The organism is Streptomyces sp. NPDC093510, from assembly GCF_040683555.1.
Classification (GTDB): Bacteria; Actinomycetota; Actinomycetes; order Streptomycetales; family Streptomycetaceae; genus Streptomyces.
Map to the genome: position 1 here is coordinate 1 of NZ_JBFBEE010000041.1, position 57671 is coordinate 57671.

Annotated in this window: 45 protein-coding genes (1 of these 45 running past the window's edge); 17 read left to right on the forward strand and 28 right to left on the reverse strand. The window is 71.3% G+C overall.

Annotation, left to right across the window (positions count from 1 at the left end):
* Positions 1-327 precede the first annotated feature (327 nt).
* Positions 328-1335: a stage II sporulation protein M gene (locus AB0N81_RS39305; protein ID WP_365367255.1), complete on the reverse strand. Its 1008-nt coding sequence runs from the start codon at positions 1333-1335 to the stop codon at positions 328-330.
* 98 nt (positions 1336-1433) lie between these two features.
* On the opposite strand from AB0N81_RS39305, the gene AB0N81_RS39310 reads away from it, so the two are divergent.
* Complete coding sequence (locus AB0N81_RS39310) at positions 1434-2405, forward strand: RDD family protein (RefSeq protein ID WP_365367257.1); 972 nt, start codon at positions 1434-1436, stop codon at positions 2403-2405.
* A gap of 28 nt (positions 2406-2433) precedes the next feature.
* Here AB0N81_RS39310 and AB0N81_RS39315 read toward each other — a convergent pair whose 3' ends face one another.
* The gene (locus tag AB0N81_RS39315; protein ID WP_365367258.1) at positions 2434-3048 is read right to left on the reverse strand and encodes a hypothetical protein; all 615 of its coding nucleotides are present in this window, start codon (positions 3046-3048) and stop codon (positions 2434-2436) included.
* A 378-nt stretch (positions 3049-3426) separates the two neighbouring features.
* Positions 3427-4881: an adenosylhomocysteinase gene (ahcY, locus tag AB0N81_RS39320; protein ID WP_365367259.1), complete on the reverse strand. Its 1455-nt coding sequence runs from the start codon at positions 4879-4881 to the stop codon at positions 3427-3429.
* Between the two features lie 360 nt (positions 4882-5241).
* Between ahcY and AB0N81_RS39325 the strand changes: the two genes are divergently transcribed.
* Positions 5242-7416 (forward strand): fructose-specific PTS transporter subunit EIIC, encoded by a 2175-nt coding sequence (locus AB0N81_RS39325; protein ID WP_365367261.1) that lies wholly within the window; start codon positions 5242-5244, stop codon positions 7414-7416.
* Positions 7417-7532: 116 nt separating this feature from the next.
* Here the strand turns inward: AB0N81_RS39325 and AB0N81_RS39330 are convergent, their stop codons facing one another.
* The 7 genes from AB0N81_RS39330 to AB0N81_RS39360 form a co-directional block, all read right to left on the reverse strand.
* Complete coding sequence (locus tag AB0N81_RS39330; RefSeq protein WP_365367263.1) at positions 7533-8492, reverse strand: cation transporter; 960 nt, start codon at positions 8490-8492, stop codon at positions 7533-7535.
* Between the two features lie 122 nt (positions 8493-8614).
* Positions 8615-9766: a mannose-6-phosphate isomerase, class I gene (gene manA, locus AB0N81_RS39335; protein ID WP_365367265.1), complete on the reverse strand. Its 1152-nt coding sequence runs from the start codon at positions 9764-9766 to the stop codon at positions 8615-8617.
* Between the two features lie 92 nt (positions 9767-9858).
* On the reverse strand, positions 9859-11064 hold the full coding sequence (locus AB0N81_RS39340) for an SIS domain-containing protein (RefSeq protein ID WP_365367267.1): 1206 nt from the start codon (positions 11062-11064) through the stop codon (positions 9859-9861).
* Positions 11065-11131: 67 nt separating this feature from the next.
* Positions 11132-11308, reverse strand: coding sequence for a Trm112 family protein (locus tag AB0N81_RS39345; protein WP_365367269.1), 177 nt, complete (start codon positions 11306-11308; stop codon positions 11132-11134).
* A gap of 166 nt (positions 11309-11474) precedes the next feature.
* The gene (locus AB0N81_RS39350) at positions 11475-12839 is read right to left on the reverse strand and encodes a phosphomannomutase/phosphoglucomutase (RefSeq protein ID WP_365367271.1); all 1365 of its coding nucleotides are present in this window, start codon (positions 12837-12839) and stop codon (positions 11475-11477) included.
* Positions 12840-12951: 112 nt separating this feature from the next.
* A complete protein-coding gene (locus tag AB0N81_RS39355; RefSeq protein ID WP_365367273.1) occupies positions 12952-14568 on the reverse strand; it encodes an L-lactate permease in 1617 nt (538 codons plus the stop codon).
* 168 nt (positions 14569-14736) lie between these two features.
* Positions 14737-15159: a DUF3499 domain-containing protein gene (locus AB0N81_RS39360; protein ID WP_365367275.1), complete on the reverse strand. Its 423-nt coding sequence runs from the start codon at positions 15157-15159 to the stop codon at positions 14737-14739.
* Positions 15160-15421: 262 nt separating this feature from the next.
* On the opposite strand from AB0N81_RS39360, the gene AB0N81_RS39365 reads away from it, so the two are divergent.
* Entirely contained in the window at positions 15422-15874 is a 453-nt protein-coding gene (locus AB0N81_RS39365; protein ID WP_365367277.1) for a metallopeptidase family protein, read from the forward strand.
* A gap of 69 nt (positions 15875-15943) precedes the next feature.
* Here AB0N81_RS39365 and AB0N81_RS39370 read toward each other — a convergent pair whose 3' ends face one another.
* From AB0N81_RS39370 to AB0N81_RS39380, 3 genes are all read right to left on the reverse strand, one after another.
* Positions 15944-17434, reverse strand: a complete 1491-nt coding sequence (locus tag AB0N81_RS39370; protein WP_365367279.1) for a DUF5719 family protein — start codon at positions 17432-17434, stop codon at positions 15944-15946.
* Positions 17431-21162 carry a glycosyltransferase gene (locus tag AB0N81_RS39375; protein ID WP_365367281.1) on the reverse strand — a complete coding sequence of 1244 codons (3732 nt, stop codon included), beginning with the start codon at positions 21160-21162 and terminating at the stop codon, positions 17431-17433. The genes AB0N81_RS39370 and AB0N81_RS39375 overlap by 4 nt, the downstream gene beginning before the upstream one ends.
* 212 nt (positions 21163-21374) lie before the next feature.
* On the reverse strand, positions 21375-21638 hold the full coding sequence (locus tag AB0N81_RS39380; protein ID WP_016642094.1) for a WhiB family transcriptional regulator: 264 nt from the start codon (positions 21636-21638) through the stop codon (positions 21375-21377).
* Between the two features lie 618 nt (positions 21639-22256).
* Between AB0N81_RS39380 and AB0N81_RS39385 the strand changes: the two genes are divergently transcribed.
* From AB0N81_RS39385 to AB0N81_RS39395, 3 genes are read left to right on the forward strand one after another with little or no spacing between them, the layout of a single operon-like run.
* On the forward strand, positions 22257-22811 hold the full coding sequence (locus tag AB0N81_RS39385) for a cysteine dioxygenase family protein (protein WP_365367283.1): 555 nt from the start codon (positions 22257-22259) through the stop codon (positions 22809-22811).
* 34 nt (positions 22812-22845) lie between these two features.
* Entirely contained in the window at positions 22846-23802 is a 957-nt protein-coding gene (cofD, locus tag AB0N81_RS39390; protein ID WP_365367285.1) for a 2-phospho-L-lactate transferase, read from the forward strand.
* Positions 23799-25145: a coenzyme F420-0:L-glutamate ligase gene (locus tag AB0N81_RS39395; RefSeq protein WP_365367287.1), complete on the forward strand. Its 1347-nt coding sequence runs from the start codon at positions 23799-23801 to the stop codon at positions 25143-25145. Before cofD ends, AB0N81_RS39395 begins: the two co-directional genes overlap by 4 nt.
* 541 nt (positions 25146-25686) lie before the next feature.
* On the opposite strand, the gene AB0N81_RS39400 is transcribed toward AB0N81_RS39395, so the two are convergent.
* The 3 genes from AB0N81_RS39400 to AB0N81_RS39410 form a co-directional block, all read right to left on the reverse strand.
* Positions 25687-26721, reverse strand: coding sequence for a DNA-3-methyladenine glycosylase 2 family protein (locus tag AB0N81_RS39400; protein WP_365367289.1), 1035 nt, complete (start codon positions 26719-26721; stop codon positions 25687-25689).
* Between the two features lie 462 nt (positions 26722-27183).
* Positions 27184-28266 carry an NDP-sugar synthase gene (locus AB0N81_RS39405; protein ID WP_365367291.1) on the reverse strand — a complete coding sequence of 361 codons (1083 nt, stop codon included), beginning with the start codon at positions 28264-28266 and terminating at the stop codon, positions 27184-27186.
* A 105-nt stretch (positions 28267-28371) separates the two neighbouring features.
* A complete protein-coding gene (locus AB0N81_RS39410; RefSeq protein WP_365367293.1) occupies positions 28372-29691 on the reverse strand; it encodes a peptidoglycan recognition protein in 1320 nt (439 codons plus the stop codon).
* A 138-nt stretch (positions 29692-29829) separates the two neighbouring features.
* On the opposite strand from AB0N81_RS39410, the gene AB0N81_RS39415 reads away from it, so the two are divergent.
* From AB0N81_RS39415 to AB0N81_RS39430, 4 genes are all read left to right on the forward strand, one after another.
* A complete protein-coding gene (locus tag AB0N81_RS39415; RefSeq protein WP_365367295.1) occupies positions 29830-30582 on the forward strand; it encodes a TIGR03089 family protein in 753 nt (250 codons plus the stop codon).
* A gap of 240 nt (positions 30583-30822) precedes the next feature.
* Entirely contained in the window at positions 30823-32031 is a 1209-nt protein-coding gene (locus tag AB0N81_RS39420) for an LCP family protein (RefSeq protein ID WP_365367345.1), read from the forward strand.
* A 225-nt stretch (positions 32032-32256) separates the two neighbouring features.
* Positions 32257-33993, forward strand: a complete 1737-nt coding sequence (locus tag AB0N81_RS39425) for an LCP family protein (protein ID WP_365367297.1) — start codon at positions 32257-32259, stop codon at positions 33991-33993.
* A gap of 86 nt (positions 33994-34079) precedes the next feature.
* Positions 34080-35747: an LCP family protein gene (locus AB0N81_RS39430; RefSeq protein WP_365367299.1), complete on the forward strand. Its 1668-nt coding sequence runs from the start codon at positions 34080-34082 to the stop codon at positions 35745-35747.
* Positions 35748-35814: 67 nt separating this feature from the next.
* On the opposite strand, the gene AB0N81_RS39435 is transcribed toward AB0N81_RS39430, so the two are convergent.
* Positions 35815-36852, reverse strand: a complete 1038-nt coding sequence (locus AB0N81_RS39435; protein ID WP_365367301.1) for a glycosyltransferase family 2 protein — start codon at positions 36850-36852, stop codon at positions 35815-35817.
* A 255-nt stretch (positions 36853-37107) separates the two neighbouring features.
* Between AB0N81_RS39435 and AB0N81_RS39440 the strand changes: the two genes are divergently transcribed.
* Positions 37108-38478: an LCP family protein gene (locus AB0N81_RS39440; protein WP_365367303.1), complete on the forward strand. Its 1371-nt coding sequence runs from the start codon at positions 37108-37110 to the stop codon at positions 38476-38478.
* A 132-nt stretch (positions 38479-38610) separates the two neighbouring features.
* Here the strand turns inward: AB0N81_RS39440 and AB0N81_RS39445 are convergent, their stop codons facing one another.
* Positions 38611-39192 (reverse strand): acyl-CoA thioesterase, encoded by a 582-nt coding sequence (locus tag AB0N81_RS39445; RefSeq protein ID WP_365367305.1) that lies wholly within the window; start codon positions 39190-39192, stop codon positions 38611-38613.
* A gap of 129 nt (positions 39193-39321) precedes the next feature.
* On the opposite strand from AB0N81_RS39445, the gene AB0N81_RS39450 reads away from it, so the two are divergent.
* Positions 39322-40677 (forward strand): LCP family protein, encoded by a 1356-nt coding sequence (locus tag AB0N81_RS39450; RefSeq protein ID WP_365367307.1) that lies wholly within the window; start codon positions 39322-39324, stop codon positions 40675-40677.
* Between the two features lie 167 nt (positions 40678-40844).
* Positions 40845-41987 (forward strand): dipeptidase, encoded by a 1143-nt coding sequence (locus AB0N81_RS39455; RefSeq protein WP_365367309.1) that lies wholly within the window; start codon positions 40845-40847, stop codon positions 41985-41987.
* Between the two features lie 124 nt (positions 41988-42111).
* Here the strand turns inward: AB0N81_RS39455 and AB0N81_RS39460 are convergent, their stop codons facing one another.
* Positions 42112-42507, reverse strand: a complete 396-nt coding sequence (locus AB0N81_RS39460) for a VOC family protein (protein WP_365367311.1) — start codon at positions 42505-42507, stop codon at positions 42112-42114.
* Positions 42508-42590: 83 nt separating this feature from the next.
* Positions 42591-43934, reverse strand: coding sequence for a UDP-glucose/GDP-mannose dehydrogenase family protein (locus tag AB0N81_RS39465; RefSeq protein ID WP_365367313.1), 1344 nt, complete (start codon positions 43932-43934; stop codon positions 42591-42593).
* Positions 43935-44110: 176 nt separating this feature from the next.
* Here AB0N81_RS39465 and AB0N81_RS39470 point away from each other — a divergent pair, with 176 nt between their 5' ends.
* Positions 44111-45268, forward strand: a complete 1158-nt coding sequence (locus AB0N81_RS39470; protein ID WP_365367314.1) for an acyl-CoA dehydrogenase — start codon at positions 44111-44113, stop codon at positions 45266-45268.
* Between the two features lie 70 nt (positions 45269-45338).
* Here AB0N81_RS39470 and AB0N81_RS39475 read toward each other — a convergent pair whose 3' ends face one another.
* From AB0N81_RS39475 to AB0N81_RS39485, 3 genes are read right to left on the reverse strand one after another with little or no spacing between them, the layout of a single operon-like run.
* Entirely contained in the window at positions 45339-46532 is a 1194-nt protein-coding gene (locus AB0N81_RS39475; protein WP_365367316.1) for a dipeptidase, read from the reverse strand.
* 17 nt (positions 46533-46549) lie between these two features.
* Positions 46550-47083, reverse strand: coding sequence for a 5-(carboxyamino)imidazole ribonucleotide mutase (gene purE / locus AB0N81_RS39480; RefSeq protein ID WP_365367318.1), 534 nt, complete (start codon positions 47081-47083; stop codon positions 46550-46552).
* The gene (locus AB0N81_RS39485) at positions 47080-48198 is read right to left on the reverse strand and encodes a 5-(carboxyamino)imidazole ribonucleotide synthase (RefSeq protein ID WP_365367347.1); all 1119 of its coding nucleotides are present in this window, start codon (positions 48196-48198) and stop codon (positions 47080-47082) included. Before AB0N81_RS39485 ends, purE begins: the two co-directional genes overlap by 4 nt.
* A gap of 246 nt (positions 48199-48444) precedes the next feature.
* On the opposite strand from AB0N81_RS39485, the gene AB0N81_RS39490 reads away from it, so the two are divergent.
* Positions 48445-48975 (forward strand): GtrA family protein, encoded by a 531-nt coding sequence (locus AB0N81_RS39490; protein WP_365367319.1) that lies wholly within the window; start codon positions 48445-48447, stop codon positions 48973-48975.
* 151 nt (positions 48976-49126) lie between these two features.
* Here AB0N81_RS39490 and AB0N81_RS39495 read toward each other — a convergent pair whose 3' ends face one another.
* Together AB0N81_RS39495 and AB0N81_RS39500 are read right to left on the reverse strand one after the other, a co-directional pair.
* Complete coding sequence (locus AB0N81_RS39495) at positions 49127-50404, reverse strand: ATP-binding protein (protein ID WP_365367321.1); 1278 nt, start codon at positions 50402-50404, stop codon at positions 49127-49129.
* 75 nt (positions 50405-50479) lie between these two features.
* Positions 50480-51157, reverse strand: coding sequence for a response regulator transcription factor (locus AB0N81_RS39500; protein ID WP_365367323.1), 678 nt, complete (start codon positions 51155-51157; stop codon positions 50480-50482).
* A gap of 474 nt (positions 51158-51631) precedes the next feature.
* Between AB0N81_RS39500 and AB0N81_RS39505 the strand changes: the two genes are divergently transcribed.
* Complete coding sequence (locus AB0N81_RS39505) at positions 51632-53128, forward strand: oligopeptide:H+ symporter (RefSeq protein ID WP_365367325.1); 1497 nt, start codon at positions 51632-51634, stop codon at positions 53126-53128.
* Positions 53129-53320: 192 nt separating this feature from the next.
* The gene (locus tag AB0N81_RS39510; RefSeq protein WP_365367327.1) at positions 53321-54163 is read left to right on the forward strand and encodes an alpha/beta hydrolase; all 843 of its coding nucleotides are present in this window, start codon (positions 53321-53323) and stop codon (positions 54161-54163) included.
* Between the two features lie 348 nt (positions 54164-54511).
* On the opposite strand, the gene AB0N81_RS39515 is transcribed toward AB0N81_RS39510, so the two are convergent.
* The 3 genes from AB0N81_RS39515 to AB0N81_RS39525 form a co-directional block, all read right to left on the reverse strand.
* On the reverse strand, positions 54512-55867 hold the full coding sequence (locus AB0N81_RS39515; RefSeq protein WP_365367349.1) for a hypothetical protein: 1356 nt from the start codon (positions 55865-55867) through the stop codon (positions 54512-54514).
* Entirely contained in the window at positions 55867-57162 is a 1296-nt protein-coding gene (locus AB0N81_RS39520) for a hypothetical protein (RefSeq protein ID WP_365367351.1), read from the reverse strand. The genes AB0N81_RS39515 and AB0N81_RS39520 overlap by 1 nt, the downstream gene beginning before the upstream one ends.
* A gap of 107 nt (positions 57163-57269) precedes the next feature.
* Positions 57270-57671, reverse strand: partial view of a hypothetical protein gene (locus AB0N81_RS39525; RefSeq protein ID WP_365367329.1) — the 3' end only. Its footprint extends 621 nt past the window's final position; 402 of the gene's 1023 nt are visible here — the last part of the coding sequence; its start codon lies beyond the right edge, outside the window — the gene reads right to left on this strand; its stop codon occupies positions 57270-57272.

Genomic DNA, 57671 nt, shown 5'->3' on the forward strand with positions numbered 1-57671 from the left:
GTATTTCGTGTTTCCAACCTTACCAGATCCGTTTTCCGTTCCGTTCCCGGTTCGGATTTCATTTCCGGTGGCCGTTGGAGGGCCTTTGCCTTTCGACTGATCCGACTTTATCAGAAGTTTTCGGCCGGTCTTACCGGCTTCGGATTCCGATTCATCGGGGGTGGCTTCTCGTTTAATGAAATTCGAGAAGCAGCTAGATCTTAACTGCCGCCGTCGGACTTTGTCCAACTGTAGGCAACTGTTCGAATCTACCTCCCCAGTCCTTCCGTGTCAACGGTTTTTCCGGGGCGATGAGGAGACTAGCAGGTCAGATGGGCCGTATGCACATCACGCTGCGAGGGGGACGGAGGCGCTGCGTTCGTCCTGATCCAGGTCTCCGGTCTCGCCGGCGCGGGCCGCTCTGCCGCCGAGCACGTAGACGTAGGCGAGGAATGCCAGTTCAGCGCCGATTCCGATGGCGATCCGGGCCCATGTCGGGAGGCCTGACGGGGTCACGAAGCCTTCGATGGCGCCCGAGATGAAGAGGACCAGGGCGAGGCCGATGGCCATGCCGAGGGCTGCGCGGCCCTCCTCCGCCAGGGCGGTGCGGCGGGTGCGCGGACCCGGGTCGATGACGGTCCACCCGAGGCGTAGACCCGTACCGGCGGCTACGAAGACTGCGGTCAGCTCCAGGAGGCCGTGCGGCAGGATCAGGCCGAGGAAGGTGTCGAGGCGGCCGGCCGAGGACATCAGGCCGATGCCCACGCCGACGTTGAGCATGTTCTGGAAGAGGATCCAGACGACAGGGAAGCAGAGGAAGGCTCCCAGGACCAGGCACATCGCGGCTGCCTGGGCGTTGTTCGTCCAGACCTGGGCGGCGAAGGAGGCCGCGGGGTGGCTGGAGTAGTACGTCTCGTACTGGCCGCCGGGGCGGGTCATCTCCCGGAGCTCACTGGGGGCGCCGATCGACGACTGGACTTCGGGGTGTGCGGCGATCCACCAGCCGATGACTGCCGCGAGGACCGTCGAGAGCAGGGCGGTGGGGATCCACCAGCGGCGTGATCGGTAGACCGCTGCGGGGAAACCGTGTGTCAGGAAGCGTGTGACATCACGCCAGGAAGCGCGTCTTGTGCCGGTCACGGCGCTGCGCGCGCGTGCCACCAGGTGTGTGAGGCGTCCGGTCAGCTGCGGGTCGGGTGCGCTGGACTGGATCAGGGAGAGGTGGGTGGCGGTGCGTTGGTAGAGAGCGACCAGTTCGTCGGCCTCGGCTCCGGTGAGGCGGCGCCCGCGGCGCAGCAGGGCGTCCAGTCGGTCCCACTCGGCTCGGTGGGCGGACACGAAGACGTCGAGGTCCATCGGTTGACTGCTCCTCGTAGCTCCTCGTACTGCGGCGCGTGATTCATCAGCTTGGCAGACTGGCCAGTCCGACGGCAGGGCAGGGAAGGGTGGCTGGCGTGAGTGAGCTTGTGACGGGCGAGGCGGTGGCACTGGAGCTGCGTCCCGCGAAGCTGCCGAGCCGGGCGCTGGCCGTGCTGATCGACCTGGTCGTGGCATGGGCGGTGTACCTGGCTGTGACTCTCGGGATTCTCGCGTCGACCGCTTCTCTGGACGAGGCGGCGGCTGCCGCGGTCGCGGTCGCCGGTTTCGTGCTTCTTCTGGTCGGTGGGCCCATCGCCGTGGAGACGCTCAGCCACGGGCGGTCGCTCGGGAAGCTGGCGTGCGGGCTGCGGGTGGTGCGGGACGACGGGGGGCCGATCCGGTTCCGGCATGCGCTGGTGCGGGGGGCCATCGGGGTCGTAGAGATCCTGCTGACGTTCGGGGTCGTCGCGTGTATCGCGTCGTTGGTGTCGGCGCGGGGGCGACGGCTCGGGGACGTGTTCGCGGGGACGCTGGTCGTACGTGAGCGGGTGCCCGCCGGGCAGGCGGCGTTCGTGCCTCCGCCGCCGCCCTGGCTCGTGGGGCGGTTCTCCGGGCTGGATCTGTCCGGTGTGCCCGAGGGGCTGTGGTTGGCGATACGCCAGTACCTGACGCGGATGCAGCAACTGGATCCACAGGTGGGCTGGGCGATGGCGGAACGGCTTGCCGGTGATCTGGCGGAGCGGACCGGGGCGCCGGCGCCGCACGGGGTTCCGCCGGCCGCGTATCTGGCGGCTGTGGTGCACGAGCGGCAGGCGCGGGACGCGCGGCGGGCTGCCGGTGTCGCCGCCTCGGCTTCCGTGAGTCCCATGGGTGCGTTCAGGGCTGAGAGGCCGGTGGGTGCTTCTCAGGGCGGCTCTGGGCATGCCCCCGAGGGTGGTCACGTCCCCGTGGACGGTGCTCGGCCTGGTGCTTCTGGCTCTCCTTCCATACACCACGGGCCGGGAGGGCCGGGAGGGCCGGGGGCGGAGGCGGACCGGCCGGCGACCGGGTTTCAGCCGCCTGCCTGATCAGGCGTCAGGGCTCAGGTCTCAGGCGTCAGGCGAAGACCGACGGTGGGGTTTCGAGGTGTTCCAGCTCGATGCCGGGGGCCGCGAGGACGACGTCGCCGGTGATGTGGACGGCGTGCTGTTCGCCGGTGTCCAGGGCTGTGACCTGGTATTCGTCGACGATCAGGGGGCCGTTGTCAGTGGCGTGTGCTTCGCTTTTCAGCAGGGCCCAGGACTGGTCGAGAGTGCGGGGGGCGAGGACCGGGTCCGTGAAGGCGACCAGGCGGATCCGGGTCGCGGGGGAAGCGGAGGTCAGGCGCAGGAGCCGGGCCGTCGCGATGAGGAAGGCGGGGGATGTCCCGGTGAAGGCGTGGGCGGGGGCGTTGTCTTCGGTGGCGTGTGCGCCCGTGGGGTCGGTGCGGACCCAGGTGACACCGTTGAGAGCCCCGGCGCGGACCTGCCAGTCGCCGGCGTGGAGTTCGAGGCGGATGGGGCGGCCGCGGTCGTCGAGTGCGAGGTCGACGGAGCCTGTGGGGGTGCCTGAGGGAGTGGTGCGTTGGGAGACGTAGCGCCAGCCGGAGGGGCCGGGTGCGCAGTGGAAGTGTTCTTCGCCGAGGGGGGTGTGGTCGTGCGTGTCGTGGAGCGAATATCGGCCGCGGGGCATGGGCTTGGTCCTGGTCCTCGGTCGGTTCCTGCGCTGAGCTGTTGGTGGCGGGGGCGGGGGCTGTAGCGGTAGCGGTAGCGGTGCCCATGCTGGTGCCGGGGGCGGTGGGGGTTGCCGTACCGGTGGGGGGCGGGGGTGCCGGTATCAGTGTCCATGGCGGGGGCGGTGCCCGTCGCGGGGACGGATGCCCGTGGCGGGGGCTGGGGGTCCGGGGGCAGGCGGGTCGATGGGGCTGTGGTCGACGGGGCTGTGCCGGGTGGTCGGGCGGTCTCCTGTCGCGTCACCGCTCAAAGGGGCAGGCCCCCGCCGCGGGGGCGAGGGCCTGCTGAGGTCGAGGGGACCGGGGTCGGTCGGGCCTCAGTAGCGGTAGGGGTCCGGTCAGTAGCGGTAGTGGTCCGGCTTGAAGGGGCCCTCCACCTCGACACCGATGTACGAGGCCTGCTCGGGGCGGAGCTTCGTGAGCTTCACGCCGAGCGCGTCGAGGTGCAGGCGGGCGACCTTCTCGTCCAGGTGCTTGGGGAGCACGTAGACGTCGGTCGGGTACTCCTCCTGCTTGGTGAACAGCTCGATCTGGGCCAGCGTCTGGTCCGCGAAGGAGTTGGACATGACGAAGGAGGGGTGGCCGGTGGCGTTGCCCAGGTTCAGCAGGCGGCCCTCGGAGAGCACGATCAGGACCTTGCCCTCGGGGAACGTCCAGGTGTGGACCTGCGGCTTGACCTCGTCCTTGACGATGCCCGGGATCGCGGCCAGGCCGGCCATGTCGATCTCGTTGTCGAAGTGGCCGATGTTGCCGACGATGGCCTGGTGCTTCATCTTGGCCATGTCCGCGGCCATGATGATGTCCTTGTTGCCCGTCGTGGTGACGAAGATGTCGGCCGTCTCGACGACCTCGTCCAGGGTGGTCACCTGGTAGCCGTCCATCGCCGCCTGGAGCGCGCAGATCGGGTCGATCTCGGTGATGATCACACGGGCGCCCTGGCCGCGCAGGGACTCCGCGCAGCCCTTGCCCACGTCGCCGTAGCCGCACACGACGGCGGTCTTGCCGCCGATGAGGACGTCGGTGGCGCGGTTGATGCCGTCGATCAGGGAGTGGCGGCAGCCGTACTTGTTGTCGAACTTCGACTTCGTGACGGCGTCGTTCACGTTGATCGCCGGGAAGAGGAGCTGGCCGTCACGCTGCATCTCGTAGAGACGGTGGACGCCGGTGGTGGTCTCCTCGGTCACGCCGCGGATCTCCGAGGCGAGCTGGGTCCACTTCTGCGAGCCCTCGGTGATGGTGCGGTTGAGGAGCTGCAGGATGACGCGGTGCTCGTCGTTCTCGGCGGTGTCGACGGAGGGGACCTTGCCGGCCTTCTCGTACTCGACGCCCTTGTGGACGAGGAGGGTGGCGTCGCCACCGTCGTCCAGGATCATGTTCGGGCCGCCGGTGGGGGTGTTCGGCCAGGTCAGCGCCTGCTCCGTGCACCACCAGTACTCCTCCAGGGTCTCGCCCTTCCAGGCGAAGACCGGGATGCCCTGCGGGTCCTCGGGCGTGCCGTTCGGACCGACCGCGATGGCCGCGGCGGCGTGGTCCTGGGTGGAGAAGATGTTGCAGGAGACCCAGCGGACCTCGGCGCCGAGGGCGACCAGGGTCTCGATGAGGACGGCGGTCTGCACGGTCATGTGCAGGGAGCCCATGATGCGGGCGCCGGCCAGCGGCTGGCTGGCGGCGAACTCCTTGCGGATCGACATCAGGCCGGGCATCTCGTGCTCGGCGAGAGTGATCTCCTTGCGGCCGAAGGCCGCGAGGGAGAGGTCGGCGACCTTGAAGTCCTTGCCGTTGATAAGAGTCATGAGTGAGCTGCTCCTCGTGGGTCGATCGAGGGATGGACATGGCTGACCTGCGGCGTCGGGCACACGGGTGCTCAGACGCGCGCAGCGCAGTCCGTCGGAGGCCCTCTCTCCCTCGGACAGTCCGTGCGTGGACCGCCCGACCGCCATCAGCAGCGACGTCTGGCTCGGTCACCAAGCTACACCGATTGGCCCAGCAAGCCCCAGCCCGCCTTGAGGTACTTCATCTCCGGCGGATAGGCCGCCAGACCCGGACGATATGGGATCTTTGCGCTTTTGATCCTGCGGTTATGTGTTGCAGGATGCCTTGAGATCGGGAACATATGCGCGATCTTGTGTGGCCAAAGGCGTTAGGAGATCCACGTGACCAGTCCGGCCGATCCCCCCACAGGCGGGGGCAGCGGCGAGCAGCGGAGGCCGAAGCTGCTCGCCGTCACCGCCTGCCCGACCGGTATCGCTCACACGTACATGGCGGCGGAGAAGCTCTCGCAGGCGGCGGAGCGCCTCGGCGTCGACATGAAGGTGGAGACGCAAGGCTCAATCGGGGCCGAGAACGTCTTGACTGACAACGATGTCAGAGACGCCGACGGCATCATCATCGCAGCTGACAAGGATGTGGACCGCAGCAGGTTCGCCGGGAAACGTGTGCTGTCCGTGGGGGTGTCCGAGGGCATCAGCCACCCGGAGCAGCTGATCGAGCAGGTGAGGAACGCGCCCGTCCACGGCGAGGGTGAGGGCGGAGGCGGGGGTTCCGCCGAGGCTTCCACCGGAGGCGGAGGCGGAGGAGGTGGCCGGGAGCGGAGCGTCGCGTACAAGGCGCTGATGAACGGCGTCTCGTACATGATCCCGTTCGTCGTGGTCGGCGGGCTGCTGATCGCGATCTCGCTGGCGCTGGGCGGTGACGCCACGTCCAAGGGCTATGTGATCCCGGAAGGAACCTTCTGGGCGCACGTCAACGCCATCGGGGTCATCGGCTTCACGTTGATGGTGCCGATCCTGTCGGGCTACATCGCGTACGCGATCGGGGACCGGCCCGCGCTGGTGCCGGGCATGATCGGCGGGTGGATCGCCAATACCGGGGAGCTGTACGACTCCAAGGCCGGTGCGGGGTTCATCGGGGCCATCGTGACCGGCTTCCTGGCCGGGTATCTGGTGGTGTGGATCAAGAAGGTCAAGGTCCCGAAGTTCGTCCAGCCGATCATGCCGATCATCGTGATCCCGATCGTGGCGACCACGACTCTCGGGCTGTTCTTCATCTACGTCATCGGCAAGCCGATCTCCTGGGTGTTCGAGCATCTGACCAGCTGGCTCAGCGGCATGACGGGCACCAGCGCGATCCTGCTCGGGGCGATCCTCGGCCTCATGATCGCGTTCGACATGGGCGGTCCCGTCAACAAGACAGCGTTCCTCTTCGGCACCGGGCTCATCGCGACCGGCAACCAGACCGTCATGGGCATGTGCGCGGCGGCCATTCCCGTGATGCCGCTCGGTCAGGGCCTCGCCACGCTGATCCGGCGCAAGCTGTACTCGCAGCAGGAGCGCGAGACCGGCATGGCGTCGCTCTTCATGGGCTTCTTCGGGATCTCCGAGGGCGCCATTCCGTTCGCCGCGGCACGGCCCGCGCAGGTCATCCCCGCCAACATGCTCGGTGGCGCCGTCGCGGGTGCCGTCGCCGGCATGGCGAGCGTGAAGGACGCGGTGCCGCACGGTGGCCCGATCGTGGCGCTGCTGGGCGCGGTCGGCGGCGTACCCATGTTCTTCGTGGCCATCGCCATCGGTGCGGTCGTCACGGCGCTCACGACCGTGACGCTGGTCGACCTCAGTGAGCGCAAGCGGCGCGGGGCTCCCCTGGTCGACGCCCCGGGCGCGTCCGGCGGGCCCGAGCCGGTGCTCGCCGGGGTCGGAGCCACCGCAAGCGGTGCGGCGGTCGTCGCCGGGACGCCGCAGAAGGCACCGTCGGCCTCCGCCGCTCCTGCCGCTCCCGCCTCCCCCACCTCTCCTGCCTCCTCCACCGCTCCTGCCTCCCCCTCCTCTCCCGAATCGGAGCAGACCGAGCAGGCCGAGCAGGCCGAGTCACCGGACGAGGTTCTCTCCGGGTACCTCACCCGGCAGACCGTGAAAGTCCGGCTCGACGCGGGCGACAAGGACGCCGCCATCCGCGAGATGGCCGCGCTGCTCGCCTCCACCGGCAAGGTCAACGACGTGGAGGAGCTGGTGCGGACCGCGCTGCGGCGCGAGGAGCAGGGCACCACGGGGCTCGGCGAGGAGATCGCCATTCCGCATGCCAAGACCGATGCCGTGGACTCGCCGGTCGTCGGGTTCGCGCGGTCGTCGGAGGGCATCGAGTGGGGTTCGCTCGACGGTACGAAGGCCAAGTTGATCTTCATGATCTCCGTGCCGGAGGCGGCCGCCGGGGACGAGCATCTGCGCATTCTCGCCCTGCTCTCCCGGAAGCTGATGGCCCCGGACTTCCGGGAGCGGCTGGAGGCGGCGCCTGACGACGCCGCGGTCCTCGACGTGCTGCGCGAGGTGCGGTAGCGGTCGGATCTTCCCGGAAAGCACCAGGCAGGCTCCCTGGAGCCTTCCCGGATACGTCGATGGGGCCCCGCACCGAGCATGGTGCGGGGCCCCATCGACGTACGAACGAAACAGGCTCAGTGGCCGCCGGGTGACTTCGCCGGGTTCTCGCCCGCGACGGCCGCCGACTCGTCGTAGATGTCCGGTTCGAGGTAGATCACGCGGGCGATCGGGACCGCGACGCGGATGCGCTCCTCCGCGGCGTTGATCGCGGCGGCGACCTCGGCGGCCGTGTTGTCGTGCCGGACGGCGACCTTGGCGGCGACGAGCAGTTCCTCCGGGCCAAGGTGGAGCGTGCGCATGTGGATGACCTTGGTGACCGTGTCGCCGTCGACCAGGGCCTTCTCGATCTTGCCGACCTCTTCCATGCCCGCGGCCTCGCCGAGCAGCAGGGACTTGGTCTCCGCGGCGAGGACGATCGCGATCACGATGAGCAGGACGCCGATGCAGAGCGTGCCGATGCCGTCCCAGACGCCGTCACCGGTGGCCAGCGCGAGGCTGACGCCGACGAGGGCGAGGATCAGGCCGACGAGCGCGCCGAGGTCCTCCAGGAGGACGACGGGCAGCTCGGGGGCCTTGGCGCGGCGCACGAACTGCGTCCAGGTGAGCTTGCCGCGCGTCAGGTTGGATTCCTTGATGGCCGTCCGGAAGGAGAAGCTCTCCGCGATGATCGCGAAGACCAGGACCCCGACGGGCCAGTACCAGTGCTCGATCTCGTGCGGGTCCTTGATCTTCTCGTAGCCCTCGTAGATCGCGAACATGCCGCCGACCGAGAAGAGGACGATGGAGACGAGGAAGGCGTAGATGTAGCGCTCGCGGCCGTAGCCGAACGGGTGCTGCGGGGTCGCCTCGCGCTGCGCCTTCTTGCCGCCGAGGAGCAGCAGGCCCTGGTTGCCGGAGTCGGCGAGGGAGTGGACGCTCTCGGCGAGCATCGAGGACGAGCCACTGAAGATGAACGCGACGAACTTCGCCACCGCGATCGCGAGGTTCGCCGCCAGTGCCGCGACAATCGCCTTTGTTCCGCCTGACGCGCTCATGAGTGCGGGGTTCCCTTTCGCCTTCGTACGTATCGACTTCGTACGTATCGACCACGTTGCGGCGGTGCTTTGCCCGCCCTTTGCGGTGGGTCATTGTTGCAGCACGGGACGGCTGTGGTGCGTCAGGCCACCACGGTGGCTCGGAAAACCGTGCCGGTGCCGGACACTTCGGCCTTTTCGCCGACGGGGACGAATGCGGACTGGCCGGGCGTCAGGGTCAGTTCGCCCGCGCGGACCGTGCCCGCCGTGCAGAGCAGGATCTGCGGGGTGGCGGTGGTGAGGTCGTGCGGGGCGGCGCTCTCGGGCAGGACGAAGCGGGAGAGGCGGAACTCGTCGATCGGGGTTTCGTAGACCTCTTCCCCGGTGGGGGACGCTTCCGGGCGCAGGACGCCGGGGTCCGTGGCCTCGAAGCGGACGATGCGCAGGAGTTCGGGGACGTCGACGTGCTTGGGGGTGAGTCCGCAGCGCAGGACGTTGTCGCTGTTGGCCATGATCTCGACGCCGAGGCCGTCGAGGTAGGCGTGCGGGACGCCGGCGCCGAGGAACAGGGCTTCGCCGGGCTGCAGTTGTACGTGGTTGAGGAGCATGGCGGCGATGACGCCGGGGTCGCCGGGGTAGTGGTGGGCGATGCCCGCGTACGGCTCGTAGGCGCCGCCGAGGCGTCGCGCGGCGGCCGTGACCTCGGAGACCGTCTCGGCCATCTGCTCGGGGTCGGCGCTCAGCACGGCCGTCAGGACCTCGCGCAGGGCGGCCTCTTCGGGCTGGGCGCGCAGCAGGTCGACGTACGGCTTGAGGGAGTCGACCTCCAGGGCTTCGAGGAGGTCGGCGGTCTCGGCGGGGGCGCGGAAGCCGCACAGGCCGTCGAACGGCGTCAGGGCGCAGATCAGTTCGGGCTTGTGGTTGGCGTCCTTGTAGTTGCGGTGCGGGGCGTCGACCGGGACGCCGCGGCGCTCCTCGTCCGCGTACCCCTCCTTCGCCTGGGCGAGGTCGGGGTGCACCTGGAGGGAGAGCGGGGCGCCCGCGGCGAGGATCTTGAGGAGGAAGGGCAGGCGCGGGCCGAACTTGGCGGCGGCCGCCTCGCCGAGCTCGCGCTCCGGGGCCGCGTCGATGACCTCGTTCAGCGCGCCGCGCTCGGTGCGCGAGGGCGCGCCCGGGTGGGCGCCCATCCACATCTCGGCCTGCGGTTCGCCGCTCGGCTCGGCGCCGATGAGCTCCGCGATGGCGGTGGTGGAACCCCAGGCGTAGGGGCGGATGGTGTTGGTGAGGCGATCCACGGAGGGGCTCTCCCTTACTGGGTGCTACTGCGTACTAACCGGGTACTTCTGCGTACGCGCATGCTGGGCTTCGGCGGTGACCGGCGCTGTGGTCATGATCCGGCCCCCGAGGCGAGCGCCAGGTAAACGGCGGCGAAATCCGTGACGGCGATCAGCTCGGCGAGCGCTTCCAGTTCGTCGCCGTCCTCCGGTTCGAGCTCGCTGAGCGCGATGTCGTGGCCGTGCGCCAGTTCGCGGGCGGCGGGGGCCGCGGTGAGGCCGCCGGCGTCCACGGGCCGGTCGCGGAGCAGCACCACGCGGGCGCGGAGGGCCGCGGGGTCGTCGACGCGGTCGCGGAAGAAGTCGTCGGTGTCGCCACCGCTGCCGCCCGTGGGGCTGCCGGCGAGGACGGCGCCGTGCGCGGGCAGCGCCTCGGGCAGTTCGGCGGCGAGCGCGGCGTGCCCGGCCTGCTCGGCGAGGGTGGCGGCGAAGCGGCGGCCCGCGGCTCCCGCGGACTGTCCCTCGGTCCAGATCAGCGGGAGCGAGTCGGCCAGCTCGGCGGCGAGGGTCTTGGCGGGGTTGCTGTACGTGGCGATGGCGGGGCCGCAGCGTTCCGCGACGCGGTCGAGGCGGTCGGCGACCTTCTGCAGGGTGTCGGCGGGGGCGGTGACCAGTCCTGTGCGGTCGAGGAGCACGAGCAGCGGGACGAGGAGGGCCCAGAGGGTGCAGGGGGCGCCGGGTGCGGCTTCGTCCTCGACGCGGCGGGCCTCGTACGAGGCGGAGCCGCGGGTGGCGTCGTCGTGCGCGCCTTCGTACGCGCCGTACGGGGAGGTGGCCATGGGGACGGTGAGGCCGTGGCTGCCCTCGACGCTCTCGGCCAGCGGGGTGCGCGCGGGGGCGACGGCGACGACCGTGCAGCCGCGGCGGTACGCCTGGTCGGCGAGGAGGGAGAGGCCCGGTTCGGTGCCGTCGGGGGTGGCGATGAGGAGCAGGTCGACGGGGCCGACCCAGCCGGGCAGGGTCCAGCGCAGGGCGCCCGCGGCGGGGGCGACACCGCTCGGGGTGAGCCGGATGACGGGGCAGCCGGTCCCCACGAGGCCGTCGAGGAGGTCGGCGACGCAGGCGGCGGCGGTGCCCGGTCCCGCGATCAGGACGGCGCGCGGGCGGCCGTCGGGCTTGAGTTCCGTCAGACCCGCCTCCGCGGCGTGCCGGGCCGCGGTGCGGACGCGGGCGCCCGCTTCCGCCGCGCCGCGCAGCAGTCCGCGACGGTCGGCGCGTGCGAGCGCCTCGGGGTCGTCGAGCAGCGACTCGTCGAGCATGGGGTCAGGTCTCCGATCGCGGGGCGCGGCTTCCTGCGGGTGCCGGGGCCGTGTCCGGCGGGTGGCGCTACGCGGGGCGGCGTGCCTCGTCGACCAGGAGGACGGGGATGCCGTCGCGCAGCGGGTAGGCGAGGCCGCATTCCTTGGTGTCCGCCGTGCAGATCAGCTCGGTGTCCGTCTCCTTGAGGGGGGCGTGACAGGCCGGGCAGGCGAGGATCTCCAGGAGGCCGGCTTCGAGCGGCATTGGGTGGGTCCCTTCGAGCGGATGCGGTGGGTGGTGCGCTGCTGTGGCGCGCGGGATGCGGCCTGGTCAGCCTACCTCCGTGCGGGGCGGTGCGCGGGGGGTCGGGAAGGTCGCGGCCGGGCGGCCGCGGCCTTCCCGTTGTGGCCGGTGTCCGCGTGTGCGGACGTCAGCCGCGGATGATCGCGAGGGCCTCGTCGCGCACCTTGGCCATGGTCGCCTCGTCGCGCGCCTCGACGTTCAGGCGCAGGAGGGGTTCCGTGTTCGACGCGCGTACGTTGAACCACCAGTCGGCGGCGGTCACGGTGAGGCCGTCCATCTCGTCGAGGGTCACGCCGTCCGTGCCGTCGTACGCCGTCTTGATCGCGGCGAGGCGGGCGGTCTGGTCGTCGACCGTGGAGTTGATCTCTCCGGAGCCCGCGTACCGGTCGTACTGGGCGACGAGTGCGGAGAGCGGGCCGTCCTGGCCGCCCAGGGCCGCGAGGACGTGGAGGGCGGCGAGCATGCCCGTGTCCGCGTTCCAGAAGTCCTTGAAGTAGTAGTGCGCGGAGTGCTCGCCGCCGAAGATGGCGCCGGTCCGCGCCATCTCGGCCTTGATGAAGGAGTGGCCCACGCGCGTGCGGACCGGTGTGCCGCCGTTCTCCTTCACGACCTCCGGGACCGACCAGGAGGTGATGAGGTTGTGGATGACCGTGCCCTTGCCGCCGTGCTTGGCGAGCTCGCGGGAGGCGACCAGGGCGGTGACGGCCGACGGGGAGACCGGGTCGCCGTTCTCGTCGACGACGAAGCAGCGGTCCGCGTCGCCGTCGAAGGCGATGCCGAGGTCGGCGCCCTCTTCGCGCACCCGCTGCTGCAGGTCCACGATGTTGGCCGGGTCCAGGGGGTTGGCCTCGTGGTTGGGGAAGGTGCCGTCGAGTTCGAAGTACATCGGCACCAGTTCGAGGGGCAGGCCCTCGAAGACGGTGGGGACCGTGTGTCCGCCCATGCCGTTGCCCGCGTCGACGACGACCTTGAGGGGGCGGATGGCGGTCAGGTCGACGAGGCCGCGCAGGTGGGCGGCGTAGTCGGTGAGGGTGTCGCGCTCGGTGAGGGTGCCGGGGGTCGCGGCGCTCTCGGGGGCACCGGACTCGCGCCAGCGCTCCACGAGGGCGCGGATGTCGGCGAGGCCGGTGTCCTGGCCGACCGGGGCGGCGCCCGCGCGGCACATCTTGATGCCGTTGTACTGGGCGGGGTTGTGCGACGCGGTGAACATCGCGCCCGGCAGGTCCAGCGCGCCCGACGCGTAGTACAGCTGGTCCGTCGAGCACAGGCCGATCTGTGTCACGTCCACGCCGAGGGCGGCGGCGCCGCGTGCGAAGGCGCGCGAGAGGCCGGGTGACGAGGGGCGCATGTCGTGTCCGACCACGATCGCGTCCGCCTCCGTGACCTTTGCGAACGCCGCCCCGAACAGCTCGGCGAGCGACTCGTCCCACTGGTCGGGGACCACCCCGCGGACGTCGTACGCCTTCACGATCTGGGACAGATCAGCAGTCACGGCCAACCCTCTCTGCAGGTTCTGCGAGTTCAGCGAGTACGGAGAGCCCTCCGCGGTCACCCCAAAAGTACCCGCTGTGACCGACAGCAGGCCGCGTCTCCGGAGAGCGCGCTCAAGGCAGCATCCAGCCGAGCACCGCCGTGCTCTGCCCGACGACGATCAGGCACATCACGAGGAGCAGGCCGAGACTCCAGGGCAGCACCTTGCGCAGCAGGTCGCCCTCCTTGCCCGCGAGTCCGACGGCGGCGCACGCGATCGTCAGGTTCTGCGGGGAGATCATCTTGCCGAGGACGCCGCCGGAGCTGTTGGCGGCCGCGAGGAGTTCCGGCGACAGGCCGGACTGCTGAGCGGCCGTCACCTGGAGGGCGCCGAAGAGCGCGTTGGCCGAGGTGTCGGAGCCGGTCACCGCGACGCCGAACCAGCCGAGCACCGGCGACAGGAAGGCGAGTCCCGCGCCGGCGGCCGCTACGTAGTGGCCGATCGTGGCGGCCTGGCCGGAGAGGTTCATGACGTACGCGAGGGCGAGGACGGACGTCACGGTGAGGATGGCGTACCGGAGTTCGTGGACGGTGGCGGCCCATTCCCGTACCGCCACGCGCGCGTGCACCCCGATGACGGCCGCGGTGCCCACTCCGGCGAGCAGCACGAGCGTCCCGCCGGTCGCCACGAGCGGCAGGGAGAAGACGTTGCCGCCGACCGGTTCCCCCGAAGGGTCGCCGACGTTCAGGAAGGGCCAGTCGAAGGTGCGCGTCGCCTTCGCGAGGAGGTCCTTGACGGCCGGGATCTGGGCGAGGGAGAAGACGGTGACGATCAGGGCGTACGGGGCGTAGGCGCGCAGCACTTCGGAGCGCGGGTCGTCGTGGTCGAGGTCCTCGCTGCGTACGCCGGTGAGGACCGTGGCGCGGACGGGCTCGGTGGCGGGCCTGCGCGCCTGTGGCACCGCCATCAGGGCGCCCGCGCCCGCCAGTGCGGCGCCGATGTCGGCGAGTTGCGCGGAGACGTAGTTGGATGCCGCGAACTGTGCGACGGCGAAGGCGAACCCGCAGGCCAGTGCGGGCACCCAGGTCTCGCGCAGCCCGCGCCGCCCGTCCACGAGCACCACGAGGAGCAGCGGTACGACGAGGGCGAGCAGGGGTGTCTGGCGGCCGACGACCGTGGCGACGGTGTCCAGTGGGAGGCCCGTCACCTGAGCCAGTGTCAGTACGGGCGTGCCCATCGCTCCGAAGGCGACGGGTGCGGTGTTGGCGACGAGGGCGACGACCGCGGCGCGCACCGGGTCGAAGCCGAGGGCGACGAGCATGACCGCGCTGATCGCGACGGGCGCTCCGAAGCCGGCGAGTGCCTCCAGGAGCGCTCCGAAGCAGAAGGCCACTACGAGGGCCTGGATGCGCGGGTCGTCGGAGAGCCTGCCGAAGGAGCGGCGCAGGATGTCGAAGTGCCGGGTGCGGACCGTCATGCGGTACACCCACAGGGCGTTGACGACGATCCACAGGATGGGGAAGAGCCCGAAGAGGGCTCCCTGTGCGGCGCTGGAGGCGGTCTGGCCGAGCGGCATGCCGTACGCGAGCCAGGCGACCAGGACGGCGACGGCGAGGCCGATGAGCCCCGCCCGGTGCGCTTTCATGCGGACGGCGCCGAGGAGGACGAGGACGGTCAGGAGGGGCAGGGTCGCGACGAGTGCGGACAGGCCGAGCGAGTCGGCCACGGGCTCCAGTTGCTGCACGAACACAGGACGCCTCCCGGCTGTGGGGTGGCGAAATCGTCATGTCCCCGACGAACGGACGTCAACGTTCCGGACGGCGAAGATCCCGTGAAGGGTGCGGCGGGGGCGAGGGGCGCGCTGTGGGCGTCGCGTGGTTCAGGCGCGCGGTTCAGGCGCGTGGTTCAGGCGCGCGGTTCAGGAGTCCGGGGAGCGCAGCACCCGGAGGTGGCCGCGGCGTGCGACCTCCATCGGGTCCGCCCTGCGTGCCCCGCCGCCTGCCTCGGCCGCGCGCTCCTGCGGGCGGGCCGCCTCGCGCACGGCGTTGGCGAGCGCTTCGAGATCGTCGCCGGAGGGGCGGGCGGGACCCGAGGCGTCGGCGAGCCGGACTACGTCCCAGCCGCGGGGTGCGGTGAGGCGCTCGGAGTGCTCGGCGCACAGGTCGTAGCAGTGGGGTTCGGCGTAGGTGGCGAGGGGGCCGAGGACCGCGGTCGAGTCGGCGTAGACGTACGTCAGCGTCGCGACGGCGGGACGGCCGCAAGCGGTGCGCGAACAGCGACGTACAGGGCTCACGATGTTGGACGGTACCGCACTCTTGAGCGGGCCGCGACGACTCTCCATGAGGTCACTCCACCGTGTCGTGCCCTGGCCCACGCACCGACGCACCGCGCGGACACCTCGCTGACCTGCGCAGACGCCAGTGACCGCAAGGGCGGACGGTATCGATTCCGGTCACCACATGGCGTGGATCACGTCATTCGGTGCGAGATCGACGGTCCAGGAGAGATACGGAATTGAGTCCGAGTCCGGCAGGAACGGTCAGGAAAGGACATGTCGCGTGCCGCAAGGAAAGGGAGATCTCGGGGACTACGCTTCGTCAGTGATGGACGACCCCGTACAGCCTCGCCCCGCGGAACCGAGGCCCCGCCGCCGCGATCGCCACGGCAGGGGCATGCGCGGCCCTGTGGCGCCCCCTCAGGTGCCGCTCTCGGCCAGCCGCGGCGAGGCCTTCACCGACCTCGTGCAGGACTCGGTGGAGCGCCTCGAACGGCGCTGGCCGCAGCTCACGGAGATCGAGTTCATGGTGCTCGAGGTGCCGCCGCTGGGCCGGGCGGACGGGGAGTGGCAGGACGAGGTGGTGCCACTGGGCGGCACGATCACGGCGTCCGAGGGGCGGCCTGCCCGCGTCGTCATCTACCGCCGCCCCGTGGAGATCCGCACCAAGGGGCGCGACGAGCGCGCGCATCTCGTGCACGAGGTCGTCGTCGAGCAGGTCGCGGAACTGCTCGGCCTGTCCCCGGAGTCGGTCGACCCGCGCTACGGGGACGAGGACTGAGCCCACCGCCCCGCGCGCGGGATGTCCCTCGGCGCGGCACCACCCTCCCCTCACTTCTGAAGGACGGCTTCACTTCTGAAGGACGGCCAGGTCTCGCTCGGCCTTCGGCACGGCGACCGTGCCCCGGTCGTCCGGCAGCGTCTGGACGGTGAACATCGGGATGCCGTTCTCCGGCGCCGACAGCGTCCGCGCCGCGTGGACCGGGCCGCCGGACACCGGCTCCACCGTGAGGGCGTAGGAACCCTTGAGGCCGTCGGGCACCGGAGGGTTCGCGATCTCCAGGGTCGTACCACCCTTGACCGTGTACGTCTTGGTGGCCGGTGAGCCGCCTTCGGTGCCTGCGGACGCCGTGACCTTCACCTGGGCCGACTTCCCGGGGGCGACCAGCGAGAGCGTGGAACCCTTGGCGCGGTTGTCGGCGACCGTCGCGCGCGCGCCGACCTCGCTCGTCGCCGGGATGAACGCCGTCTCCTGCTTGGTGCCCTTGCCGCGGGTGACGCGCAGCGCCGCCACCACGGGAACCGACGCCTCGGTCGGCGACAGGAGCAGCGAGCCGGCCTCGCCCTTGGTGACGTCTCCGAGGTCGACGGCGGCCGTCATGCCGGACTTGACGTGCACGCTCTCGTTCCCGGCCGGGGTGATCGTGCCGGTCGGCGAGACCAGCTGGACCTTCAGGTCGGCGTCCTGGGCGCCCGGTGCGTAGGCGACCAGGCGCACCGAGGTGGCGTCCTTCGGGATGCCGGGCAGGACGAGGCTGTCCGCCGGGTCGGCGGAGGCGGGCAGCCAGTCGCCGCCCAGCTTCTCGTCGGAGGACTGCACGGCGGCGGCGACCCGGCCGCTGCGCGCGATCACGTGCATGGTCAGGTTCGTGTACGCCTTGTCGGCGAGGGTGGACAGCAGCACCGGGACACTGGAGTGCGGCTGGACCTGGATCGAGTCGCCCACCGCGGACGTGACCTCACCGTCCGGGCCGAACAGTTCCACGTCGACGACGGCTGCGGAGTCGTCCGGGTTCGTCAGGTGGATGTAGTCGTTGCGGTCCTTGGCGGTGCTCGCGCCCGGGAACCAGAAGTCCGTGTCGGGCGCCGTGCAGTTGGTGCCGTGCATGCCGCGGCCGCTGCCCGCCGCGTACGTAGTGGTCTGCTGCACGGTCCAGCCGGGGGCGAGCCCGCCGTCGGCCGTGCCGATGAGCGCGGGCGCCTCGGCGCCGGACTCCTCGCCTGCGACCGGTTCGCCCGGCGTCTTCTGGGTGAGGAAGGGCTTGGCCTTCTTGTCGTTCTCCTTGGCCGCGTCCGTCAATGCCTTGCTGACGGGCAGCAGTTCCGCCTTGCCCTTGTCCTCGGCGCCGCTCGCCTTCGGCGTGAACGCGGTGTACGAGGTCTCGGCGAGGTCGGAGGAGCTGGGCACCGGGCAGAGGAGGCTGGTGCGCTCGACGGGCAGCCGGGTCGCCGTCCGCGCCTTGGGGTCGTCCGTGCCGTCCGTGCCGCCGAACGCGGCGAACCCGGTGACGGCGCCGAGCGCGACGACCACGGCGATCAGGGACTGGGTGGTGCGGTTCACTGCTGGCTCCCGTCGGGGCGCTCACTGTCGGTGCCGTGGGGCGGTCGTGGGGGCTGCGGCGGCAGCGGGGGCTGCTGTTGGTCGTACGCCTGTTCTTGCGAGGCGTCGTACGAACCGTCATACGGGGCGTCATATGCGGCGTCGTACGACTGCCCGTACTGCTGCCCGCTTCCGTAGACACCGCCGGCGCCTCCGTAGGACGCGTACGGGTCGTACTGGCCGCCCTGGTAGGCGTCCGCCTGGTACGACGGCTGCTCGTACGCCCCGGACGGGTACTGCCCGCCCTGGTACTGCTGTCCCCCGTCGTACGTGCCGTGCTCGGCGCCCGCGTGGGCGGGTGCCTCCCACTCGTCGTAGGACTGCGACTGCTGCTGCGGGACCGTGGCGAGGGCCTCCTCCGAAGGAGGAGGCGGTACGTCCTGGCCCGCCTCCTGTGCGGCCTGCTCGCTCTGGGCGCGCAGCCTGCGCGCCCTGCGTCCCTCGCCCTCGACCGCCTGAGCCGGGACGACGAGCTCTTCGGGGAGGTCGTCGTCGACGTGGCGGCGCCGCCCCGGCAGGGCGAGGACCACGAGGACGAGGGCGAGCGTGCCCTGGGCCCACAGCCAGGCCGTGTGGGTCATCGGGGCGTCGAAGGTGACGTCCAGGTGGCCGCCCGCGGTGGGCAGTTCGAAGCCCTGGGCCCAGCCGTCGACGGTGGTGCGGGGCAGCGGGTGGCCGTCGAGGGTCGCCGTCCAGCCCGGGTCGGCCGAGTCGGCGAGGCGCAGGACACGGCCCGCGTCACCGGATTCGATCTTCGTGTGGAGCTCGACGGGTCCTGCCGCGACGGGCTCGGGGTCACCGGTCTTCGGGACTACGGCGGCGCGGGCCACCTGCCGGTCGACGCGCCACAGGGCGCTGCCGTCCTCCTGGCTGAGCCGGGTCAGGCCCGGGGTGGCGTCCAGGGTGCGGGTCATCTGGCGGGGCGCCCCCTCGCGTACGAGGACGTAGCGCACGGCGAAGCCGCCGAGCTGGTCGGCCTGGTCGGCGCCGGAGCCCGCGACGAGCCGGGCGACGATCTTGTCGAGCCGCTCGTCGTCGGGGGCCGCCGCGGCGAGTTCCGCGTCGCCGAGCCGGCCGCCCGAGCCCCGTACGAGCGTGTAGGAGACCTCGGCGGTGGAGTCGCTGCCGAGGACGAGGGTGCGGGCCTGGTCCTGCGTGCCGCTCTCCTCCGCGACGAACGCGGGCACCTGCACCGGGTCGCGCCGCTCCAGCGGGCCGTCGGCGCCGCCGATCATCCATCCGGCGGCGACGAGCAGGGGTCCCGCGGCGGCGGCGAACGCGATGAGCGCGGCGACCGGCTGGCGCCAGCCGAAGCTCTGCTCGGCGACACGCGCGCGTGCCCCGTCGGCGCCGAGTGCGGCGGCGGCCAGGAGCGCGATGCCGTAGCCGAGGGTGGCCGGTCCTGCCCACGCCGAGCCGTTCGACAGGACCGCGAAGACCAGGGAGACCAGGGCGACGGCCCAGGCGGTGCGGACCGCGAGCTGCCGCTCACCGCGCAGCAGGGCGCCGAGCGCGGCGAGGACGATGCCGATGAGGAGCAGACCGTCCACGGTGCCGGGACCGCCGGGGCTGGCGCCGAGCAGGTCAACGGCGGTGGCTGATCCGGCGCCGAACTCCAGGCCCGCTTCCTTGAAGAAGCCGAAGGGCAGCAGCGACAGGGACCAGGGCGCGAGGACGAGCAGCGGCGTGCCGAGCGCGGCGAGGAAGCGCGGCCCGTACGCCATCAGGTCGCGGCGGCGCACCACGAGGAGGGCGAGGCCGAGCACCAGGGCGATCGGCCAGACGATCGGCGTGAACGCCGTGGCGAGGGTGAGCAGCAGGGTGTACGCCCAGGTGGCGCGCCATGTGCCGCGGACGCCGTCCGGGTTGGCGAGGCCGCTCGCGGCGATGCCCGCGCGCGCGATGAGCGGCAGCAGGACGGCGAGGACGGCGGTGCCGATGCGGCCGCCGGCGAGGGCGCCGGTGGCGGCGGGCAGGAAGGCGTACGCGATCGACGCCCAGGCGCGCAGCAGGCGCGAGGTGACGAGCGGGCGGGAGGCGAAGTACGCGGCGAAGCCGGCCAGCGGGACGGAGCCGACGAGCAGCACGGTGACCGCGAGCCCGGTGGAGCCGAAGAGCAGGGATGACAGGCTCGCGACGAGCGCGAGGTAGGGCGGTGCGCCTTGTGTGCCGCCGGTGCCGACGGGGTGCCAGCCGTCCACGTAGCGCGCCCACAGGCCCGAGGAGTCGCCGGGTGCGGGGAGCAGGGCGCCGCCCGCGAGCGCTCCGGTGCCGAGCAGTGCGCGGCAGGCGATGAGCGAGGCGAAGAGGAGCACTACGAAGAGCATCGGTCCCGGTTTGCGGGCGACGCGCTTGAGGCGGGCGAACTGCTCGACCTCCAGGAAGTCGGCGTCGTCGCCGCCGGGTCCCGACTCGACGGCGCCGTGCCGTCCCGCGCCCGCGGGGGCCTCGGCGTCGGCGCGGCCGACGAGGCCGCCCGCCGCCTGTTCGACGGTGGCCCGCACGGTGGCGCCGGGCGGCGGGAAGAGGGGCCGCATCTCGCCCGCGTCGGGCAGCGGCTTGCCGCGCTGCTTGCGTGCGCCGAGGATCCGGCCGGGCCGCAGCAGTGTCGCGAGGAGACCGGCGACTTCGTCGAGGGCCTGGACGGGTGCCTTGCCGACGAGGTAGGCGACGGTGCGCACGAGCGTGCCGAAGACGATCCGGAAGAGGACCCAGGGCAGCACGGCCGAGCGGGCGTTGACGAGCAGGGTGTAGGTGGCGCCGGCCTTGTCCACGCGGTGCGGCGACGTCGCGGTGCGGCCGACGCAGTCGACGGTGCGGCGCTCGCGGGAGGAGGCCTCGGCGTGCCGCACGACGGCGTCGGGGGCGACGAGGACGCGGTGGCCCGCGGCGTGCGCGCGCCAGCACAGGTCGACGTCGTCGCGCATCAGCGGCAGGCGGCGGTCGAAGCCGCCGAGCTGTTCGTAGACGTCGCGGCGGATCAGCATGCCCGCGGTGGACACGGAGAGCACCGGCCGTACGTGGTCGTGCTGGCCCTGGTCCTGCTCGCGCCGGTCGAGGCCGGTCCAGCGGCGGCCGCTGTTGGCGATGGAGACGCCGACTTCGAGGAGCTGCCTTCGGTCGTACCAGCCGCGGAGCTTGGGACCGACGACGGCGACTTCCTTGCCGAGCTCCTGTTCGTTCTCCACGACGCGGAGCAGTTCGGCGAGGGCGTCGGGCTCGGGCGCGCAGTCGTCGTGCAGCAGCCAGAGCCACTGGACGGGTTCGCCGTGCGGCAGGTCCGGCATGTCGTACGCGTCGTCGCGCCAGCTGCGGCTCACCGGGTCCCAGCCGCTGGGGCGTTTCAGGTAGGGCAGCTCTTCGGGGGTGAGCACGGCGGCGGCGCGGACGGCTTCGTCGACGGCTGTGCCGAAGCCGGAGCGGCGGGCGAGGTGCAGCACGCGGTCGGCGCCGAGGGCCTCGGTGACCAGCTGGGCGGAGGCGTCGGCGCTGCCGGTGTCCGCGGCCACGGCGCTCTGCACGGGCCGCTCCTGACCGAGGAGCCCCGTCAGGGCGTCGGGCAGCCAGCGGGCGCCGTCGTGGGACACGAGGACGGCGGTCACGACGTGCCGCGGGAACTCGGGAGGGCGGGTCGGGTCGAACCCGGTGGCAGCGTCGTGATGGGCTGCCGAATGGCTGTGCACGGACATCGAGGTACGGGCCCCGGTTCGCTGGACTTCGGTGGACGCCTGCGCCCTGCGGGGGCGACGGGGCGTCTCGGACGGGGCCCCACACTAACGGCTGGCACCAGAACGGCCCGCCGCCTGTGGATAACCCACGGGTGACGGGCCGTTCGCTGCGCATTGTTTGGGGGAGATGTGTGGCGAATTGGCCGACGGCACGCTCGTACGAACGCGTTCGTTCAGACCGCGGCCTTCTTCAGTCTGCGGCGTTCACGCTCGGACAAGCCGCCCCAGATGCCGAAACGTTCATCGTTCGCAAGTGCGTACTCAAGGCATTCGGAGCGGACTTCGCAGGCGAGGCAGACCTTCTTGGCCTCGCGCGTGGAGCCGCCCTTCTCGGGGAAGAAGGACTCGGGGTCGGTCTGGGCGCACAGTGCGCGCTCCTGCCAGCCGAGTTCCTCGTCCGCGTCCTCGACCAGCAGTTCCTGAACCAGCTCGGTCATGTGCGCCCCTCGTCTGTCTGTGCGTCCCCGTGGTGCGGCCGTTACCGGTTTCGGCTGAACGACACGAGTGAAATTACAAGTGCGCCGATCCGGGCCAGTCAAGCCGAGATCTGCTATTGGGCCCCTTATTCACTCTGCGGAACCAAGGGTGTGCAGAAAGTGTTCAAATCGGCCTAAACCATGACACCCTCGATGACCCGTCCGGCGCTCCGCCAAGAGTTCCCCCGAAGTGTGATCTCAGTCGGGTCTCTTCAGGTGAGGACGTCGATGTTTGAGTGCCGGTTGCTGCGCCATGTGTCCGGAGGGTCGTCTGCACAAACCTTTCGCCTGGCAGAACAACCGGATGAGGTGAAACATAGCCCACATAGTGGACATCGAGTTGACAGTGGAGGTGTGAGCCGGTGTCCTGGTGGGCATGCTCGCGAACCCGGCTCTTTCGATGACCCGCACCAGCGGTTCCATCGGTGCTGCCCACGCGCGCTGTCGCTGTTCCTGCTCCAGCTGTTGAGTCCATCCGGCTGTAGAGCCGCGCCTCCTTCGGCGCACCTCCTTTGCATGTAGAGCCACCCCCCTCCTTCGCGACACCCCAGCACTCTTACGTTGAGGAACCACCGCACCATGAACAGCGACAGCGACCTCCAGATCGCCGGCGACATCCTCGAAGTCCCGCACCTCCTGCAGCCCGCCCACAAACACCCCGCCACCGTGGCCGAGTTCGTCGGCCTCGCCCGCACCATCGCCGCCGACCGCTCCCAGTGGGCGCACCTCGTCCAGTACGACGCCACCAGCCGCTGGTACCACCGCCTGCGCACTGTTCCCCAAGCTCTCGGCTCCGCTCGAGCAGGGGAGGCCCCAATCGGGTACGAGGTGTGGCTGCTCTCCTGGGTGCCGGGACAAGGCAGCGGCCTGCACGACCACGGGCGCTCCTCCGGCGTACTCACCCTCCTGGAGGGCGAGCTGACAGAGCACACGGAGCGGGGCACGCGGGCGCTCGGCGCGGGCGCACAGCGCGTCTTCGCGCCGGGCTACGTCCACGAGGTCGTCAACGACTCCCTGGAACCCGCCGTCAGCCTGCACATCTACTACCCCGGCCTGACCGAGATGCCGATGCACGCCGCCCGGTGCGCCGCCGCCGTCACGCCGGACGCAGCAGGGGATGTCGTAACCGCCTGACGCGGTGTCGTACCCGCCTGACATGCTGGGGCCCATGCGCATTGTGGTTCTGGCCGGCGGCATCGGCGGCGCCCGATTCCTCCGCGGGCTCAAGAAGGCCGCGCCCGACGCGGACATCACGGTCATCGGCAACACCGGTGACGACATCCACCTGTTCGGGCTGAAGGTCTGTCCCGACCTCGACACCGTGATGTACACGCTGGGCGGCGGCATCAACGAGGAACAGGGCTGGGGACGTACGGACGAGACGTTCAAGGTCAAGGAAGAGCTCGCGGCCTACGGGGTGGGGCCCGAGTGGTTCGGGCTCGGCGACCGGGACTTCGCCACGCACATCGTGCGGACGCAGATGCTGGGCGCCGGATACCCGCTCAGCGCCGTCACGCAGGCGCTCTGCGAGCGGTGGCAGCCCGGAGTGCGGCTCATCCCCATGTCCGACGACCGCATCGAGACGCACGTCGCCGTCACGATCGACGGCGAGCAGAAGGCCGTCCACTTCCAGGAGTACTGGGTACGCCTGCGCGCCTCCGTCGACGCGCACGCCGTCGTGCCCGTCGGCGCCGAGCAGGCCAAGCCCGCGCCCGGCGTCCTGGAGGCCATCGCCGAGGCCGACATCGTGCTCTTCCCGCCGTCCAACCCGGTCGTGAGCGTCGGGACCATCCTCGCCGTGCCGGGCATCCGCGAGGCGATCGCCGACGCGGGCGTGCCGGTCGTCGGCCTCTCCCCCATCGTCGGCGACTCCCCCGTGCGGGGCATGGCCGACAAGGTGCTCGCCGCGGTCGGCGTGGAGACCAACGCCGCCGCCGTCGCCGAGCACTACGGAAGCGGGCTCCTCGACGGATGGCTCGTCGACAGTGTCGACGCGGACGTGGTGGAGCGGGTGGAGAGCGCCGGCATCCGGTGCCGCGCCGTTCCGCTGATGATGAGCGACATCGACGCCGCCGCACAGATGGCCCGCGAGGCCCTCGCCCTGGCTTCGGAGGTACGCGCGTGACGTCACCGTCGTACAGAGTGTGGGCCGTCCCCGGGCTGCCCGAGGTGCACGAGGGCGACGACCTCGCCAAGCTCATCGCGGCCGCCGAGCCGACGCTCGCCGACGGGGACGTCGTCCTGGTCACCTCCAAGATCGTCAGCAAGGCCGAGGGGCGGATCGTCGAGGCGACCGACCGCGAGGCGGCCATCGACGACGAGACCGTACGGGTCGTGGCGCGGCGCGGGGCCCTGCGCATCGTCGAGAACCGGCAGGGGCTTGTGATGGCCGCGGCCGGAGTCGACGCGTCCAACACCCCGGCCGGGACCGTGTTGCTGCTGCCGACCGACCCCGACGCCTCGGCCCGTGCCGTACGGGAAGGGCTGCGGGGCGCGCTGGGTGTGGACGTCGGCGTCATCGTCACCGACACGTTCGGGCGGCCCTGGCGGGCCGGGCTCACCGACGTCGCCATCGGGGCCGCCGGAGTGCGGGTCCTCGACGACCTGCGGGGCGGCGAGGACGCGTACGGCAATCCGCTGAGCGCGACCGTCGTCGCCACCGCCGACGAGCTCGCCGCGGCGGGGGACCTCGTCAAGGGCAAGGCGGCCGGGCTGCCCGTCGCGGTCGTGCGCGGGTTGCCGCACGTCGTGCGTGATGCCCCTGGTGAGGGCGCGGAGCACGAGGGTGCGGAGCACGAGGGTGCGGAGGACGAGGGTGCGCGGGCGCTGGTGCGGGACGCGCGCGACGACATGTTCCGGCTCGGCACGTCCGAAGCGGTACGGGAAGCGGTGACGCAGCGGCGGACCGTCCGGGAGTTCACGGACGAGGAGGTCGACCCGGGCGCCGTGCGGCGGGCCGTGGCCGCGGCGGTCACCGCGCCCGCGCCGCACCACACGACGCCCTGGCGCTTCGTGCTCCTGGAGTCCGCCGCGTCGCGGACCGAACTGCTCGACGCCATGCGGGACGCGTGGGTCGCCGACCTGCGGCGGGACGGTAGGTCGGAGGAGTCCATCGCCAAGCGGGTCCGGCGCGGCGATGTGCTGCGCAGGGCGCCCTATCTGGTGGTGCCGTGCCTGGTGATGGACGGCTCGCACACGTACGGGGACGCGCGGCGGGATGCCGCCGAGCGCGAGATGTTCGTCGTCGCGGCGGGGGCCGGGGTACAGAACTTCCTGGTCGCGCTGGCCGGGGAGCAGCTCGGGTCCGCGTGGGTCTCCTCGACGATGTTCTGCCGGGACGTCGTGCGGGAGGTGCTGGGGCTGCCGGGGTCGTGGGATCCGATGGGGGCGGTGGCTGTGGGGCGGGCTGCGGGGGAGCCGGGGGCTCGGGGGGAGCGGGTTGTGGGGGACTTTGTGGTGGTTCGGTAGCGGGTAGATGGGGGGCGGGTTTTGCGCAGTTCCCCGCGCCCCTGGAGTGGCCTCCGCTGTGAGATGTCGGGTGCGGGCCGTGGGTTTTTTTGCGCAGTTCCCCGCGCCCCTGGAGGGTGTTCCTCCCCTGTGTGATGTCCGGTGCGGGCCGTGGGTTTTTTTGCGCAGTTCCCCGCGCCCCTGAAATACGCCGCCGTCGCCGCGCTCCTGGAATGCGCTGCCGTCCGTGCGTCCCTGGAATACGCCGCCGTCACCGGGCTCCTGAAAGTACGCCGCCGTCACCGCGCCCCTGGAATGCGCCACCGTCCCCGCCCCCCTGACCCAGCCGAGCGGTCCCGCACCCCCTGAGCCAACCCGAGCGGGTCCCGCACCCCCTGAGCCAACCCGAGCGGGTCCCGCACCCCTGAGCCAACCCGAGCGGGTCCCGCACCCCTGAGCCAACCCGAGCGGTCCCGCACCCCTGAGCCAACCCGAGCGGTCCCGCACCCCTGGGCCAACCCGAGCGGTCTCGCCCCCCTCCCCCCCCCTGGGGCGTGTGCCTCTACCAGAGGGCGATGTTTGTTTTGCGCATGCGGGGGTCTCTGCGGGGTGGGGTTCGGCCGCTCAGGCAGATGAGGCGGGTGGCTCGGTGGCGTTGGCCCTCGTAGGGGGTGAGGAGCGCGAGCATTTCGGGGTCGTCCGCGTCGCGGTTGTCCGCCAGGGCGTAGCCGACGATGCCCGGGAGGTGGACGTCGCCGACCGTGACCGCGTCGGCGGCGCCGTTGCTGCGCTGGACGGTCTCCGCCGAGGTCCAGGGGCCGATGCCCGGGATCAGTTCCAGGCGGGCCTGGGCCTCCGCAGGGGCCATTGACGCCGCCTCTTCCAGGCGCGCCGCCCTCGCGACCGCCCGCAGGATCGTGGAGGCCCGCTTGTTGTCCACGCCCGCCTTGTGCCACTCCCAGGACGGGATCAGGGACCAGGTGCGCGGCTCCGGCATGACGTGCATGCGGGCCTGCGCGGGGGTCGGCCCCGGCGCCGGTTCGCCGTACTTGCGGACCAGGAGACGCCAGGCGCGGTAGGCCTCGTCCGTCGTGATCTTCTGTTCCAGGATCGAGGGGATCAGGGACTCCATGACCAGGCCCGTGCGGGTCAGCCGCAGGCCGGGCCGCCGGTGGGCCGTCACGGCCACCAGACGGTGCCGTGGGACGAACGCGTCGGGGTCGTCCAACTCGCCCAGCATCGCGGGTAGTTGGTCGAGGAGCCAGGTCGCGCCCGGGCCCCAGGCCGTCGCCTCCACCGTCCCGGCGCGCAGGGCGACCCGGAGGGTGCCCGCGCCCTGCGGCGTGCGGCTCGCGCGCCACACCGAGCCGTCGGGGGTCGTGGAGAACGTGGGGTCCGCCGGGCCGCGGCGCAGCGGGCCCAGGGTCAGGCCCAGGTCCAGCGGGAAGGGCGGCCGCCAGCTGCGGGTGTGCGCGGCGGTCGCGGGGCGCGGGACGGCGGCGCCGGTCGCGGCCGCGGACGGGGCGCCGCCGGGTACCGCCGTTTCGCCGCCGCGCACAGTGGTGCGGGTGGGGCGCGGGGCGAAACGGGATGACATCTGTATGAGGGTAGAGGGTGGGCAGGGGAAGGGGGCCCGCACCGGTAGGGGATGGGGGCCCTCATCCGTCCCGCGGGCGGGGTGATACCTGTCCGCGGCGTCACCGAGGGTGTTACCGGCCCGGGCAGGCAGTACTACCGGTCCGGGCACGGCGTTACCGGCCCCAGCACAGCGTCACCGGTCCCAGCGCGGCGTTACCGGCCCGCGCACGGCAGTACCGGTCCCAGCACAGCGTCACCGGTCCCGGCACGGCAGTACCGGCCCCGGCACGGCGTTACCGGCCCCGGCACGGTCGTGCCGGTCGTGGTGCCGGGCCCGGCGCGGCGGCATCGGTCCAGGCGGATCGAGTCGGTCCAGGCGGATCGAGTCGGTCCAGGCGGATCGAGTCGGCCCGGGCGGATCGAGTCGGCCCGGTTCGGGGCGGCCCTCGGACCAGCCCTCGGCCCGGCCCCCGGCCCAGCCCTACTGGTCCGACGAGAAGCGGACCGCGCCCGCCGGCAGTGTGGCCCCGCACCAGACGCGTACGCCTTCGCGGAGTTCGTTGTCGGCGCCGACGGTCGCTCCGTCGCCGATGACCGCTCCCGAGAGCGACGCGCGGGCGCCGATCCGTGCGCCCTCGCCGATCAGGGAGTCCGTGATGACCGCGCCGGGTTCGACGACCGCTCCGGCGAGGACCGTGCTGCCGGAGATCCGCGCGCCCTCGCCGACGTGTGCGTTCTCTCCGACGACCGTGCCGCCGGTGAGCTTCGCGTCGGGGGCGACGGATGCGGTGGGCATGACCAGGCGGTCGCCGCAGCGGCCCGGTACCGCCGGGGAGGGGGCGCGGCCGAGGACCAGGTCGGCGGAGCCGCGGACGAAGGCCTGGGGCGTGCCCAGGTCCAGCCAGTACGTGGAGTCGACCATGCCCTGGAGGTGGGCCCCCGAGGCGAGCAGGCCGGGGAACGTCTCGCGTTCGACCGAGACCGGGCGGCCCTCGGGGATCGTGTCGATGACGGAGCGGCGGAACACGTACGCGCCCGCGTTGATCTGGTCGGTGACGATCTCCTCGGGGGTCTGCGGCTTCTCCAGGAAGGCGGTGACTCTGCCGGAGGGGTCGGTGGGGACCAGGCCGTAGGCGCGCGGGTCGTCGACCTTCGTGAGGTGCAGGGAGACGTCGGCGCCCGACTCCTCGTGCGTGCCGACGAGGGCGCGGATGTCGAGGCCGGTGAGGATGTCGCCGTTGAAGATCAGGACCGGGTCGTCGGGGGCCGAGTGGAGGCGGGATGCCACGTTGCGGATGGCGCCGCCCGTGCCGAGCGGCTCGGTCTCCGTGACGTACTCGATGTGGAGACCCAGGGCGGAGCCGTCTCCGAAGTACGGCTCGAAGACCTCGGCGAGGTAGGAGGTGGCGAGGACGATGTGTTCCACGCCCGCGGCGCGGGCCCGCGCCAGCTGGTGGGTGAGGAACGGGACGCCTGCCGCCGGGACCATCGGCTTGGGGGTGTGGACCGTGAGGGGCCGCAGCCGGGTTCCCTTGCCGCCGACCAGGAGGATCGCTTCTGTCACCTGTCGTCTCTGCTTCCTGCTGGGGCCGGCCGAACTTGGGTTTCGGCCGGCCAGTGTATGCAGACGGATGTGCAGATCGTGCAGTTCGGGCGGTGCGTCGGGCCCTCAGCGGCCCTGATAGCGGGCCGCGGCGGACCGGGCCTTGCCGAGCTTCTTGTACAGGCGGCTGCCGGGGCACTCGGTGGCGAACCCGTCCCGATGCCCGGAGATCACACGGAGCCGGACGTTCCTGCCTTTCTTGTACAGGTTGCCACCACCCGACTTCAGGACGGTAGTACCGCGCGGGTTGGCGCCGTACAGGCCGAGCTTCCACGCGCTCAGCTTGGCGATGGCCTTCACGGCCGCCTTCGGCGGTGTGGTGCGGCTGTACGTGCCGAGGACGGCGATACCCATGGTGTTGCTGTTGAACCCGAGAGTGTGGGCCCCGAGAACCGGTTTGGCCACACCTCCGGCACGTCCTTCGTAGATGTTTCCGCATTTGTCGACCGCGAAGTTGTAGCCGAGGTCACGCCAGCCGCTGCTCTTGACGTGGTAGCGGTAGATGCTGCGAAGCAGGGCGCCGGCCTGTGAGCAGCGGTAGTAGTTGCCGGACGCGCTGTGGTGCACGAAGGCGGCCTTCACAGTTTTGGAGTACGCGAACTTCCTTTCGCGGAGCCTTTCGTTGGCGCCCCATCCCTTGCGCGTGACGATCCGCGGCCGTGGGCCGACGCGGGGCCGCACCTGGCCGACCGTCGCACCGGCCGGCGCGGTGGCGCGCGGCGCCTCGGCGAGTTCGTCGGGCCCGGCGGAGTCGGTGGAGTCGGTGGCATCGGTGGAGTCGGCATCGGTGGAGTCGGTGGCATCGGTGGGGGACTCGGGTGGGGGCTCCTCGCCCGGGTCGACCAGTTCGAGGCGCAGCCCTTCGGGGAGCACGGTGTCGTTGGGGCCCGCGGACGCGGTCCCGTCCGCCCGTACCCGGATCTCGATGCCGTCCGAGTCGCCGACCCACAGCGGCGCGGTGGAGCCGCGGACGGCGGAGGAGCCGCGTTCGGCGGTGCCGGGGTCGGCGGCGTGTTCGTGGTTGTGCGTCTCGACGTGCCGCCAGCCGGTCCAGGTGGCGGTGCCGATCGCGCGGGTGCGGACCTGTACGGAGCCGTGCAGGTCCGCCTCGGGGTCGTTCCAGACGACACCGACCAGGGAGAAGGGGCGGACGTCGCGCCGGGCCAGGCCCTGTTCGCTCGCCCCGGACGGGTCGAGGGAGCGGTCGGAGCCGAGGGGGCCGAGCGGGAGGGACTGGGTGCTGCCGGGGGTAGCCTCCGCGGCCGGCCCGGCGGCCGGCGGTGTGCCGGGCGTCACGGCTCTGGCGCCGGACGCCGGGAGGGTGAGGGGCAGGGCCAGGGCTGCCGCACATGCGACGCCGATCGAGGAAGCAAGAAGTCCACGCATACGTCTGATCGTTGACATAACGGCACATATCTGTCCATTGGGAAACTGACGGTCCGTCGGCCGGGCGCGGGCCATCCGGCCGTCCGCACTCCCCCGCCACGCCGAGGGGCGCGCGGGCGCCCGCGTACCCTTGCGCCCGTGAACGCCAACGACCGCACCCCCGCCGACCTGCTGCGATCCGCGCTCGCCTCGGACCCGGGCCGCCCCCTTGTCACCTTCTACGACGACGCCACCGGCGAGCGCGTGGAATTGTCCGTGGCCACCTTCGCCAATTGGGTGGCCAAGACCGCCAATCTGCTCCAGGGCGACCTCGCCGCCGAGCCCGGCGACCGGGCCGTGCTGCTGCTGCCCGCGCACTGGCAGACGGCCGTGTGGCTGCTCGCCTGTTCGTCGGTGGGCGTCGTCGCGGACGTGGGCGGCGACCCCTCGTCGGCCGACCTCGTCGTCAGCGGTCCCGACTCGCTCGACGCCGCGCGCGCCTGTTCCGGGGAGCGCGTGGCGCTCGCGCTGCGGCCGCTCGGCGGGCGCTTCCCGCAGCCGCCGGCCGGCTTCGCCGACTACGCGGTCGAAGTGCCCGGGCAGGGGGATCAGTTCGCTCCCTACGCGCCGGTGGACCCGGACGGGCCCGCCCTCGTGGTCGCCGGCGAGGAGCTGACGGGCTCGGAGCTCGTGGAGCGGGCCCGCGCCGACGCGGGGCGGCTCGGCGTCGGTCCGGGCTCACGGGTGCTGTCCGGGCTGTCGTACGACACCTGGGACGGCCTGAGCGCCGGGCTGTACGCGGCGCTGGCGGCGGGCGGGTCCGTCGTGCTCTGCCGTCACCTCGACCGGCTCGCCGACGGCGGCCTGGAGAAGCGGGTCGAGGACGAGCGTGTGACGGTCACCGCGGGCTGAAACTCCCTCGTTCGGCGCACGCGGGCCCCGGGCCCGGAGGCCCCCCGCGCCGCGTCGGTCCATGGTCGTAGGAACGGCCCATGCACCGACGCGACGCAGCCATGAGGGGTGGACGCACACGTGACCGACACCGCAGGCACGCCTTCCGGACCGGACGGGACCCCGGCCCCGCCCCCGGAAGGCCACCGGCCTGAGCAGAAGGCCACGCACGGACCGGGTACGGGCGCGAGCCCCAGCGGCGTGGGAGTCGTCCGCCGCAGACACCGCTGGCTGCGCTACACCGCGCTCGGCGTCACCGTCCTGGTGCTCGGCGCGGCCGGCGTGGGCTGGGCGGCGTACGAGAAGCTCAACGGCAACATCAACAGGGACACGGACGCGGCCGACGAGCTGGCGCGCTACGAGAAGGAGCGCCCGACGGCGCTGGTGCACGGCGCGCAGAACATCCTGCTCCTCGGCTCCGACACCCGGGCGGGCCCCGCGAACCGCAAGTACGGCAGGGACGCCGGCACCGAGCGCTCGGACACCACGATCCTGCTGCACCTGGCGGCCGACCGGCAGAGCGCGACCGCCGTCTCGATCCCCCGCGACCTGATGGTGGAGATGCCCGGCTGCCGCAGGCCGGACGGCTCCCGGACCCAGGCCGGGTTCGCCCAGTTCAACGTGGCGTTCCAGATCGGCGGGACGGCCTGCACGATCCGTACCGTCGAGAAGCTCACCAAGATCCGCGTCGACCACCACATGGTCGTGGACTTCGCGGGGTTCAAGGGCATGGTCGACGCGGTCGACGGCGTACAGGTCTGCCTCAGGGTGCCCATCGACGACAGCGACGCTCAGGTGAAGCTCGCGCCGGGGCTGCGGACCCTCAACGGGGAACAGGCACTGGGTTACGTACGCGCCCGCAAGAGTCTCGGCGACGGCAGCGACACCGACCGGATGGACCGCCAGCAGGAGTTCCTCGGCGCGCTCGTCAACAAGGTGCAGAGCAATGACGTCCTGCTGAATCCGACGAAGCTCTATCCGGTTCTCGACGCGGCGACTTCTTCGCTGACGACCGACCCCGGACTCGCGAGTCTGCGGGGGCTGTACGAACTGGTGCGCGGCATGCGCAATATCCCCACAGAACGGGTGCAGTTCCTCACCGTCCCCCGGCAGTCGTACACGTACGACGCCAACCGCGACGAGCTCGTCGAACCCGATGCGGAGCAGCTCTTCACGCGGCTGCGCATGGACAGCCCGGTCGAGGTGGCCCCGCAACAGCCCGAGAAATCCGGCACGGCACGGGAACAGGCGCAGGAGGAGCACAGCGAGGAGTACGGCGAGGAGTACAGCGAGGAGTACGAGGACTCCGGCGAGTCCTGGAGCGACGAGAAGCCGGACGACCCCGCGCATACGCCGTCCCCCGCGCCGACATTCCGGGGCAACACGGCCGCGCGATCCACCTGTGGGTAAAACGATCCCCAAGGGAAGAGCACGCCCCACAAAGAAATAGGGCGGATTGCCCAGTTGTAGGGGAGTGGAATTTGTCACCGGCGTCGTTCGACGCTGAACTGGGCGGATAGTGTGAGCGCTCCGGTGCGCCGGGCCTCTCGGCCGCGCACCGCTGGAACGACTGACCGAGCGCCTTCTTGAGGGGGGAAAGGCGCCGCGTGGCCCCGACGGAGGACGCAAACAACCGTGGACGCGCAAGGCCGTGGGCGGGCAGAGAACATCGACCCCGCAGACCAGTGGGTGCTCAACCCGGACACCGGCGATTACGAACTGCGACTGAGCCCTTCCGCTGGGCAGTCGTCGGTCCCTAAACCCCGTGGTTCGTCGACCCGTCAGGGCGGCCGCGGCCGCTCCGCGCCGGGGCGCGAGCGCCCCCGTGAGCGTGAGGACGAGCGCCGCGCGGTGCCGGGACAGCGCAGGCGGCGCGTCAAGGAGCCGGAGCCCGGCGCGGGCGGCCGGCGCAAGCAGAAGCCGCGCAAGACCAAGGGCAAGAAGGTGCTGGTCTGGACGGGCGGCACGCTGGCCTTCCTGCTCGTCGCCGGCTGCACCGGCGGCTACCTCTACTACCAGCACCTCAACGACAACATCACGTCGATAAACGATGACGGCGCGGGCACCGGCGGCTTCAGCAAGGACCGGGCCATCAACATCCTGGTGATGGGCACCGACAAGCGCAGCGGCAGCGGCAACAAGGGGTACGGCGACGAGGGCAGTGCCGGTCACGCCGACACGACGATCCTGCTGCACGTCTCCAAGGACCGTACGAACGCCACCGCGTTGAGCATCCCGCGCGACATGATCGTCGACATCCCGGACTGCCCGACGAGGCAGGAGGACGGCAGCGACAAGGTCATCCCCGGCAGCCGTAACGTCCGCTTCAACGAGAGCCTCGGCCAGAACGACCGCACGCCCAGCTGCACCATGCGCACGGTCACCGAGATCACCGGGATAAAGATGGACCACTTCATGGTGGCCGACTTCAACGCGGTGAAGACGCTCTCCAGCGCGGTCGGCGGCGTGGACGTCTGTCTGGCCAAGGACATCGACGACCCCAAGTCGCACCTGAAGCTGGCCAAGGGCAAGCACACCATCGAGGGCGAGGACGCGCTCGCGTTCGTCCGCACGCGCCACTCCGTGGGCACCGGCGGCGACTTGAGCCGGATCGAGCTGCAGCAGCAGTTCCTCAGCTCGCTGATGCGCAAGCTGAAGTCGAACGACACGCTCAGCAGCCCGCAGAAGATGGTCAGCCTGGCGGAGGCCGGCACCGAGGCCCTGACCGTCGACTCCAAGATCGCCGACATCATGAAGCTGAAGAACCTCGGCATGGAGCTCGGCAAGCTCGACATGAAGAACCTGAGCTTCGCCACGGTGCCGGTGATCGACAACCCCGCCGAGGAGGTCCACACCACGGTCGTGCCCGACCCGGCCAAGTCCGAGCAGCTCTTCTCCATGATGCGCGCCGACGAATCGCTGACCGCGGTGAAGAAGAAGGAGAAGAAGGAGAAGGCCGCGGTGGCCGCCCGGCTCAAGGGCCCCAAGGCCGACGCCTCCGAGGTGCGGGTCGACCTCTACAACGGCAGTGGCAAGACCGGCGCCGCTCAGAAGACTCTCACATGGCTGCAGAACACTGAGGGCGTGCTCAAGTCCAGCCAACTGGGGAACGCGCCCTCGGTCATCAAGAAGACGACGCTCGAGTACGCGCCGGGCCAGGCTGACCAGGCCCGTCGGCTCGCCGACATCATGGGTCTGCCCGCCGCCGCCCTGAAGCCGGGCAAGAGCGAGAAGAACGCACAGGGCCTCCCGGCCATGAAGCTGACGCTCGGCGAAGACTTCAAGGGCGCGGGGGTGCCCATCTCCGCTCCGTCGAAGGCGCCGGAGGGGATTCAGAAAGTCGAAGCCGACAAGACTGTGTGTGCCAAGTGACCTGAAGCGGTCGTTCTGCGTCTAACAATGCGCCAAGGCGCCGCAGAGCGGCCGCAGTTCAGGAATGGGGCGGGGAGGGGCTGGGGATGAGGCAGAACAGCGTGCGTAAGGAGGGGGCGCGACGGCGTGCCCCGCACGCGAGTGATCACGGCTGGGACGACGGTGCGCACAAGGGTGCGGCGCGCTCCGGGGAGCCCCCGGAGAACGGCGGCGACCCGCCGGAGGGAAACGGCCGGCACCGGCGCGGCACGAGCGGCGGTGAGCGGCGGCCGCGCCGCAAGCGCGGCGTCCTGCGCTGGTCGGCGACCGTCCTGTCGGTACTGATACTCGGGACGGCCGGCGCCGGATTCCTCTACTACCAATACCTCAACGGCAACATAGAGACGGACGACCTGAACCTCGGCGAGCACCGGGCCCCCGAGCCCACGCCCAACGCCGCCGGTCAGACGCCGCTGAACATCCTGCTCATCGGGTCGGACGCACGGGACTCCAAGGCGAACCAGAAGCTCGGCGGCGCCAAGGACACCTTCGGCTCGCCGCCGCTCGCGGACGTGCAGATGCTGCTGCACCTGTCGGCCGACCGCAGCAACATGTCCGTGGTCAGCATGCCGCGCGACACCCTGCTCCAGATCCCCAAGTGCACGGACCCCGACGACGGCAAGGTCTATCCCGAGACCGGGCCGCGGTACATGACGAACGAGTCCCTGGGCCGCGGCGGCCCCGGCTGCACGGTCGCCACCTGGGAGAAGCTCACCAACATCCACATCAACCACTTCATGATGGTCGACTTCTCGGGTGTGGTCTCCATGGCGGACGCCATCGGAGGGGTGCCGGTCTGCGTGGACAAGAACATCCACTCGCGCACCAGCGGGGGCAAGGGTTCGGGTCTGAAGCTGAAGAAAGGCACCACGGAGATCAAGGGCGAGCAGGCCCTGCAGTGGCTGCGCACCCGCTACGGCTTCGAGGGCGGCACCGACATCAGCCGCGCCAAGGCCCAGCACATGTACATGAACGCGCTGGTCCGCAAGCTCCGCGAGAACACCGGTCTGACCAGCCCGAACAAGCTCCGCAAGCTCGCCGACAAGGCGACGAGGGCGCTGAAGGTCGACGACGGCCTGGGCGACATCAAGGAGCTGTACGACCTCGGCAACGAGCTCAAGAAGGTCTCGCCGGGCCGTACGACGATGACGACCATGCCGTTCGAGTACGTCGGCGCGCGCGTCGTCCCCAAGCCCGGCGACGCCGAGCAGCTGTTCCGTCTCGTACGCGACGACATCCCGCTGGACGGCAAGGGCAAGAAGAAGCCGGCCGAGGAGAAGGCGTCGGACGACCCGGCCGCCGCGGACGACAAGATCGCCGTGCAGGTCCAGAACGGCACGCGCACCGACGTGGAGCTTCCGGTCGGCGGCCGGGCGAACACGGTGGCGCAGCTGCTGGCCGGCAAGGGCTTCACGAAGGCGGCGCCGGACACCTCGACGGCGCTGGCCGAGGAGAAGACGGTCGTCCGCTATCCCAGCAAGGAGCTGGAGGGCGATGCCCAGCGGGTCGCCAAGGCGCTCGGGCTGCCGCTGAGCGCGGCGAAGAAGTCGACGGACGTGTCCGGGGTGACGCTGGTCGTCGGCGCCGACTGGCGCGAGGGCGACGCGCCGCCCAAGGCGAAGAAGAAGGACGACAGGACGCCGGACTCCGCGGACGCGCTCAGCGGGTCCGACAAGAAGGCGTGCATGAAGGTCGACCCGGCCTTCACCTGGTAGCCGCCGCATACGACGAGAGGGCCCCGGCGCGCTGCCGGGGCCCTCTCGTCTGCCTGGGAGCGGTGTCTCAGGCCTCCTGCGTCGCGCCCAGCACGGCCGGGCGGCGCGAGGCGATGACCTTCTTGGCGAGCGAGCGCGGGCTGGTGAGGAAGCCCCAGCCCCACGACATGTGCATGGTCGCGAGCGCCACCGGAATCCGCAGGCGCGCCTTCAGCGGCAGGCCCTTGCCCGCGGGGACGGAGCCCGCCGCTATCGCCGCGAGGTAGCCGCCGGGGATCACGAAGCCCCACGGTGTGAGGGCCGCGCCCACGACGACGCCCGCGGCGATCGCGCAGACCGCGGTCGGCGGCGCGAGGTAGCGGAGGTTGATGGAGCCCTCGTGGTAGCGGGCGACGACGTGGCGCCAGCGGCCGTAGTCCTTGTACTGCTTGGCGAGGGCCTTCACGCTCGGGCGGGGGCGGTACGAGACCTTCAGCTCGGGCGAGAACCAGATCATGCCGCCGGCCTCACGGATGCGGAAGTTCAGCTCCCAGTCCTGGGCGCGGATGAACTCTTCGTTGTAGCCGCCCTGCTGCTCCAGGGCCTCGCGGCGGAACACTCCCAGGTAGACGGTCTCCGCCTGCTGGGCCTCGCCGCCGGTGTGGAAGGCCGCGTTGCCCACGCCGATCTTCGACGTCATGGCGGCGGCGACCGCGTGCTCCCAGTCGTTCTGCCCCTCGGCGTGCATGATGCCGCCGACGTTCATCGCGCCGGTCTCCTCCAGGAGACGGACGGCGGTCGTGATGTAACCCGGCGAGAGCGCGGCGTGGCCGTCCACGCGTACCACGATCGGGTGGCGTGACGCCTTGATGGCGGCGTTCAGTGCCGCCGGCGTGCGCCCCGTCGGGTTCGGGACCGTGTGCACCCTGGAGTCCTCCGCGACCAGCGCGGCGGCGATCTCGTCCGTGCGGTCGGTGGAGGGGCCGAGCGCGACGACGACCTCCATCTCGCCCGCGTACTCCTGCTGCAGGATCGCGTGCACGGCCTCGCGCAGATGCCGCTCCTCGTTGAGGACGGGCATGATCACGGATACGGCTGGAGGCTGTGCCTCGGGCTTCGCGTTCATCACGCGTCACGTTACCGCGAATGGGGGACACGGGTGCGCGCCGTCCGGGTCGCTACCCCGGTCCGCATTTCGTATGGCCTTATGTTTCTCGGGTTACCGGCTCGCCACTGCCCGCGCCAAGGCCCGTCTCGCGGAGGTGCCCCGCACGTGCCCACACCGTCCCGCTCTCCCGCTCCCCGACCGCGCCGCCCCAGCCCTGCGGACCGAAGGCCCGTCCGGAAGCGCGCGGGGCGCGGGAAGCGGCCGCGCTGGGCGATGCGGGTGGTGACCGGCTTGTCGGTGGCGGTCCTGGCCGCGGCCGGTATCGGGCACTCCGTGGTCACCGGTCTCGACACGGGCATCAGGCGGGTCGACGCCTTCAGGGACATGAAGAACAGGCCCGAGTCGGGAAACGGCATGAACGTGCTGCTCGTCGGCACCGACGGCCGCGACAAGATCACGCCCGAGGAGAAGCGGAAGTACCGCCTCGGCGGCTCTCCCTGCCACTGCACCGACACGGTCATGATCGTGCACATCTCGGAGGACCGGAACCGCGCCAGCGTCGTGAGCCTGCCCCGTGACAGCTACGCCGACCTGCCCGCGCACACCGACCTGACCACCCGCAAGAAGCACCGCGAGCACCCCAACAAGCTCAACGCGGCGTACGCGGAGGGCGGCCCGAACCTGACCGTGCGCACCGTCGAGCACATGACGAAGGTCAAGATCGACCACTATCTGGAGGTCGACTTCGTCAGCTTCATGAAGACCGTGGACGTGCTCGGCGGGGTGGAGATCTGCACGGCGCGGCCGCTCAAGGACTCGCACACCGGGCTCAGCCTGGCCGAGGGCACCCACCTCATGAACGGCGGCGAGGCGCTCCAGTACGTCCGTTCCCGGTACGTCGACGGGGCGTCCGACCTGGGCCGCATGCAGCGCCAGCAGCGTTTCCTCGCGGCGCTCATCGCGAAGGCGACGAGCAGTGGCGTGCTGCTGAACCCGGTGAAGTTCCGGGACGTGACCCAGACGCTGCTCGGGTCGGTGCGGGCGGACAAGGGCTTCGGGACGGGCGAGATGCTGGATCTCGGGCGGGCGATGCGGGGCTTCTCGCCGTCGTCGTCGGAGTTCACGACCGTGCCGCTGAGCCCCACGGGGCAGGTCGTGCCGGGCATCGGCTCGACGCTGAAGTGGCACCCGGAGAAGTCGCGGAAGCTGTTCACGGCGCTGCGCGAGGACCGGCCGCTGGCGCCCCACCGGGTGAAGGCCAAGGGCGTGCTGGTCGATGTCTCACCGCAGCAGGTCAGTGTGCAGGTCGACAACGGCGCCGGGGTGCCGGGGCTCGGCCAGCGGGTCGACGCGGGGCTGCGGGCGACGGGTTTCCGGACGACGCGGACCCCGGCGGACGTGCCGGGCGCCGCGGCGAGGCCCGTGCAGCGGACCGTCGTCGCCTTCGACCCGCGGTGGGACCGGTCGGCGAAGACGCTGGCCACGGCCCTGCCGGGGTGCGAGATGCGGCAGGTGCCGGGTCAGGGGGCGACGTTGAAGGTGATCGCGGGGAAGGACTTCAAGGCGGTGCGGCCGGTGCGGGCCGAGGACTCCTATCAGGGCGAGTTCGGGGCGGTCACCGGGGACCAGGTGGTCTGCCCCTGACGGGCACGTGCTCCGGCGGCCGGCTCCGGTGGCCGGAGCGCCTCGGTCGGGGTCGCCCCGGTCGCAGTCGCCTCAGTCGGGGTCGCCTCGGTCGGAGTCACCTCGGTCGGGGTCGCCTCAGTCGCAGTCGCCTCAGTCGTCGAAGCCCTCGGCGGCCCGTGCCTCCCGCAGCTCCTTGATCGCGCGGCGGCGGGCCAGGCGGTGGGTGCGGCGGATCTGGGCCTCCTGGTAGCGGCGGCGGTCGCGGTCCGTCTCGGGGACGACCGGCGGGACCGTACGGGGCTTGCCGTCCGCGTCGACCGCCGCGAAGACCAGGTAGGCCGAGCCGACCTGCTGTGCGGGCGTCGACTCGTTCCAGCGCTCGGCGAGGACCCGGACGCCGACCTCCATGGAACTGCGGCCGGTCCAGTTGACCTGGGCTTTCACATGAACGAGGTCGCCCACGCGGACCGGCTCGAGGAAGACCATCTCGTCCATCGACGCGGTGACCGCGGGGCCGCCCGAGTGGCGTCCGGCGACGGCTCCCGCCGCGTCGTCCACCAGTTTCATGATCACGCCACCGTGCACCGTGCCGAGGAGGTTGGTGTCGTTGTGGGTCATGATGTGGCTGAGCGTGGTGCGGGACGCCGAAGTCGGCTTGCCCGGGGTCGACGCGGAGGTCTGGGGGTTTTCCCCCGAAATAGACGCTGCCGAACGGGGAGCCTGGTCTGTCATGCCCTCCACCCTATGCCGGACGTATGTCCGACCCCGCCTCGGCCGCTTTGCATCAGCTCTGCAACAGCCCTGAACCGAATTCCCGACCACCCTGTAAGGCGCGGCCCTCCAGGCGGCAGACTGGGCCACATGAGCGATTGGCCTGACGATCAGGGTGGCGGCCGGGGATACGGCCGCGGCAGCGGGAACTCCCGGCCCGAGGGAGCCCGCGCGATGCGCCACGTCCAGCGCGGCCGGCCCTCCCGTCCGGCCGGACCACCGCCCGGCGGGGTCCCGCCCCAGCCCGCGTACGACGACGGGTACGACGACCGGCAGTACGGCGACGGGCAGCCGTACGGCGACGCCCGCGACGAGGTCTTCGAGCCGCGCACCCCGCGCCAGGACCCGTACGGCCAGGGCCCCGCCAACGCGTACGACAGCGGCTACAACACCGGCCAGGTTTACGGCCAGCCCGCCGGCGGCCAGGGCGGCACCGGACACCCGCCGCGCGCCGCGCGTCCCGCGCCGAACTGGCGCAAGCGCATCAAGTGGGGCTCGATCACGCTCGTCAGCGTGCTGGTCGTGACCTCCGTCGTCACGTACTTCTGGGCCGACTCCAAGCTCAAGCGCGAGGTCGACCTCTCCAAGGTCATCGAGCGGCCCGAGGGCGGCGCGGGCACGAACTACCTGATCGTGGGCTCCGACAGTCGCGAGGGCATGTCCGACGAGGAGAAGAAGGAGCTCCACACGGGCTCCGCCGAGGGCAAGCGCACCGACTCGATGATGATCCTGCACGTCGCGGACGACGGCGGGAACACGATGATCTCGCTGCCCCGCGACTCGAACGTCACGATCCCCTCCTTCAAGGGCGCCGAGTCCGGCAAGCTCTACCCGAACCAGGGCCGCCAGACGAAGCTCAACGCCGCGTACGCGGAGGACGGCCCCGAGCTGCTCGTACGGACGGTGGAGTACAACACCGGCCTGAAGATCGATCACTACGCCGAGATCGGCTTCGGCGGCTTCGCCAAGATCGTGGACGCGGTCGGCGGTGTCGAGATGGACATCCCCGAGGGCTTCAAGGACAAGAAGTCCGGCGCCGACTTCGAGGCGGGCAAGCAGACGCTCGACGGCCAGCAGGCCCTCGCCTTCGTCCGCACCCGTTACGCGCTGCCGGGCAGCGACCTGGACCGTACGAAGAACCAGCAGAAGTTCCTCGCGGCCCTCGCCAACCAGGCCGCGACGCCCGGCACGGTCATGAACCCGTTCAAGCTCTACCCGACGATGGGCGCGGGCCTGGACACCCTGATCGTCGACAAGGACATGGGCCTGTTCGACGTGGCCTCCATGTTCTGGGCGATGAAGGGCGTGACCGGCGGCGACGGCAAGTCGATGAACATCCCGATCGCCGGCATGGCGGGCGGCAACGTCCTCTGGGACAAGGCGAAGGTCAAGCAGCTGGTCGAGCAGCTGAACAACGACGACAAGGTCACCGTCTCGGGCAACTGAGACCGGCGGCCCGGACAACTGGGACCGGCGTCCCGGGTAACTGGGACCGGTGTCCCGGGCGACCGGGGCCGGCGGGTCATCCGAACGCTCCGTCTGCCGCGAAGCCGCGGCCGCGGCGTGCCACGGTTTATTCGACCTGCCACCCGCCGACGTCCGGAGCACCCGCCATGGCTGACCTGCAGGAGGACCTCAACACCGCCGCCGAGGCGGGGGCTCTTGACCAGCCCCTCGCCCCGCCCGAGACCGAGCCCGAGCCCCCGAACCAGTCCCAGTCCCAATCCCAGTCGGCAATGGTCCGGTGTGCCGACCCGGCCGAGCGGGCCCGTGCGCTGCTCGACGCGCATCCGGTCGCCGACGGATACAGCGGTCTGCCTTCTACGTTGCGCCGGCTGGCCTGGTACGACTTCGAGACGGGCGACAGCGTTCTGCAGAGCGACGTCCCGCGGCTGCGCGGAGGCAGGGTCGGCGCGCAGTTCTGGTCCGTGCACGTGCCCGAGGGGCCCGACGCCGACCGGACCGTCGGCGCGACGCTCGAACAGATCGACCTCGTGAAGCAGGTCGTCGGCGCCCACCCCGAGGCCCTGCGGCTCGCCCGCAACGCCTCGGAGGCCGCCGACGCGCGCAACTGCGGCCGCATCGCCACGCTGATCGGCCCGGCCCGCGGTGCCGCGCTCGGCGACTCCCTGGGCGCGCTGCGCGCGCTGCACAGCCTGGGCCTGTGCGTGGTCACCCTCTCCGGTACGTCGTGGGCGGGGGCGGGTGGCCTCACCCCGTTCGGCGAGGAGGTCGTCCGGGAGATGAACCGGCTCGGGGTGCTCGCGGACCTGTCCGGCGCGTCCGAGGTGACGGCGCGGCGGGTGCTCGCCGTCTCCAAGGCGCCGGTGGTCTTCATGCGCTCGGGGGCCCGTGCCCTCCACGACCATCCCGCGAACCTCACGGACGGGCTGCTGGCCGAGGTGGGCGCCGCCAAGGGCCTGTGCCTGGTGCCGCTCGCCGCCGAGCGGACGGGCCCCTCGGTGCGCGAGGTCGCCGACCACCTCGATCACGTACGCCGGGTCGCGGGGCCCGAGTGCGTCGGGATCTCCGGGACGTACGACACCTATGAGGCCCATCCGGAGGGCCTCGCCGATCCGTCGGGGTATCCGCGGCTGATCGCCGAGCTCATCGAGCGGGGCTGGCCCGAGGCCGACCTGGCGCTGCTCACCTGGGGCAACGCCCAACGCGCCCTGCGCGGCGCGGACTTCACCGCGCGGGCGGCCCGGCAGCGCCGGGCCGCGTCGACGGCGACGGTGGACCGTCTGGACGGGTGAACCGCTCGGGACGGGTGAACCGCTCGGGACGGGTGAATCGCTCTCGGCGGGTGAACCGCTCGGCGGGCCGCGTCCAGGGACTGCCGCGTCCGGGGCTGTCCCCGGGGCTGCCTCGGGGACGGCGTCAGGGGATCTTGCAGAGGCAGAACGGGTGGCCCGCGGGGTCGGCGTACACGCGGAAGTCGCGCTTGCCCCCGTCGTCGTCCAGGTCGAGGGGGCGTGCGCCGAGGGCGAGCACCCTCTCCTGGGCGGCGTCGATCTCCTCGTCGGTGCGGCCGGCGTCCAGGTCCAGGTGGACCTGCTGCGCGTTCACGTCGGAGCGCGGCCACTCCGGCGGGTGCAGGCCCGCGACCCGCTGGAACGAAACCTTGACGCGGCCGGGCGTGACGAGGTCGATCCAGTCGCCGTCCTCCTCGATGGTGCCGCCGATGACCTCGGCGTAGAACTCGGCGAGGGCTCGCGGGTCGGGGCAGTCAAGGACGACGTTGCGCAGTCGGGCGATGGGTTGCTTCGTGTCCATCTCGTCTCCTCACGTCTCTCGTGTCTCCGGTCACGCAGTGTGCGCCGGGACGGTACGAGTGCCCACTCACCCCATCATCACCCTCAGGCCGCCGGACGGCCCATCGCGCGGTACGTCCAGCCCGCGGCCCGCCACACCGCGGGGTCCAGCGCGTTGCGGCCGTCCAGGACGACGGGGTCCGACGCCACCGCGGCGAGCTCCGCCGGGTCCAGCTCGCGGAACTCGCGCCACTCCGTGAGGTGCAGGACGACGTCGGCGCCCCGGACCGCGTCCAGTGCCGTGTCCGCGTACCCGAGGGTGGGGAAGAGCCTGCGGGCGTTCACCATGCCCTTGGGGTCGTACACGGTGACCTGGCCGCCCTGGAGGTGGATCTGGCCGGCGACGTTCAGGGCCGGGGAGTCCCGCACGTCGTCCGAGTCCGGCTTGAAGGTGGCGCCGAGGACCGCGACCCGCTTGCCGAGGAAGGAGCCGCCGCCCAGCGCCTCGCGCGCCATCTCGACCATCTGGCCGCGCCGCCGCATGTTGATGGAGTCGATCTCGCGCAGGAAGGTCAGGGCCTGGTCGGCGCCCAGCTCGCCCGCGCGTGCCATGAACGCCCGGATGTCCTTCGGCAGGCAGCCGCCGCCGAAGCCGATCCCGGCCCGCAGGAACTTCTTTCCGATCCGGTCGTCGTGGCCGAGGGCCTCGGCCAGCTTCACGACGTCGCCGCCCGCCGCCTCGCACACCTCGGCCATGGCGTTGATGAAGGAGATCTTCGTGGCGAGGAAGGAGTTCGCCGAGGTCTTCACGAGCTCGGCCGTCGGGAAGTCCGTGACGACGAAGGGCGAGCCCTCCGCGACCGGCGTCGCGTACACCTCGCGGAGCAGCTTCTCCGCGCGCTCGCTGCGCACGCCCACGACGATCCGGTCGGGGTGCAGCGTGTCCTTGACGGCGAAGCCCTCGCGCAGGAACTCCGGGTTCCAGGCCAGCTCGACCTCGTCGCCCGCGGGGGCGAGCCGCGCCAGGCGGTCCGCGAGCCGGTCCGCGCTGCCGACCGGGACGGTGGACTTGCCGACGACCAGGCACGGGCCCGTCAGGTGCTCGGCGAGCGACTCGACGGCCCGGTCGACGTACGACATGTCGCACGCGTACTCGCCGTGCTTCTGCGGGGTGTTCACGCAGACGAAGTGGACGTCGCCGAACGCGGCGACCTCCGCCCAGTCCATCGTGAAGCGCAGCCGGCCGCTGGAGCCCTCGATGCCGGCGACGTGCTTGCGCAGGAGGTCCTCGAGGCCGGGCTCGTACATGGGGACCTCGCCCCGCTGGAGCATCTCGACCTTCTCCGGCACGACGTCGAGACCCAGCACCTCGAAGCCGAGTTCGGCCATGGCCGCGGCGTGTGTGGCGCCGAGATAGCCGGTGCCGATCACGGTGATCTTGAGGGCCATGCGGTGCTCCAGGGTCTGAGGCTTCAGTGCGCTGACCGAGCATAGTTCGCGCGTGTCGGAGCCTCTCACCGGGCACGATTCCCGCTGTCGCCAAACTCACGTATCCCTCGCCCGGCAGGCACCACTAAAATTTGGGTTACTTAACGGTAATTAGCATCCTTGGAGCGTGAGAGACCTTGGCCGGATCGGCTGATTTCGACCTGTACCGCCCGTCCGAGGAGCACGACATGCTCCGCGACGCGATCCGCTCGCTGGCCGAGGCGAAGATCGCGCCGTTCGCCGCCGCGGTGGACGAGGAGGCCCGCTTCCCGCAGGAGGCCCACGACGCGCTGGTCGCGAACGACCTGCACGCCGTCCACGTCCCGGAGAGCTACGGCGGCGCGGGCGCCGACGCGCTGGCGACCGTCATCGTGATCGAGGAGGTGGCGCGCGTCTGCGCCAGCTCCTCCCTCATCCCGGCCGTCAACAAGCTCGGCTCGCTGCCGGTCATCCTCTCCGGCTCCGAGGAGCTGAAGAAGAAGTACATGTCGCAGCTGGCGGGCGGCGAGGGCATGTTCTCGTACTGCCTCTCCGAGCCGGACGCCGGTTCGGACGCGGCCGGCATGAAGACGAAGGCCGTGCGCGACGGCGACTCCTGGGTGCTCAACGGCGTCAAGCGCTGGATCACCAACGCGGGCGTCTCCGAGTACTACACGGTGATGGCCGTCACCGACCCGGAGAAGCGCTCCAAGGGCATCAGCGCCTTCGTCGTCGAGAAGGGCGACGAGGGCGTCTCCTTCGGCGCGCCGGAGAAGAAGCTCGGCATCAAGGGCTCCCCCACCCGCGAGGTCTACCTCGACAACGTCCGCATCCCCGCCGACCGCATGATCGGCGAGGAGGGCACGGGCTTCGCGACCGCCATGAAGACCCTGGACCACACCCGCATCACCATCGCGGCGCAGGCCCTCGGCATCGCGCAGGGCGCCCTCGACTACGCCAAGGGGTACGTCAAGGAACGCAAGCAGTTCGGCAAGCCGATCGCCGACTTCCAAGGCATCCAGTTCATGCTCGCCGACATGGCGATGAAGATCGAGGCCGCGCGTCAGCTGACGTACGCGGCGGCGGCCAAGTCGGAGCGCGGCGACAGCGACCTCACCTTCCAGGGCGCGGCCGCCAAGTGCTTCGCCTCGGACGTGGCGATGGAGGTCACCACGGACGCGGTGCAGCTCCTCGGTGGGTACGGGTACACCCGTGACTACCCCGTCGAGCGCATGATGCGCGACGCGAAGATCACGCAGATCTACGAGGGCACGAATCAGGTGCAGCGGATCGTGATGGCGCGCAACCTGCCGTAGCGGCAGGGGAGTTCATACGTCGATGGGGCGCTGTCCGGACGGACAGCGCCCCATCGGCGTACAGCGGTGCCTAACCGTCCAACTGCTCGATGGTCGCCACGGACGGGCCCCTGCGGGACTGTACGTCGCGGGCCACGTCCTCTGCCGCGCCCAGGACCCGCACCGCGTTCTGCCACGTCAGCTTGGCGAGGTCGGGCTTCGACCAGCCGCGGGTCAGGAGCTCCGCGATCAGGTTCGGGTAGCCCGCCACGTCGTCCAGGCCGTCGGGGGTGAACGCCGTGCCGTCGTAGTCGCCGCCGATGCCGATGTGGTCGACGCCCGCCACCTCGCGCATGTGGTCGAGGTGGTCGGCGACCGTGGCGGCGGTGGCGCGCGGGCGCGGGGTCGACGCCTCGAACGCCTCGTGGACCTTCATCGCCTCCGGGGAGGTGTCCAGGTGGTGGAAGCCGTTCGCCCGCATGTTGTCGTCGGCGGCCGCCGTCCAGTCGACCGCGGCCTGGAGGACGAACTTCGGCACGAACGTCGCCATCGCCACGCCGCCGTTGGCCGGCAGCCGCTCCAGGACGTCGTCCGGGATGTTGCGCGGGTGGTCGCACACCGCGCGCGAGGACGAGTGGGAGAAGATCACCGGCGCCACTGACGTGTCCAGGGCCGCCCGCATCGTCGTCGCCGCCACGTGGGACAGGTCGACGAGCATGCCCATGCGGTTCATCTCGCGCACGACCTCGTGGCCGAAGGGCGAGAGGCCGCCGACGCCGGGCTCGTCCGTCGCCGAGTCCGCCCACGCGATGTTGTCGTTGTGCGTGAGCGTCATGTAGCGGACGCCGAGCGTGTGCAACGCCCGCAGCGTGGCGAGGGAGTTGTTGATCGAGTGACCGCCCTCGGCGCCCATGAGGGACGCGATGCGGCCCTCCGAGCGGGCCTTCTCCATGTCCGCCGCGGTCAGGGCGCGGGCCAGATCCGCCGGGTACCGGGTGAGCAACTGGTCGACGCAGTCGACCTGTTCGAGGGTCGCGCTCACCGCGGCGTCGCCGGTCAGGTCCGTGCGGACGTAGACCGACCAGAACTGCGCGCCGACGCCGCCCGCGCGCAGCCGGGCGATGTCCGTGTGGAGCTTGCCCGTCTGGTCGGCGGCGATGTCCAGGCGGTCGATGTCGTAACCGGCCTTCTCGCGCAGCGCCCACGGCAGGTCGTTGTGACCGTCGGCGACGGGGAACTCGGCGAGCAGGGCCCGTGCTTCTTCCAGCTTCTGCGGATTCGTCATACCCGTCACTGTGCCGGTCACTTCCCGGAGCCGAAGCCGAATCCGGAACCCGCTCCTTCGACCTTGGTGCGCAGTCGCTTGCCCTTCTCCGTCGCCTGGTCGTTCAGCTCCTGCTGGAACTCCCGCATGCGGGCGCGGAGTTCGGCGTCGTGCGCGGCGAGAATGCGGGCCGCGAGCAGGCCCGCGTTGCGCGCGCCGCCGACGGAGACCGTCGCCACCGGGACGCCCGCGGGCATCTGCACGATGGACAGGAGGCTGTCCATGCCGTCCAGGTACTTCAGGGGGACGGGAACGCCGATGACCGGCAGCGGGGTCACCGAGGCCAGCATGCCCGGCAGGTGGGCGGCGCCGCCCGCGCCCGCGATGATCGCTTTGAGGCCGCGGTCCGCCGCCTGCTCGCCGTACGCGATCATCTCGTGCGGCATGCGGTGCGCGGAGACGACGTCGACCTCGAAGGGGATCTCGAACTCGTCGAGGGCCTTGGCCGCGGCCTCCATCACCGGCCAGTCGGAGTCCGAACCCATGACGATGCCTACAACAGGTGCGGTCATTCGGTGATCGTTCCTCTGAGGTAGCCGGCTGCGTGACGGGCGCGGTCGAGGACCTCGTCCAGGTCGTCGCCGTAGGTGTTCACGTGACCGACCTTGCGGCCGGGCTTCACGTCCTTGCCGTACATGTGGATCTTGAGCTGCGGGTCGCGGGCCATGCAGTGCAGGTACGCGGCGTACATGTCGGGGTAGTCCCCGCCCAGCACGTTGGCCATCACGGTCCACTTGGCGCGCGGGCGCGGGTCGCCGAGCGGCAGGTCGAGCACGGCGCGGATGTGGTTGGCGAACTGCGAGGTGATCGCGCCGTCCTGCGTCCAGTGGCCGGAGTTGTGCGGGCGCATCGCGAGTTCGTTGACGAGGATGCGGCCGTCGTGGGTCTCGAAGAGCTCGACCGCGAGGTGGCCGACCACGCCGAGTTCCTGGGCGACGCGCAGCGCGAGCTCCTGCGCCTCGCCCGCCAGGGCCTCGCCGAGGCCGGGCGCCGGGGCGATGACCGTGTCGCAGACGCCGTCGACCTGCTGGGACTCGACGACGGGGTAGGCGACGGCCTGGCCGTGCGGGGAGCGGACGACGTTCGCCGCGAGTTCGCGTACGAAGTCGACCTTCTCCTCGGCGAGTACCGGAACACCGGCCCGGAAGGGGTCTTCGGCGTCCTCGACGGAACGGACGAACCACACCCCCTTCCCGTCGTAGCCGCCCCGCACCGTCTTCAGGATGACCGGGAACCCGTCGCCCTCGGCCGCGAAGGCGGCCACGTCGGCCGGGTCCTTCACGATCCGGTGGCGCGGGCACGGCACGCCGATCTCCGTGAGCCTCTCGCGCATCACACCCTTGTCCTGGGCGTGCACCAACGCGTCGGGCCCCGGGCGCACGGGAATGCCGTCCGCCTCCAGGGCCCTGAGGTGCTCGGTGGGTACGTGTTCGTGATCGAAAGTGATCACGTCGCAGCCCCGCGCGAAGTCACGCAGCGTGTCCAGGTCGCGATAGTCGCCGATGACGACTTCGCTCACGACCTGCGCCGCGGAATCCTGCGGGGTGTCACTGAGGAGCTTGAATTTCAGGCCGAGGGGGATACCCGCCTCATGGGTCATGCGGGCGAGCTGACCGCCGCCGACCATGCCGACTACCGGGAACGTCACACCCCCAGGGTATCGGCCGGTATCGGCCACCCCGCAACGGCCGGAATCCGCGCTCCCCAGCCTCTCCTGTCACAGCGGCGCCACAGTGTCCGGGCGCCCGCGAGCGCCCGGGATGCCCGCTGGTTAGCATGGCTGGGTCGACACGACCGAATCACCAATCCGTCGGCACGTACACGACCGGTACGAATCGACCGGTACGGACTCGACGGGGGCTGGGGCGACACCATGACGGAACGGGGCGCACTGCGCGTGCGGCTGGACCAGGTCTGGCGTGAGGTCGCCAAGTTCGGGGCCGTGGGGGCGGTCGGAACGCTGGTGAACTTCGGTGTCTTCAACCTCGTGCGGCACGTCACCGACCTCCACGTGGTGCGCGCGAGCGTCGTCGCCACGGTCGTCGCGATCGCCTTCAACTACGTGGGGTTCCGTTACTTCACGTACAGGGACCGTGACAAGACCGGCCGTACCAAGGAACTCACGCTGTTCCTGCTGTTCAGCGCGGTCGGCCTGGTGATCGAGAACGGCGTGCTCTACGCGGCGACGTACTGGTTCGGCTGGGACGGCAGGCTCCAGGCCAACTTCTTCAAGTTCCTCGGCATGGGCATCGCGACGCTCTTCCGCTTCTGGTCGTACCGCACCTGGGTGTTCAAGGCGCTGCCCGCCCGCGAGACCGTCGCGCATGCCGAATCGTTCCTGGAGAAGGAGCAGGAGAAGGAAGAGGAAAAGGAGAAGCCGGGCGAGAAGCCGGTGGTCCGCTGACGGACGCGGGGTCCGGTGACGGACGCGCGGCCCGCTGACGGGCGCGTGATCGGCTGACGGGCGCGGGGTCCGCTGACGGACGCGCGGTCCGCTGACGGACGCGTGCTGATCGGCTGACGGACGCGTGGCCCGCTGACGGACGTGCGGCCCGCTAGCGGACCGTCTTGTCCTCCACTTCGCCGTTCGTCCGCGACGACGGCGGCGTCCGCGACAGGAACAGTCCGAAGACCGGCGGCAGCGTCTGCAGCATTTCGAGACGGCCGCCGTCCGCCTCGGCCAGATCCCGGGCCACCGCGAGGCCGATTCCCGTCGAGTTGCGGCCGCTGATGGTCCGCTCGAAGATGCGGGCCCCGAGGTCGGCCGGAACGCCGGGGCCCTCGTCCGTGACCTCGATGACCGCCTGGTTGCCGGTGACGCGGGTCCGCAGCGCGACCGTACCGCCGCCGTGCATCAGCGAGTTCTCGATCAGCGCGGCGAGCACCTGGGCGACCGCGCCGGGCGTCCCCACCGCCTCCAGGTGCCGCTTGCCCGAGCTGACGATGGCGCGGCCCGCGCTGCGGTAGGCCGGGCGCCACTCCTCCAGCTGCTGCTTGACGACCTCGTCCAGGTCGAAGGCGACGGCCGAACCGGTGCGCGGGTCACGGGAGTTGGTGAGCAGCCGCTCCACGACGTCGGTCAGCCGCTCGACCTGCGCCAGCGCGATCGTCGCCTCCTCCTTCACCGTGTCCAGCTCGTCGGTGACGGTGATCTCCTCCAGGCGCATGGAGAGCGCCGTCAGCGGCGTGCGCAGCTGGTGCGAGGCGTCGGCGGCGAGGCGCCGCTCGGCGGTGAGCATGCGCCCGATGCGCTCGGCCGAGGAGTCCAGGACGTCGGCGACACGGTCCAGTTCCGGCACGCCGTACCGCTTGTGGCGGGGCCGCGGGTCGCCCGAGCCGAGGCGCTCCGCGGTCTCGGCGAGGTCGGTGAGCGGGGAGGCGAGCCGGTTGGCCTGGCGTACCGCGAGGAGCACCGCGGCGATGATGGCGAGCAGGGCCACGGCGGCGATGATCAGCAGGGTGCGGCCGACCTCGCGGGTGACCGCCGCCTTCGGCTCCTGGACGGTGACCTTCTCGCCCTGTTCGCCGGGGCGGGTGGCGCTGATGACGTCGCCCGAGGGGCGGGTGCCGATCTCGATGGGCTTGCGGCCGGGGATCTGGATGAGCGCGTACCGGTCGGTGGCGACCTGGTCCCGCAGGATGTCGCCGGTGATCTTCTCCTCGCTGATCAGCCGGCTGTCGACGATGCTGGCGAGGCGCAGCGCCTCGGAGTCGACGCGCTCCTGGGCGCTGCTGCTGATGGTCCTCGTCTCGACGATGACGAGGCTCACCCCGAACACCGCGATCACTACGAGGACGACGGCGAGGGTGGAGTTGATCAGGCGACGGCGCATGCACTCAGTGTCGCGGATCGGGCCCCGTCACGGGCGCGGGGAGACGGGGCCCAGGCCCCCCCGAAGGGGCGCCGGTCAGCTCTTCTCGAAGCGGAAGCCGACGCCTCGTACCGTCGCGATGTAGCGAGGGTTCGCCGCGTCGTCCCCGAGCTTCTTGCGCAGCCAGGAGATGTGCATGTCGAGGGTCTTGGTGGAAGACCACCACGTCGTGTCCCAGACCTCGCGCATCAGCTGGTCGCGGGTGACGACCCGGCCCGCGTCACGCACCAGGACGCGGAGGAGGTCGAACTCCTTCGCGGTGAGCTGCAGCTCCTCCTCGCCCATCCACGCGCGGTGCGACTCGACGTCGATCCGCACGCCGTGCGTGGCCGGCGCCTCCTTGGGCTCCGTGGCGCCGCGCCGCAGCAGGGCCCGGACCCGGGCGAGCAGCTCGGCGAGGCGGAAGGGCTTGGTCACGTAGTCGTCGGCGCCCGCGTCCAGGCCGACGACGGTGTCCACCTCGTCGGCGCGCGCGGTCAGGATGAGGATCGGCACTGTGAGCCCGTCGGCCCGCAGTCGGCGGGCCACCTCGAGGCCGTCCATGCCGGGCAGTCCCAGGTCGAGCACGACAAGATCGACGCCGCCCTGCAGGCCTGCGTCGAGGGCGGTCGGGCCGTCCTCACGCACTTCGACCTCGTAACCCTCCCTGCGCAGGGCACGGGCCAGCGGCTCCGAGATGGACGCGTCGTCCTCGGCGAGCAGTACACGGGTCATGGGGTGATGGTAGTCCGCTGTGGACAACCCCCGGGAGGTGATCGCACAGTGGAGCGGTATGCCTGCGGCTATGGGAAGCGATTCTGGGAAACACCTTTGATTGTGCGCTGTTGGTTGCAGCGAAACCTGTGATCCATCTCTCAAGTCCTTCCATATGCATCCCTGCCGTGTCGTATGGTGACCCAACGCCTGATGCACTACTCAAGGACCTTTGGCCCGCTGTGCGCGCCTTAGGTCTCTTTTATGTGCGGGCCGGTTCTGCTGGCCTTGAAAGGAATGACCTGTGGTCGGGCCCTGCGCGCGAGGATGCGCCCAGGGTGTGGATCCCGGAGTCACCGCTCCTCACCGCCCCCCGCGGGCGTGAGAACTTCCCCTGGGCGTGGGGTCGGGCGGTACGACGACGGTGCCGACCGCCCCCCACCGGGCGCGCTCACGCTCCTGCCGCGCGCGTCCCGAACCCACGAGGATCGACCCATGGCGTCCAGCCTGACGAAGGACTCCGCCAGCACCCCTGGCTCCGAGAAGACCTTCTTCGGCCACCCCCGCGGACTGGCCACTCTCTTCATGACCGAGATGTGGGAGCGCTACAGCTTCTACGGTATGAAGGCACTGCTCCCGCTGTATCTGATCGCCCCCGGCGGCATGAGCATGAGTGCCACGACGGCGACGGCGATCTACTCCGTCTACATGTCGATGGTCTACCTGCTCGCCATGCCGGGCGGCTGGATGGCCGACCGCTTCTGGGGCCCCCGCAAGACGGTCGTCATCGGTGCCTCCGTCGTCATCCTCGGCCACATCACGCTCGCGCTGCCGAGCTCGGTGTCCTTCTTCGCCGGCCTCGCGCTCGTCGCGCTCGGCTCCGGCCTCCTGAAGGCCAACATCTCCGTGATGGTCGGCCACCTCTACGACGGTCCGAAGGACCCGCGCCGAGACGGTGGCTTCACGCTCTTCTACATCGGCATCAACCTCGGCGCCTTCCTCGCCCCGCTGTCCATCGGCACGGTCGGCGAGAACGTCAACTGGCACTTCGGCTTCGCGCTCGCCGCGATCGGTATGGCGCTCGGCCTCGCCCAGTTCCTGATCGGCTCGCGCCACCTCAGCGCGCAGAGCAGCGTGGTCTCGCAGCCCGCCACCCCGCAGCAGCGCGCCTCCGCCCTGCGCACCGGCCTGATCTGGCTGATCGTCGCGGCCGCGCTCTACACGCTGATGGGTGTCACAGGGAACTTCGCCGACTGGGCCCTGATGCCGCTCATCATCGCCGGTCTGATCATCCCGATCGCGGTGCTGGCCCGCATGAAGCGCGACAAGGAGCTGTCGCAGCTGGAGCAGTCCAAGCTCTCCGGCTACATCTGGTTCTTCGTGGTCGCCGCCGTCTTCTGGATGATCTACGACCAGAACGGCTCCACCCTGTCGATCTTCGGCAAGGGCTCGACGACGAACAACCTGCTCGGGTTCGACTTCCCGACCTCCTGGTACCAGTCGCTGAACCCGATCTTCATCATGGCGCTCGCCCCCGTGGTCGCCTCGGCGTGGCTGTGGCTGAACAAGCGGGGCAAGGAGCCGAGCACGGCCGTCAAGTTCGCCTCCAGCCTCACGCTGATCGGCATCTCCTTCGCCGTCTTCCTCATCCCGCTGATCGACACCGCCAACAACGGCGGCCGCGTCAGCCCGATGTGGCTGGTCGCGATCTACTTCATCCAGACCGTCGGCGAGCTCTGCCTCTCCCCGGTCGGCCTGTCGCTCACCACGAAGATGGCTCCGGAGAAGTACAGCGCCCAGATGATGGGTGTCTGGTTCCTCGCGGTCACCGCGGGCGACTCCGTGACGGGTCTGCTGACCTCGCCGCAGCTCGGCGTGGACCTGAACAATTCGGGGGCGGTCGCCGTCGAGGCGATCATCGCGGTCATCGCGGGCTTCGGAATCTGGACGTCCCGCAAGAAGGTCAAGCAACTCATGGGCTCGGTCAACTGACCGTGACGCTGTGACGTGGTGACGGCGTGAGGACGTGACGCCGTACGGAAGGGCCGCTGCTCGGTGAGCAGCGGCCCTTCCGCTTTCCCCCCTGCTCTCTTTCCTGCGAACAGGGGGCCGTCCGACCACCCACACAGGTGGTGCGGGGCCGTTGCGCGGGAGACGGGCGGCCGACGGGTGCAGCATCTGGCCATGCGTCGTACGTTACTGAGCCTGGCCCTCTGCGGGGCGCTGATGTCGTCCGCCACGGCCGCCGAGGCGGCCCCCGAACCGCCGCCGTCCGGGCCGTCGCCGTCCGGGCAGCTCTTCCGATACGGGACTCATCCCCGTCAGAACGTCACCGTGTACGGGGACAGCGGGCCCTCGCTGGTGATCCTGCACGGCGGCTACTGGTCGAAGGACACCGACTGGAGCGGCTGGGCCCGGTGGTTCGCCGCGCGCGGGTTCACCGTGTACGACACGGACTACCGGCTGACGTCGGACGCGGCCTGGCCCGCGCAGCGCGACGACGTCCTCGCGGCGCTGCGGTGGGTGCAGCGGCGGCACGGCGGTGCCCTGCCCGTCGTCCTCGGCTCGTCCGCGGGCGGGCACCTGGCGCTGCACGCCGGGGCGTACGGGGCGGGGCGTGCGCGGGTGCGTGGGGTGGTCGCGCTCTCCCCTGTGGCGTCGCCGTACCGGGCGTGGCGGGACGGCGGGGCACGAGGTGCCTCCGCCGAGCGGCGGGAGCTGCGGAGGGCCGCGGAACGGCTTGCGGGGTGCGTGCCGGGGGCGGGGCCGGGCTGTACGGCGCGCTGGGACGACCTGAGCGTCACCTCCCACGCCTCCGGCGCGGACGACGCCCCGCTGCTGCTCGTCCACTCGGCGGAGGACTTCGTGCCACCGGTGCACTCGGGGGAGCTGGCGCGGGTGCAGCGGGGGCTGGGCCTGGCGGACGTCACCACCCGCACGACGTCAGGCCCCGCGCACGGGGGCCCGCTCCTCCGAACCCCGGGCACGTCCCGCTCGGTCCTCCGCTGGCTCCGCGCCCACGCCTGATCGCGCCCCGTGCCGCCCACGCGTCTGCCTGCGGCGGCTCAACGGCGTCTGCGGGCCGCCCCACCGTGCCCGCGCAGTTCCCCGCGCCCCTTACGGGGCACCCCCCAGGCCCCCCCCAGAACCGAAGGCCCCCCAGGGGCGCGGGGAACTGCGCGACCAGCCACCAACGGCCCGCAGAAGCCAGCGGAGCCGGGCCGCGCCCAAGCGTCTGCCCGCGGCGGCTCAACGGCGTCTGCGGGCCGTCACACCTTGCCCGCGCAGTTCCCCGCGCCCCTTACGGGGCGCTCCTGCAGGCTCCCCCCAGGGGCGCGGGGAACTGCGCGACCAGCCACCAACGGCCCGCAGAGGCTAGCGGAGGTCTCTGCGGTGGCGGGGGAGGAAGGTGAAGACTGCTCCGCCGAGGAGGATCACCGTGCCGGCGATGAGGCCCAGCGCGCGCAGCGCGCCGTTGTCGTCGGCGCCCGTGTCCGCGAGGCCGCCGCCCGAGGCCGAGCCGCCGCCTCCCGTCGCGGTGCCGCCCGCGGAGCCTGAGCCGCCGGAACCGCCGGAGCCGCCCGACGCGCCGCCCGGCTGCGCCGCCGTGTCGAGTTCCAGGGAGACCTCGCTCTTGACCGGCGTACACGTCGTCGTCGTACCCAGCGCCTTGACCGTCAGGACACCCGGCGACAGCGTCGACGTGCCGTCGGCGCCCGGCTTGTACGTGCCGGTCAGGTCGGGAATGGTCATCGGGTCGCCGGACTTGATGGGCTCCTTGTTCGTGGGGCCCTCGACATGCACCGTCCCCTTGTCCGCGCCGCCGAGCTTGACCTCCATCGACGGCTTCACGGAGTCCGCGGGGATGTCGGCCGGGCTGTCCATCACGGCCTTCTTGAACTGGACGGAGAGGCCGTAACTGCCGCCGTTCTTCTTCGCGTTGATCTGGACCGGCGAGGTGGCTTCCTTGTCGCCGATCGGCGTCTTGCACTTGTAGGGGGTCTGGACCTCCTTGCCGGGGAAGTCGGTCTTCCCGTCGCCCCCGCCGGAGGTTCCGCCACCGGCTGCGCCGCCCCCGGACGTGCTCCCACCGGACGTGCTCCCTCCGGACGTGTTCCCTCCAGCGGTGCCGCCCGACGTGCCTCCCGTACCGCCCGTACCTCCCGTACCGCCCGAACTGCCCCCCGCCGCCGTCACCTTGATCGTCGCGCCCGCCTTCACCTGCTCCTTCGGCGTGCACTTCGTGTCGGTCGAGATCGGCTTGCTGACGTTGATGTTGTACGCGTCCGGGGTGAGCGTCACCTCGCCCGCCGCCGTCAGCTTCAGCTTGCCCTTCATGTCGGACAGGAGCATGGGGCTGTTCTTCTTGATGGGCGGGTTCTTGCGTTCGCCCGTCATCTTCAGGTCACCGGTCTGGCCGCCCGCCAGCTTGATCGTGCCGGTCGGCTGCACCGTGTTCTCGGCCAGGTCGAGGACGTCCGGGTTCTTGGACGCGGCCTGCGTCGTCTTCCACACGACGTCGACCTCGTCGCCGACCTTCGCCGTGGCGGGCGCGGTGATCTCCACCTTGGTCGTGCCTTGCACAGGAGGCAGGTTGGAGATCGGCGGAGGGATGCACTCCGTCTGGTAGGCGACCTCGGCGGCCTGTGCCGGGCCCGCGGTGAGCAGGATGCCCGCTCCGCCCAGCAGGAGCGCGACCGAGGCCGCGCCCGCTCTCCGTCGTTGCGTGATCACGTGGTTCCCTTCGTCGGACTGTCGTCGGACGGTGCGGAGAGCCGGCCTGCGGGTGCGCCGGGGTCTGTGTCGGGGGTGAACCAGGGCAGGGCGGCGGTCGGCGACTCGCTCGCGCCGGGGCCCGGCGTGGCGGGGCCCGGCGTGGCGGGGCCCGGCGTGGCGGGGCCCGGCGTGGCGGGGCCCGGCGTGGCGGCGCCCGGTGTGCCGGACCGCTTCGCGCCGGACCCGCCGCTCACACCCGGGCCCCCCGTAGGTGTCGTACGAGATGCAGGCGCAGCGTGCGACGTACGCGCACTGCCCGCGCCCCGGGCCTTCCTGTCCGCGCCCCGGGCCTTCCTGTCCGCGTCGACCGCGCCCTGCGGGAGCCTCAACTGCGGCAGTCGGCGCGTGAGTTCGGCCAGGCGGCGGCCGGTGCGGTGGCGGCCGCCGTGCGACGCGCGGCGCCGGTTCGGGCGCAGCCGGTCGACGATCGCCATGCCGATACGGAAGACGGCCGCGGGCACCACGACGCCGAGCAGGAGCCAGAAGAGGGTCACGCCCCAGGGCCGTCCCACGCCCCACGGCTGCTCGGCCAGGACCTTCCCGCCGAACTTCAGCGAGACCAGGTAGTCGCCGTGCGCGCCCGCCGACAGCTCCACCGGCAGCTTGATCTGCGCCTTCTTGCCCGGCGCGATCGTGCCCCGCCACTGCTGTTCCTCCCACTGCGGGGCGAACACGCCGTGGGACGTGCCGACCTGGAAGACCGGGTCCTTGACGGGCGCCGAGCCGACGTTGCCGACGGTGAATCGGAGGGTGCGCTGCGGCGGGGCGCCGAACCAGGTGAGGAGCCCGCCGGAGCCCTCCAGGCGGGTGTCGGTGAGGACGGACAGCTTGCCGCCGCCGGCCTGCGCGGGCAGCGCCTTCACGGGGTGGCCCGCGACCTTCAGTACCGCGTCGACCTGCTGTTTCTCGCCGGTCACCGTGGAGACGTGGACGACGCAGGGGCAGGGCTCGGGCGGCTCGGCCACGGGGAGCTTCTTGTCGAAGGCGCCGTCCTTGCCGGTGGTGACGGCCCGGCCCTCGGAGTTGGCGCAGGAGTTGGTGCCGCCGATGACGCCCTTGCCGGGTGCGGACCGACCGCAGACGAGCATCATCAGCAGGGCGTCCGGCCGCCACCCCTCGCCCTTGACGGTGACGGAGCCGCCCTTGCCCGCCTCGGACGTGGAGAGCTTCACGGTGGGTTCGTCCGCGGCGGTGGCGGCGACGGCAGCGGTGGCTGCGGTGGCTGCGGACGCGGTGGCGGTCTGCGGCAGCAGCGTGAGGCCGGGGACGGCCAGTACCGCTGCTAGGGCGACTGCGGCGAGCGCGGAAACCGCGGCCCCCGTGGCCCCCGCGGCCGGGCCGGTCCTGTTCTTCCCGTTCACAGTTCCTCTCCCGTCCCCGCTCGGGCCAACTCCCGCGCGCCCTGCTCCTGTTCGGCCTCCGGCGCGGGCTCCTCGGAACGGCGCCCCCGCCCGCGTACGAGATGGACCGCCCCGCCCGCGAAGGCGAGCAGCAGCGCGCCCCCGCCCGCCACCGCGCCCCACGGCACGAAGCGGGCCGAGGCCGTGGCGGTGCCGCGGGCGCCGCCCGGTGCAGTGGCCGTGAGCTCGACGTCGACCGCGTCGAGGGCCGGGGCGTCCGGCCACGGTTCGGTCAGGGAGACCCTGCGGCCGGGCAGGAGCTCGATCGGCAGCGTGCGCGCGGGGCGGTCGAGGCGGGTGCCGAACACGCCCTCCGCGTGCACCGCGAGCTTCGGGGTCAGCACGGTGTTGCCGCGGTT

Coding starts and splice junctions, on each gene's coding strand:
- AB0N81_RS39305 (WP_365367255.1), bottom strand. CDS start 1,335: ATGGACCTCGACGTCTTCGTGTCCGCCCACCGAGCCGAGTGGGACCGA.
- AB0N81_RS39315 (WP_365367258.1), bottom strand. CDS start 3,048: ATGCCCCGCGGCCGATATTCGCTCCACGACACGCACGACCACACCCCC.
- ahcY (WP_365367259.1), bottom strand. CDS start 4,881: ATGACTCTTATCAACGGCAAGGACTTCAAGGTCGCCGACCTCTCCCTC.
- AB0N81_RS39330 (WP_365367263.1), bottom strand. CDS start 8,492: ATGAGCGCGTCAGGCGGAACAAAGGCGATTGTCGCGGCACTGGCGGCG.
- AB0N81_RS39340 (WP_365367267.1), bottom strand. CDS start 11,064: ATGCTCGACGAGTCGCTGCTCGACGACCCCGAGGCGCTCGCACGCGCC.
- AB0N81_RS39345 (WP_365367269.1), bottom strand. CDS start 11,308: ATGCCGCTCGAAGCCGGCCTCCTGGAGATCCTCGCCTGCCCGGCCTGT.
- AB0N81_RS39360 (WP_365367275.1), bottom strand. CDS start 15,159: ATGGAGAGTCGTCGCGGCCCGCTCAAGAGTGCGGTACCGTCCAACATC.
- AB0N81_RS39365 (WP_365367277.1), top strand. CDS start 15,422: ATGGACGACCCCGTACAGCCTCGCCCCGCGGAACCGAGGCCCCGCCGC.
- AB0N81_RS39375 (WP_365367281.1), bottom strand. CDS start 21,162: ATGTCCGTGCACAGCCATTCGGCAGCCCATCACGACGCTGCCACCGGG.
- AB0N81_RS39380 (WP_016642094.1), bottom strand. CDS start 21,638: ATGACCGAGCTGGTTCAGGAACTGCTGGTCGAGGACGCGGACGAGGAA.
- AB0N81_RS39385 (WP_365367283.1), top strand. CDS start 22,257: ATGAACAGCGACAGCGACCTCCAGATCGCCGGCGACATCCTCGAAGTC.
- cofD (WP_365367285.1), top strand. CDS start 22,846: ATGCGCATTGTGGTTCTGGCCGGCGGCATCGGCGGCGCCCGATTCCTC.
- AB0N81_RS39400 (WP_365367289.1), bottom strand. CDS start 26,721: ATGTCATCCCGTTTCGCCCCGCGCCCCACCCGCACCACTGTGCGCGGC.
- AB0N81_RS39410 (WP_365367293.1), bottom strand. CDS start 29,691: ATGCGTGGACTTCTTGCTTCCTCGATCGGCGTCGCATGTGCGGCAGCC.
- AB0N81_RS39430 (WP_365367299.1), top strand. CDS start 34,080: ATGAGGCAGAACAGCGTGCGTAAGGAGGGGGCGCGACGGCGTGCCCCG.
- AB0N81_RS39435 (WP_365367301.1), bottom strand. CDS start 36,852: ATGAACGCGAAGCCCGAGGCACAGCCTCCAGCCGTATCCGTGATCATG.
- AB0N81_RS39440 (WP_365367303.1), top strand. CDS start 37,108: ATGCGGGTGGTGACCGGCTTGTCGGTGGCGGTCCTGGCCGCGGCCGGT.
- AB0N81_RS39445 (WP_365367305.1), bottom strand. CDS start 39,192: ATGACAGACCAGGCTCCCCGTTCGGCAGCGTCTATTTCGGGGGAAAAC.
- AB0N81_RS39450 (WP_365367307.1), top strand. CDS start 39,322: ATGAGCGATTGGCCTGACGATCAGGGTGGCGGCCGGGGATACGGCCGC.
- AB0N81_RS39455 (WP_365367309.1), top strand. CDS start 40,845: ATGGCTGACCTGCAGGAGGACCTCAACACCGCCGCCGAGGCGGGGGCT.
- AB0N81_RS39460 (WP_365367311.1), bottom strand. CDS start 42,507: ATGGACACGAAGCAACCCATCGCCCGACTGCGCAACGTCGTCCTTGAC.
- AB0N81_RS39465 (WP_365367313.1), bottom strand. CDS start 43,934: ATGGCCCTCAAGATCACCGTGATCGGCACCGGCTATCTCGGCGCCACA.
- AB0N81_RS39475 (WP_365367316.1), bottom strand. CDS start 46,532: ATGACGAATCCGCAGAAGCTGGAAGAAGCACGGGCCCTGCTCGCCGAG.
- purE (WP_365367318.1), bottom strand. CDS start 47,083: ATGACCGCACCTGTTGTAGGCATCGTCATGGGTTCGGACTCCGACTGG.
- AB0N81_RS39485 (WP_365367347.1), bottom strand. CDS start 48,198: ATGGTCGGCGGCGGTCAGCTCGCCCGCATGACCCATGAGGCGGGTATC.
- AB0N81_RS39490 (WP_365367319.1), top strand. CDS start 48,445: ATGACGGAACGGGGCGCACTGCGCGTGCGGCTGGACCAGGTCTGGCGT.
- AB0N81_RS39495 (WP_365367321.1), bottom strand. CDS start 50,404: ATGCGCCGTCGCCTGATCAACTCCACCCTCGCCGTCGTCCTCGTAGTG.
- AB0N81_RS39500 (WP_365367323.1), bottom strand. CDS start 51,157: ATGACCCGTGTACTGCTCGCCGAGGACGACGCGTCCATCTCGGAGCCG.
- AB0N81_RS39505 (WP_365367325.1), top strand. CDS start 51,632: ATGGCGTCCAGCCTGACGAAGGACTCCGCCAGCACCCCTGGCTCCGAG.
- AB0N81_RS39510 (WP_365367327.1), top strand. CDS start 53,321: ATGCGTCGTACGTTACTGAGCCTGGCCCTCTGCGGGGCGCTGATGTCG.